General features: G+C 62.3%; 54 protein-coding genes, 1 tRNA gene and 1 pseudogene (1 of these 56 cut by a window edge). 13 read left to right on the top strand and 43 right to left on the bottom strand.

The annotated features are described in order from the left end of the window. Positions 1-851: 851 nt before the first annotated feature. The 6 genes from AC2A04_RS15990 to AC2A04_RS15965 all read right to left on the bottom strand — a co-directional run bounded on the left by AC2A04_RS15990 (position 852) and on the right by AC2A04_RS15965 (position 7,220). Complete coding sequence (locus tag AC2A04_RS15990; protein ID WP_484213351.1) at positions 852-995, bottom strand: hypothetical protein; 144 nt, start codon at positions 993-995, stop codon at positions 852-854. Further along, positions 992-1,219 carry a hypothetical protein gene (locus AC2A04_RS15985; protein ID WP_484213350.1) on the bottom strand — a complete coding sequence of 76 codons (228 nt, stop codon included), beginning with the start codon at positions 1,217-1,219 and terminating at the stop codon, positions 992-994. The genes AC2A04_RS15990 and AC2A04_RS15985 overlap by 4 nt, the downstream gene beginning before the upstream one ends. Before the next feature lie 25 nt (positions 1,220-1,244). Beyond that, positions 1,245-2,420 carry a hypothetical protein gene (locus AC2A04_RS15980; protein WP_484213349.1) on the bottom strand — a complete coding sequence of 392 codons (1,176 nt, stop codon included), beginning with the start codon at positions 2,418-2,420 and terminating at the stop codon, positions 1,245-1,247. 196 nt (positions 2,421-2,616) lie between these two features. After that, on the bottom strand, positions 2,617-3,633 hold the full coding sequence (gene rtcA, locus AC2A04_RS15975) for an RNA 3'-terminal phosphate cyclase (protein WP_484213348.1): 1,017 nt from the start codon (positions 3,631-3,633) through the stop codon (positions 2,617-2,619). 43 nt (positions 3,634-3,676) lie between these two features. Beyond that, positions 3,677-4,903: an RtcB family protein gene (locus AC2A04_RS15970; protein ID WP_484213347.1), complete on the bottom strand. Its 1,227-nt coding sequence runs from the start codon at positions 4,901-4,903 to the stop codon at positions 3,677-3,679. A gap of 769 nt (positions 4,904-5,672) precedes the next feature. Next, positions 5,673-7,220 (bottom strand): vWA domain-containing protein, encoded by a 1,548-nt coding sequence (locus AC2A04_RS15965; RefSeq protein ID WP_484213346.1) that lies wholly within the window; start codon positions 7,218-7,220, stop codon positions 5,673-5,675. A gap of 269 nt (positions 7,221-7,489) precedes the next feature. On the opposite strand from AC2A04_RS15965, the gene rtcR reads away from it, so the two are divergent. After that, a complete protein-coding gene (rtcR, locus tag AC2A04_RS15960) occupies positions 7,490-9,076 on the top strand; it encodes an RNA repair transcriptional activator RtcR (RefSeq protein ID WP_484213345.1) in 1,587 nt (528 codons plus the stop codon). 119 nt (positions 9,077-9,195) lie between these two features. Here the strand turns inward: rtcR and AC2A04_RS15955 are convergent, their stop codons facing one another. Both AC2A04_RS15955 and AC2A04_RS15950 read right to left on the bottom strand, forming a co-directional pair. Beyond that, positions 9,196-9,582: a DUF7825 domain-containing protein gene (locus AC2A04_RS15955; RefSeq protein ID WP_484213344.1), complete on the bottom strand. Its 387-nt coding sequence runs from the start codon at positions 9,580-9,582 to the stop codon at positions 9,196-9,198. Positions 9,583-9,591: 9 nt separating this feature from the next. Further along, positions 9,592-9,792, bottom strand: coding sequence for a hypothetical protein (locus AC2A04_RS15950; RefSeq protein ID WP_484213343.1), 201 nt, complete (start codon positions 9,790-9,792; stop codon positions 9,592-9,594). Positions 9,793-10,826: 1,034 nt separating this feature from the next. On the opposite strand from AC2A04_RS15950, the gene AC2A04_RS15945 reads away from it, so the two are divergent. Beyond that, positions 10,827-11,105, top strand: a complete 279-nt coding sequence (locus AC2A04_RS15945; protein ID WP_484213342.1) for a winged helix DNA-binding protein — start codon at positions 10,827-10,829, stop codon at positions 11,103-11,105. A 689-nt stretch (positions 11,106-11,794) separates the two neighbouring features. Here AC2A04_RS15945 and AC2A04_RS15940 read toward each other — a convergent pair. Genes AC2A04_RS15940 through AC2A04_RS15925 form a run of 4 tightly spaced genes read right to left on the bottom strand, consistent with a single transcriptional unit; the run spans position 11,795 to position 17,447 of the window. Beyond that, positions 11,795-12,835 (bottom strand): Rieske 2Fe-2S domain-containing protein, encoded by a 1,041-nt coding sequence (locus AC2A04_RS15940; RefSeq protein WP_484213341.1) that lies wholly within the window; start codon positions 12,833-12,835, stop codon positions 11,795-11,797. A 12-nt stretch (positions 12,836-12,847) separates the two neighbouring features. Beyond that, a complete protein-coding gene (locus AC2A04_RS15935; RefSeq protein WP_484213340.1) occupies positions 12,848-13,801 on the bottom strand; it encodes a PDR/VanB family oxidoreductase in 954 nt (317 codons plus the stop codon). Further along, positions 13,798-14,853, bottom strand: a complete 1,056-nt coding sequence (locus AC2A04_RS15930; protein ID WP_484213339.1) for a Rieske 2Fe-2S domain-containing protein — start codon at positions 14,851-14,853, stop codon at positions 13,798-13,800. Before AC2A04_RS15930 ends, AC2A04_RS15935 begins: the two co-directional genes overlap by 4 nt. A gap of 14 nt (positions 14,854-14,867) precedes the next feature. After that, positions 14,868-17,447 carry a TonB-dependent receptor gene (locus AC2A04_RS15925; protein WP_484213338.1) on the bottom strand — a complete coding sequence of 860 codons (2,580 nt, stop codon included), beginning with the start codon at positions 17,445-17,447 and terminating at the stop codon, positions 14,868-14,870. 197 nt (positions 17,448-17,644) lie between these two features. Here AC2A04_RS15925 and AC2A04_RS15920 point away from each other — a divergent pair, with 197 nt between their 5' ends. Together AC2A04_RS15920 and AC2A04_RS15915 are read left to right on the top strand one after the other, a co-directional pair. After that, positions 17,645-19,375, top strand: a complete 1,731-nt coding sequence (locus tag AC2A04_RS15920; protein ID WP_484213337.1) for a sigma 54-interacting transcriptional regulator — start codon at positions 17,645-17,647, stop codon at positions 19,373-19,375. 735 nt (positions 19,376-20,110) lie between these two features. Further along, positions 20,111-21,799, top strand: coding sequence for a phospholipase D-like domain-containing protein (locus tag AC2A04_RS15915; RefSeq protein ID WP_484213336.1), 1,689 nt, complete (start codon positions 20,111-20,113; stop codon positions 21,797-21,799). Positions 21,800-22,148: 349 nt separating this feature from the next. On the opposite strand, the gene speD is transcribed toward AC2A04_RS15915, so the two are convergent. The 18 genes and pseudogenes from speD to AC2A04_RS15825 form a co-directional block, all read right to left on the bottom strand. Beyond that, positions 22,149-22,496: an adenosylmethionine decarboxylase gene (gene speD, locus AC2A04_RS15910; protein ID WP_484213335.1), complete on the bottom strand. Its 348-nt coding sequence runs from the start codon at positions 22,494-22,496 to the stop codon at positions 22,149-22,151. A 1-nt stretch (position 22,497) separates the two neighbouring features. Beyond that, positions 22,498-24,111: a flavin monoamine oxidase family protein gene (locus AC2A04_RS15905; RefSeq protein ID WP_484213334.1), complete on the bottom strand. Its 1,614-nt coding sequence runs from the start codon at positions 24,109-24,111 to the stop codon at positions 22,498-22,500. Further along, entirely contained in the window at positions 24,101-25,651 is a 1,551-nt protein-coding gene (locus AC2A04_RS15900; RefSeq protein ID WP_484213333.1) for a polyamine aminopropyltransferase, read from the bottom strand. Before AC2A04_RS15900 ends, AC2A04_RS15905 begins: the two co-directional genes overlap by 11 nt. Continuing rightward, positions 25,644-25,853, bottom strand: a complete 210-nt coding sequence (locus AC2A04_RS15895) for a DUF350 domain-containing protein (protein ID WP_144907729.1) — start codon at positions 25,851-25,853, stop codon at positions 25,644-25,646. The genes AC2A04_RS15900 and AC2A04_RS15895 overlap by 8 nt, the downstream gene beginning before the upstream one ends. 25 nt (positions 25,854-25,878) lie before the next feature. Beyond that, positions 25,879-26,025 (bottom strand): hypothetical protein, encoded by a 147-nt coding sequence (locus AC2A04_RS15890; RefSeq protein ID WP_484213332.1) that lies wholly within the window; start codon positions 26,023-26,025, stop codon positions 25,879-25,881. Next, entirely contained in the window at positions 26,022-27,272 is a 1,251-nt protein-coding gene (locus tag AC2A04_RS15885) for a DUF4178 domain-containing protein (protein ID WP_484213331.1), read from the bottom strand. The genes AC2A04_RS15890 and AC2A04_RS15885 overlap by 4 nt, the downstream gene beginning before the upstream one ends. Beyond that, positions 27,269-27,931, bottom strand: a complete 663-nt coding sequence (locus tag AC2A04_RS15880; RefSeq protein WP_484213330.1) for a DUF4178 domain-containing protein — start codon at positions 27,929-27,931, stop codon at positions 27,269-27,271. The genes AC2A04_RS15885 and AC2A04_RS15880 overlap by 4 nt, the downstream gene beginning before the upstream one ends. 26 nt (positions 27,932-27,957) lie before the next feature. Then, positions 27,958-28,941 (bottom strand): SPFH domain-containing protein, encoded by a 984-nt coding sequence (locus AC2A04_RS15875; protein WP_484213329.1) that lies wholly within the window; start codon positions 28,939-28,941, stop codon positions 27,958-27,960. Between the two features lie 389 nt (positions 28,942-29,330). After that, positions 29,331-29,648, bottom strand: a complete 318-nt coding sequence (locus AC2A04_RS15870) for a helix-turn-helix domain-containing protein (protein WP_484213328.1) — start codon at positions 29,646-29,648, stop codon at positions 29,331-29,333. After that, positions 29,632-30,033, bottom strand: coding sequence for a type II toxin-antitoxin system RelE/ParE family toxin (locus AC2A04_RS15865; protein ID WP_484213327.1), 402 nt, complete (start codon positions 30,031-30,033; stop codon positions 29,632-29,634). Before AC2A04_RS15865 ends, AC2A04_RS15870 begins: the two co-directional genes overlap by 17 nt. Beyond that, a complete protein-coding gene (locus tag AC2A04_RS15860) occupies positions 30,023-31,135 on the bottom strand; it encodes a tyrosine-type recombinase/integrase (protein WP_484213326.1) in 1,113 nt (370 codons plus the stop codon). The genes AC2A04_RS15865 and AC2A04_RS15860 overlap by 11 nt, the downstream gene beginning before the upstream one ends. Positions 31,136-31,223: 88 nt before the next feature. After that, positions 31,224-31,667, bottom strand: a complete 444-nt coding sequence (locus AC2A04_RS15855) for an Arm DNA-binding domain-containing protein (RefSeq protein WP_484213325.1) — start codon at positions 31,665-31,667, stop codon at positions 31,224-31,226. A gap of 105 nt (positions 31,668-31,772) precedes the next feature. Continuing rightward, positions 31,773-32,768, bottom strand: coding sequence for an HNH endonuclease (locus AC2A04_RS15850; protein ID WP_484213324.1), 996 nt, complete (start codon positions 32,766-32,768; stop codon positions 31,773-31,775). Continuing rightward, positions 32,765-34,102: a HipA domain-containing protein gene (locus tag AC2A04_RS15845; RefSeq protein ID WP_484213323.1), complete on the bottom strand. Its 1,338-nt coding sequence runs from the start codon at positions 34,100-34,102 to the stop codon at positions 32,765-32,767. Before AC2A04_RS15845 ends, AC2A04_RS15850 begins: the two co-directional genes overlap by 4 nt. Next, entirely contained in the window at positions 34,102-34,455 is a 354-nt protein-coding gene (locus tag AC2A04_RS15840; protein WP_484213322.1) for a helix-turn-helix domain-containing protein, read from the bottom strand. The genes AC2A04_RS15845 and AC2A04_RS15840 overlap by 1 nt, the downstream gene beginning before the upstream one ends. Then, a complete protein-coding gene (locus AC2A04_RS15835; protein WP_484213321.1) occupies positions 34,440-35,117 on the bottom strand; it encodes a phytanoyl-CoA dioxygenase family protein in 678 nt (225 codons plus the stop codon). Before AC2A04_RS15835 ends, AC2A04_RS15840 begins: the two co-directional genes overlap by 16 nt. A gap of 46 nt (positions 35,118-35,163) precedes the next feature. Then, a pseudogene (locus AC2A04_RS15830) lies at positions 35,164-36,401 on the bottom strand (tyrosine-type recombinase/integrase). A gap of 156 nt (positions 36,402-36,557) precedes the next feature. Further along, a tRNA-Leu gene (locus AC2A04_RS15825) sits at positions 36,558-36,644 on the bottom strand. Between the two features lie 223 nt (positions 36,645-36,867). Here AC2A04_RS15825 and AC2A04_RS15820 point away from each other — a divergent pair. After that, complete coding sequence (locus AC2A04_RS15820) at positions 36,868-37,833, top strand: complex I NDUFA9 subunit family protein (protein WP_484213320.1); 966 nt, start codon at positions 36,868-36,870, stop codon at positions 37,831-37,833. A 54-nt stretch (positions 37,834-37,887) separates the two neighbouring features. Here the strand turns inward: AC2A04_RS15820 and AC2A04_RS15815 are convergent, their stop codons facing one another. Then, positions 37,888-38,559 carry a glutathione S-transferase family protein gene (locus AC2A04_RS15815; RefSeq protein ID WP_484213319.1) on the bottom strand — a complete coding sequence of 224 codons (672 nt, stop codon included), beginning with the start codon at positions 38,557-38,559 and terminating at the stop codon, positions 37,888-37,890. Positions 38,560-38,772: 213 nt separating this feature from the next. Here AC2A04_RS15815 and AC2A04_RS15810 point away from each other — a divergent pair, with 213 nt between their 5' ends. Then, the gene (locus AC2A04_RS15810; protein ID WP_484213318.1) at positions 38,773-39,654 is read left to right on the top strand and encodes an LOG family protein; all 882 of its coding nucleotides are present in this window, start codon (positions 38,773-38,775) and stop codon (positions 39,652-39,654) included. Positions 39,655-39,658: 4 nt separating this feature from the next. Beyond that, on the top strand, positions 39,659-40,174 hold the full coding sequence (locus AC2A04_RS15805; protein ID WP_484213317.1) for a GNAT family N-acetyltransferase: 516 nt from the start codon (positions 39,659-39,661) through the stop codon (positions 40,172-40,174). On the opposite strand, the gene thiD is transcribed toward AC2A04_RS15805, so the two are convergent. The 3 genes from thiD to glmM form a co-directional block, all read right to left on the bottom strand. After that, complete coding sequence (gene thiD, locus AC2A04_RS15800; RefSeq protein WP_484213316.1) at positions 40,159-40,905, bottom strand: bifunctional hydroxymethylpyrimidine kinase/phosphomethylpyrimidine kinase; 747 nt, start codon at positions 40,903-40,905, stop codon at positions 40,159-40,161. The two genes, AC2A04_RS15805 and thiD, sit on opposite strands and share 16 nt — an antisense overlap. 116 nt (positions 40,906-41,021) lie before the next feature. Continuing rightward, positions 41,022-41,246, bottom strand: coding sequence for a DUF1272 domain-containing protein (locus AC2A04_RS15795; protein ID WP_484213315.1), 225 nt, complete (start codon positions 41,244-41,246; stop codon positions 41,022-41,024). Next, positions 41,246-42,583 (bottom strand): phosphoglucosamine mutase, encoded by a 1,338-nt coding sequence (gene glmM, locus AC2A04_RS15790; RefSeq protein ID WP_484213314.1) that lies wholly within the window; start codon positions 42,581-42,583, stop codon positions 41,246-41,248. Before glmM ends, AC2A04_RS15795 begins: the two co-directional genes overlap by 1 nt. 86 nt (positions 42,584-42,669) lie before the next feature. On the opposite strand from glmM, the gene AC2A04_RS15785 reads away from it, so the two are divergent. Then, positions 42,670-43,965 carry a dicarboxylate/amino acid:cation symporter gene (locus AC2A04_RS15785; protein WP_484213313.1) on the top strand — a complete coding sequence of 432 codons (1,296 nt, stop codon included), beginning with the start codon at positions 42,670-42,672 and terminating at the stop codon, positions 43,963-43,965. A 112-nt stretch (positions 43,966-44,077) separates the two neighbouring features. Next, positions 44,078-44,695, top strand: coding sequence for a superoxide dismutase (locus AC2A04_RS15780; protein WP_484213312.1), 618 nt, complete (start codon positions 44,078-44,080; stop codon positions 44,693-44,695). Here the strand turns inward: AC2A04_RS15780 and AC2A04_RS15775 are convergent. From AC2A04_RS15775 to AC2A04_RS15765, 3 genes are all read right to left on the bottom strand, one after another. Continuing rightward, positions 44,680-45,867, bottom strand: coding sequence for an AI-2E family transporter (locus AC2A04_RS15775; RefSeq protein ID WP_484213311.1), 1,188 nt, complete (start codon positions 45,865-45,867; stop codon positions 44,680-44,682). The two genes, AC2A04_RS15780 and AC2A04_RS15775, sit on opposite strands and share 16 nt — an antisense overlap. A gap of 123 nt (positions 45,868-45,990) precedes the next feature. Continuing rightward, positions 45,991-46,599 carry a sigma-70 family RNA polymerase sigma factor gene (locus AC2A04_RS15770; protein WP_484213310.1) on the bottom strand — a complete coding sequence of 203 codons (609 nt, stop codon included), beginning with the start codon at positions 46,597-46,599 and terminating at the stop codon, positions 45,991-45,993. Further along, positions 46,592-46,747 (bottom strand): NepR family anti-sigma factor, encoded by a 156-nt coding sequence (locus AC2A04_RS15765; RefSeq protein WP_311508361.1) that lies wholly within the window; start codon positions 46,745-46,747, stop codon positions 46,592-46,594. The genes AC2A04_RS15770 and AC2A04_RS15765 overlap by 8 nt, the downstream gene beginning before the upstream one ends. A gap of 273 nt (positions 46,748-47,020) precedes the next feature. Here AC2A04_RS15765 and AC2A04_RS15760 point away from each other — a divergent pair, with 273 nt between their 5' ends. Continuing rightward, on the top strand, positions 47,021-48,691 hold the full coding sequence (locus tag AC2A04_RS15760; RefSeq protein WP_484213309.1) for a CHASE domain-containing protein: 1,671 nt from the start codon (positions 47,021-47,023) through the stop codon (positions 48,689-48,691). Positions 48,692-48,729: 38 nt separating this feature from the next. Here AC2A04_RS15760 and AC2A04_RS15755 read toward each other — a convergent pair whose 3' ends face one another. Then, the gene (locus AC2A04_RS15755) at positions 48,730-49,527 is read right to left on the bottom strand and encodes a response regulator (RefSeq protein WP_484213308.1); all 798 of its coding nucleotides are present in this window, start codon (positions 49,525-49,527) and stop codon (positions 48,730-48,732) included. A 74-nt stretch (positions 49,528-49,601) separates the two neighbouring features. Continuing rightward, positions 49,602-49,973, bottom strand: a complete 372-nt coding sequence (locus AC2A04_RS15750; RefSeq protein WP_484213307.1) for a response regulator — start codon at positions 49,971-49,973, stop codon at positions 49,602-49,604. 124 nt (positions 49,974-50,097) lie between these two features. On the opposite strand from AC2A04_RS15750, the gene AC2A04_RS15745 reads away from it, so the two are divergent. Next, positions 50,098-50,868 carry a Crp/Fnr family transcriptional regulator gene (locus AC2A04_RS15745; protein WP_484213306.1) on the top strand — a complete coding sequence of 257 codons (771 nt, stop codon included), beginning with the start codon at positions 50,098-50,100 and terminating at the stop codon, positions 50,866-50,868. A gap of 243 nt (positions 50,869-51,111) precedes the next feature. Here AC2A04_RS15745 and AC2A04_RS15740 read toward each other — a convergent pair whose 3' ends face one another. Then, entirely contained in the window at positions 51,112-51,570 is a 459-nt protein-coding gene (locus AC2A04_RS15740) for a response regulator (RefSeq protein ID WP_484213305.1), read from the bottom strand. Between the two features lie 84 nt (positions 51,571-51,654). Next, positions 51,655-52,812: an N-acetyltransferase gene (locus AC2A04_RS15735; RefSeq protein WP_484213304.1), complete on the bottom strand. Its 1,158-nt coding sequence runs from the start codon at positions 52,810-52,812 to the stop codon at positions 51,655-51,657. A 169-nt stretch (positions 52,813-52,981) separates the two neighbouring features. On the opposite strand from AC2A04_RS15735, the gene AC2A04_RS15730 reads away from it, so the two are divergent. After that, positions 52,982-54,073, top strand: coding sequence for a fatty acid desaturase family protein (locus tag AC2A04_RS15730; RefSeq protein WP_484213303.1), 1,092 nt, complete (start codon positions 52,982-52,984; stop codon positions 54,071-54,073). A 25-nt stretch (positions 54,074-54,098) separates the two neighbouring features. Here the strand turns inward: AC2A04_RS15730 and lptG are convergent, their stop codons facing one another. Both lptG and lptF read right to left on the bottom strand, forming a co-directional pair. Continuing rightward, positions 54,099-55,199 carry an LPS export ABC transporter permease LptG gene (gene lptG, locus AC2A04_RS15725; RefSeq protein WP_484213302.1) on the bottom strand — a complete coding sequence of 367 codons (1,101 nt, stop codon included), beginning with the start codon at positions 55,197-55,199 and terminating at the stop codon, positions 54,099-54,101. After that, the gene (gene lptF / locus AC2A04_RS15720; RefSeq protein WP_484213301.1) at positions 55,189-56,433 is read right to left on the bottom strand and encodes an LPS export ABC transporter permease LptF; all 1,245 of its coding nucleotides are present in this window, start codon (positions 56,431-56,433) and stop codon (positions 55,189-55,191) included. The genes lptG and lptF overlap by 11 nt, the downstream gene beginning before the upstream one ends. A gap of 248 nt (positions 56,434-56,681) precedes the next feature. Here lptF and AC2A04_RS15715 point away from each other — a divergent pair, with 248 nt between their 5' ends. Beyond that, positions 56,682-56,746: the 5' end (the start) of a hypothetical protein gene (locus tag AC2A04_RS15715; protein WP_484213300.1), read on the top strand. 379 nt of this gene lie beyond the right edge of the window; only the first 65 of its 444 coding nucleotides appear in the window; it begins with the start codon at positions 56,682-56,684; the stop codon falls past the right edge of the window.

Below are 56,746 nucleotides of genomic sequence, written 5' to 3'. Positions count from 1 at the left end.
TAAGCAGGATCAGGCGTAACGCCACTAATTCCCGAATACTGAACCCCTCAGAAGGGGAAATGGTGCCAGAAGAGGGACCGTGACGTGCAGACAAGGCGTTATATCACAATGTTTTGTTGCCCTGATTCGCTAATTCGATACCGTCAAAAATACCGTTTCGCGCTTTGGCTTGGTCCTCGATGAGGACTCAAATCGCTGCGGGCAGAGTTTCGACGCGCATTGCACAACACAGCATATGCTCGAAACCAAGCCCCGATCGGCGTCCGCAGGAAATGTGGCCATGTTATGCGCCCACATCCAAGCCGGCAACATCGGGGGCAATCAATTCCGCTAGCTGCTGTTGAACCACCTGTTTTCCAGTAGTCAGGTTTACGCTTGCTATCCGCAGGCGTTCATCGCCTTTCATTATGGCGTAAGCGGCGTTCAGACCATCAGCTCCTAGACCGGCGTGATGAGGGTATAACAACATCACCTCGCGGCACTGATAGAGTCGGGCATACGCCATCATCTGATAGACGTCTGTCCGTCTCCGAGTTTGAGACCAAGCGCGACGTCGAGCATTGACATGAGCCGAGTCCGGATTGCCTCGTCGCCCTCAGCGACGCCGGAATCGATTTTGGGCAGAATTTCAAGACTGCAACCCGGGGCGGCAATAACTCCAACAACTTGCTGGGCTCTTAGCTCGCTGTAGCGATCGACAAGGATATTGGTCCCTGACTGATTGGCCAGCGTATGCGACCGCGCAGCCCGAAGCAGGGCATTTGCCTGACTCCGGGTGAAGGCGTTCTTCGGCGCTACGCCGGTGTCATTGTGTACGCCCGTAGGCCCCCATTCGTGGACGGTCAGATGGGTCACGGGTGGAACCCGGCGATGGCGCGATCGGTCGGATCGGTCGGGCTAGGCGGGAAACACGCCAACCATTCCCGCCACGAGCAGGCGGCAACCCGCTCGACAGGCACGCCGGGGCGCAGATGGGTGGCCAGCTCGGCGATCACTCGCCAAGCTCCTCCGCCGCCTTGACCACTTTGCCGATCAACCGATTGAATGCATCGGCCTTGGACGGTGTGAGCACTGACCAGCTCGAAACCCGGTCGCCTTCGATACCCGGTGGCGGATTAAGCTTGTCTTCCTGGATAAACCCGTCACCTAGAACCGCATGAATACGGCTCCAGTCCTCGAAAAAGTATTCTTGCAACAAGGGAATCACCTTGTCGCGCATTGCGGCGCGAACTTGCTCAGCTGTCTCACAGCCAATGAAAAATGCGTGCCCGATCCGGTGCTCGCGATCGATGAGATACTCGATGCGCTGGTTGATTGTGGTGAGCACGGCCTTGAGGTCGATACCCTCGACGAGGCCGAGCAGATCGGGTTCCGGAGCCATTTCGCGGAACTGAAACCGGCGTCGCAGGGCGGTGTCGAGCAGAGCGATGGAGCGGTCCGCCGTGTTCATTGTGCCGATGATGACGCTTGGAATACGGCAACGTCACCGACAGCGCATTATCCATGCCCGCCCGCTTGTCAGACTCCAGCAATGTGATGAGTTCGCCGAACACCTTCGAAACATTGGCGCGGTTAATCTCGTCGATGATCAGTACGTGCGGCAATGGATCGCCTTCGGCCCCTTCGCTAACGGCATCTGAGATAAGCCGAGCAATAAGGGAGCGATTAAGTTCCGCGTCCTTGAGCCGATAAAGCGTTTTCTGGATGAACTTTGGAGGATACAATTCGCTGACGTCCAGCCCATCTTTGTCATGCCAAAGCCATCGCACTTTTCTGCGGTGACAGTATCGGCCATCAGGCCGGGGCGCATATTCGTATTGGCCTTCGACAATCCCAATTGCTCGAAACCGATGATTGCCTTTGGCGACAACCAACATATCGCCGATTTCCAGCTGGTTGCGGAATACATCCGGCGATTGCACCACACCCTTGTTGGGGGTGACATCGTCATCGGGAAAGCGCCTTTTTACCTCAGAGAATATCTCTTCTCGGTCCGAAAAGCGGGGGTCGGTCCAGTCAATGTCACGAAAGCCGAACAGTGCGTAGTTGTTCTTGAGGGACTCCGTAAAAACGAAATCGTACGCTGAGTCAGCAACCTCCCCAAGCGACATTTTGTAGACCGCTCTATCAGCGATATTCAAAGGCTCACTTCCGACCGCGAGACCGCCAGTTTCTGCGCGTTCTGCGATCAGCCGGAATAGTCCTGGTTCTGGTTGCAGATGGAAGCCCACGGATTCCCCATCGCTGTTCCCGATGGGCACAGGGCGCAGGCCCTCGACGAAATCTTCGTAGCCATAGTTCTGGTGAAAGGTGACGAAGGCGATCCGCTTTTCGGCAACTAGCTCATTATACCGCGCCATCAGCGCAGCACGGCCCTCCTTGGTTTGCGGGTAATGCGCGGAGCCGTCGCATAGCTTCACCGCCTCCAGTGCTGTGTTGTACGTTTTACCAGTACCGGGCGGGCCATACAGAATAAGATTCGTGGGAAGGGTAGAAACCTGCGATTCTGCAGGATGGTGGGGTCGAGCCGGCAAATTTTGCGGAAGTCCCGTTTGTTCGATAATTTTGAAGCCTAATGAGGAAAGCTTCTTCCGCGCGGTTGATCGCCTCTACGTCCTATCCCACGGTCAGCAAATGCTCACCGCCGCCTTGCCTTGTCAGCTCGATCCGCAGCCCCGTGAAGCGCTTGGCGATGTCGATTGCCGTCAGCGTGTGCTGGCTCGGCTTCACGGTCGTGAGAGATCCGCCTCCCGCCAGCACGAACGGTAGGACAAGCTGGTCAGCAAGGTACGGCCCGGCAAAAGCCGACGCCTCAATGTAGCCATTCATCCGGGCTGCGCAGGTCTTGGCCAAGCGTTCGGCAGGCACACCAAGCTGGCCGAAACCGCTGACGATTTCGGTAACGTTGGCATAGCGCGCCTCCAGCATCAGGATGACGCCCGGCCCTTGATCGGCAGGAAGTTCGCGCACGGCAAAGGCATCGTCAGGCCAAGCGCCAAGATCGCGCCGAGCGCGCGCCAGCATGCGCTCGGCAATCTCGAACGGCAGCCCGGTGAAGACTGCCTGTCCGGCCACGCCAAGCTGCTCGCCGCGTTCGATGCAGTCGATCGGCGAGAGCGGAGCCGGAGTGATGTCGACCTCGATCCGCCCCCCACCGCGCGGATAGAACCCATGCCGCACAATGCGGGCGGAGACGCTTGGTCCCATCCGATTTATCAAGGGCAGGAAGGTGCGTTCGATGAAGTCGAACGGCGGCGCCAGCATGTTGTGAGTTCCGCCTTCCAGAACGAGCCGGGAGGGACCGTCGGCAAGTACAAGCGGCATCAACACCGTTTGCAGCACGAGCCCGGTCGAACCGGCCGTGCCGACAGCGCACCGGTACTCGCCCGGCGTCACTCGGCCGGGACGGAATTCTAGTTCGGTCGCACCGACCGTCAGGCCGGAGCATTCCGATCCCGAGATTGCACAAGCGGCTTCTACCGCCGTCACATGCTGGCGCATGAGGCCAGGCTTCGGACGACGCCCACGAATGTTGCTGATCCGGAAAGGCTCGCCGGTAACGAGCGATAGCGCGCATGAATTGCGCACCATCTGCCCCCCGCCTTCGCCTTCGGATCCGTCAATTGAGAACATTGCCCCATCATTCAAAATGAATTGGCGGCCTGCGCGAAGGGAATCACCCCTTCACGCAGACCACCTGCTTCAGTGTATGGACTATCTCCACCAGGTCGGCCTGGGCGGCCATCACCGCTTCGATCGGCTTGTAGGCCTTGGGCGTCTCATCGATAACGCCGGCGTCCTTGCGGCATTCTACGCCTTCGGTGTCGCGGATGTGCTCGTCGAGCGTCACCAGCTTTTTCGCCTCGGTGCGCGACATGATCCGACCCGCGCCGTGGCTGCAGCTGTCAAAGCTCTCCGGGTTGCCCAGCCCGCGCACGATGAAGCTCTTCGCCCCCATCGAGCCCGGGATGATACCCAGCACACCCTTGGCCGCACGCACCGCCCCCTTGCGGGTGACGAGCACGTTTTCGCCGAAGTGGTTTTCCCGTGTCACGTAGTTGTGATGGCAGTTCACCGCTTCAAGCTCGGCATCGAACGGCTTCGCGATCTGGCCCCGCAGTGCGGCGATGACATTGGTCATCATCGTGCGGCGGTTCAGCGCGGCGAAGTCCTGGGCCCAGCCGACTGCCTCGACGTAGTCGTCGAAATGGTCGGTCCCTTCCGGGAAGTAGGCAAGGTTCTCGTCGGGCAGGTTGATGTGCCACTTGCGCATGTCCTGCTTGGCCAGTTCAATGAAGAACGAGCCGATCGCGTTGCCCACCCCGCGCGAGCCGGAATGGAGCATCACCCAGACGCGAGCTTCCTGATCGAGGCACAGCTCGATGAAGTGGTTGCCCGTTCCCAGCGTGCCGAGGTGCACCAGGTTGTTGGTGTTCTTCAGCCGCGGGAACTTGTCGCAGATCCGCTCGAAGCGCTGCACCAGCATGGCCCAGGCCTCGACAATCGCCGGGGGCGGAGAGCCCCACGAACCCTTGTCGCGCTTGCCGCGCCCGACATCGCGCCCGTGCGGCACCGCCTGCTCGATCGCCGAGCGGATTCCCTCTAGGTTGTCAGGCAGATCGTGCGCCATCAGCGAGGTGCGCGCAGCCATCATGCCGCAGCCGATATCCACGCCAACGGCCGCCGGGATCACCGCGGCCTTGGTCGGGATCACCGAGCCGACGGTCGCGCCGATCCCGACATGCACATCGGGCATCGCCGCAACATGCTTGAAGATAAACGGCATCTTCGCCGCGCGCGAAAGCTGGTCGCGCGCCTTGTCGTCAACCGGCACGCCGCGCGTCCACATCTTGATCGGCACGCCGCCTTCGACGACCTGGAATTCAAAATTCGTACTGGTCATCGCTGACCTCCCGTGTTTCATCATGGTGTCGGCGACGAAGTGTGGCGAGACATTTTTCGCTGAGCTATCCGGAAGTTGTCCAGAGGTGGGCTCGAACCACCGACCTCCAGCCGCGAGGCTGGCGCTCTCCCATGTAGTCCCACCGGCATTCGCCGACGAATTGCAGGTACTGGCGACGAGGTTTGACGAGACATCCCGGATTGCTCCGGGGCGGAATCGAACCGCTCGGCCTTTCGGCCTTTACCGATGTAGTCCCGCCAGCATTCGCCAGCATTGATTGGTTTCACGGCGACGAGGTGTGGGAAAGACATTGCCCACAAGGGGCGCCGCTCTATCCGCTGAGCTACGGGCCCGCAGTTGGTGGACCCGGCGGGATTTGAACCCGCGACCTGCATCGTGCAAGGATGTAGTCCTTACCCGGCATTCGCCGTGAATTGGGTTTGCCGTCGCGACAAGGGATGGCGAGACGCGGTCCTTAAGCTACGTGTTTGCGGCGGGGTTCGAACCCGCATCTCCCGTCACCGCGAGCGGTTCTGGGCGCTTTACTCGTCGGACCTTCGGTTTGGAGACATGTAGTCCCACCGGCATTCGCCACGGCAATTCCTGAATTCTGTCGAAGGGTCACGGCGACCAGGATTAGAAAGACAACCGCCTTGCGGCGTTTGTTGCTCTACCCACTGAGCTACTGCCCCGAAAGGCAGGCGGGGATCGAACCCGCGACACACAAATCCTATGTAGTCCTTCCGGCATTCGCCGTGACCCTTTTCTTTCATACCTCCGTATTCTGAACGATCTCGACCCAGTCGCGCGACCGCCCAGAGGCAAACCGCGCCATCGCGTCGAACACCGCGTCGGTGAAGCCACCGACATTCATGATATCTGCCCGGTCCTTGGCCTGCGTGGAGCCATAGGGCTGGATGTCGATGCAGATCAGCTTCGCACCCGGGTTGCGGGCCTTCAGCTTGTTCCATTCGTTCATCGTCGCCGTGGCGCCACGCCGTGAGGGATCGACCCAGGACTCGTTGTCCGAGACGATCACCACCGTATCGACCCGCGCACGCTCCTTGTTGAGCCGCGCGAGCGGAGCCGAGACATTGGTCCCGCCGCCACCGACCCCGGCCAGCTTTGCCGCATTCACGGCTACGCGGGCGTTGGGGTCGAGCTTCAGCTTGACCACGTCCACCTCGAACGGGATCACCCGGGCATCGCGGTTCTGGCGCAGCACGGCGGCAGCGACCAGCGCGGCGATATCGATGCAGCGCACTTTCGAGCTGGCCCCCTTGCGGTAACCCGTCGCCGGCGAGCTCATCGAGCCCGAGACGTCGGGGCAGACCACAACCTGGCCTTCGAGCTTCGGCACGCTTGCCAGCGATGCCTCCAGCGCACTTTCGAGCGCTGCCTGCACCGCCAGCGGTACACCGTCACCCACCTGGCCCATTGCCACCATCAGCTGATAGGGCATCGGACGAACGCGGGCGATCGTCTGCTGGTCAGCAAGCTGCGCCGCAACCGCTTCGGTGACCCCCGCAATCGCGAACGCGCCATTGCGCGCCAGCGTGTTGAGGTTCATCCGTAGCGCCTGCCAGCCCATTCGGGTGGCAAGCACGCCCCACTGCTCAGGCGAGAGCGGGTAAGCGGTCAGCCATTCGAACGGCACCTGGGGCAGTTCGCCCGAGGGCGAACGCTTCCAGGCCTCGAATTCCGCGATCTCGGCGGGCAGTGCCGCGACATCGTAGGGCTTGCCGATCAGCCAGCCATAGAAGGCGCGCCGCTCGGCATTGGCCGGTGCCGGGTGGACCATCTTGACGATGTCCGCCAGGCTCGGGTCGTTACCCGTGGCCGCCTGCATCAGCTGCGCGATCGACGCCTGCTCCAGCCATTCGCGGACCAGCCGCTTCGGGCGCGAACCAAGCGAGGCCCGGCCGACCTGACCCGAACGCATGATCTGCACGAAAGTGCGCAGCATGCGGCCGTTATCGATAACGCGCTTGAACACACGCACTGACAGGTCGGGATCGGCCATGGTCAGGTAAGCCGCCAGCAAGGCAGGCATATCCTTCATGGCACCGGACTGGCGGGCATAGACCGCGCATTTGGCGACCCATTCCGGATCGACGTCCTTGGCCGCCAACACGACATCGGTGAGCTGGGTCTCAGCGCTCGAGTAGAAGCCGTCGGACAGCGTGCCAGTTGCGGCAAGCTGGGCCAGCTTGGCTTCGGGCCCATAGGCATAAGCGGACCCACCCGCCTGATTGACCGTGTCGGCGCGCGGCAGGAACCGCGAAAGCGCCGAAGCGAAAAGACTCTTGTTGGCCATAGTCCAACTCCTTGGAAACTTTCGGACCTCGGAGGCGGCCGGCCCATTCCGGCCGCCTCTTGGTTCCGCTTGTGCCGGGCTGTTCGACCGACCCGACGTCAGAGTGATTGCAGGGGGCGTGCCAGTTTTGGTTGCGGATCTGCCGCATCTTTATATCCATCTGATATATGGCGCTATTTTCTGATTTATTTGCTCATTCCCTGGTTTCAGAGAATTCAGTCAAACTCAACATTTGTATCCTGTAGGATAGGATGATAGAAATCTGACGCATGAAGCCAACCACTGTCATCAGCTTCCTCGGCTCGACGCTTGATGCCTCAAAGTTCGGCCCTTCTCGCTGGATGAAGTGGCGGCCATCGGTAGGCCTGTGCATGCACGAGGACCTGCGGGTCGATCGCTTCCTGATGATCCACGGTTCGGCGCACAGTCGCCTGGCCGAGTATGTGAGCGAAGACATCGCCTCAGTTTCACCCGAGACTCTAGTCGAGCGGCACGTGATCGATTTTGCCGACGCCTGGGACTTCGAAGAGGTTTACGGCAAGCTGCTCGATTTCGCGCGCTCGCAGCCGCTTGATCCGGATGTCGAAGACTACCTGATCCACATCACCACTGGCACGCACGTCGCGCAGATCTGCCTGTTCCTGCTGACCGAGGCGCATTATCTGCCCGGGCGCCTGCTCCAGACCCAGCCTATGCGCGGTGCGCCCGATGCGGCAGGGACCTGGAGTGTGATCGACCTCGACCTCTCGCGGTACGACAGCATCGCCACGCGCTTTGCCAGCGAAAGTGCGGAAAGCACGTCGTTCCTCAAGTCCGGCATCGAAACGCGCAATGCAGCGTTCAACACGATGATCGACGAGATCGAGCAAGTCGCTAGCCGCACCCGCGCGCCGATCCTGCTGATGGGCCCGACCGGCGCAGGTAAGAGCCAGCTCGCCCGGCGCATTTTCGAGCTGAAGAAGCTCAAGCGGCAGGTGAGCGGCCAGTTCGTCGAAGTGAACTGCGCTACCCTGCGCGGCGACAGCGCGATGTCGGCACTGTTCGGCCACAAGAAGGGTGCCTTCACCGGCGCGGCAGCAGACCGCCCGGGCCTGTTGCGCACAGCCGATAGCGGGATGCTGTTCCTCGACGAGATTGGCGAGCTGGGGCTCGACGAACAGGCGATGATCCTGCGCGCAATCGAGGACAAGCGGTTCCTCCCGGTGGGCGCCGACCTTGAGTCTGAAAGCGATTTTCAGCTGATCGCCGGCACGAACCGCGATCTGGCCCAGAGCGTCGCTGACGGCACATTCCGCGAAGACCTCTACGCGCGCCTCAACCTCTGGACCTTCGCGCTGCCGGGCCTTGCCCAGCGCCGCGAGGACATTGCGCCGAACCTCGACTACGAGCTCGATCGCCATGCCGAGCGCGAGAGCGAACGGGTCACGTTCAACAAGGAAGCACGCGATCGTTACCTGGCTTTCGCGATCTCTGGCGAAGCGCTTTGGCCAGGCAATTTTCGTGACCTGGCTTCCAGTGTCACCCGCATGGCGACCTTTTCCCCCAAGGGCCGCATCGACAGCGAGGTTGTGGCGACCGAGATCGCGCGCCTGAAGCGTGCGTGGACTGGAAAGCAAGACTTGTCCGATCAACTGGACGGTTTGCTTAGCGACGAGGCATTGGCCGAGATCGACCCGTTCGATCGCGTTCAGCTTGCCTTCGTCGTCGAGACCTGCCGCGCCAGCCGCTCACTGTCTGATGCCGGACGAAAACTTTTTGCCGCTTCGCGAGAGAAGCGCGCCAGCACCAACGACGCGGACCGACTGCGCAAATACCTCGCCCGATTTGGAATCGCTTGGGAGTCAGTGATCGGGTAATAGTTCGTAGTCAAGACGACGGCAGGTGCCGCACCATGCGCAACTTGAGCAGTTCGATCAGCTATGTACCATGACACATATTCGTCCGGAGCAGCCGTCTGAGGCCTCGGGAGCACTCGTTATCCAAGTATCTGCTTCGCCAATGATGCAGACTTGGTCTTGCCAGTCAGGGAAGTCAGGGCGGTCCGGGTGGATGGTGAAATTGGTGAGTTAGATATCGCTTGAGTTTCGACGAATACCTGCAGCACATGGTGACCGTTCCGCTGCGCAAGATCAAAGCTAGGCAACCACGCCTGCAAGGCTGCATCAATCGCTCTCGCATGAATGGGCGAGACCTGCGCAACTTGCAGCAGGTTCTCGCCTAGGCGGTTGTACTTCACCCACTCACCTTCGCACAGACGGGTCATAACTATCGCAAAGATGGCAGGATCGAATATCCGGTTTTCAATCCCCTCAATCAGGGCATCGATGGCCAGCCCGCGAACATCAGCATCCTTGCCAACCAAGCTCAGTGCTTAGACGAGATGACCCGGCTCTCCCCACGGCCTGCCGCGTTGAAAAAGGGCGTGCAGGAAGCCGTAGTTCGGTGTCCAGTTGCTGCTATCTTCATCCATCCTCTGGGCGAGCTTCGCCGCTGCCTTCATGTGGGCACTGTCGAGTTTCTGCGGCCAGAGATAGGCAAGCCATTGCGCCAGCCACGTCGTGTTGAGATCCATTGACCAGTAGTGCTTGGACTCGGTTCTGCGGCAGATCGCTGCTGTTGGCAGCTCCTCCCAACGGGTAATTGTCCGACCGCCCAATTTGCCCAACGCTGTAGCCAACAGGCCTCGCTTCTCTTGATCGTCGACGCGGCCATCTGTTGAAAACAGATGCGGCGGAACGCGATGAATGTCCTGCGGACAGGTAAGGCACTGCCTCGAATCTCTTGTTTCTCGTTCCACCGCCTACATTTCGGAATTGAAGCAAAGCGGCCATTCACTGTCGATTGGGGAACGATCTGGCTGCATCCGAACGGTTAAAGGCCTTCTACGCGTAAGTAGAAATATCTATTCTTCGCGCGTATTCCGCCATCTTCACCAAAATGAATGTTTCTAAATTTAAAGAATATTTCATTGTTTCATGAAATTGATAGATCAGGCTATTTTGATCGCGTGCATTCGGCGCAAAATCTGCCGAAACGGATATATTCTAGGTCACTGAACAGGCTAAATGTTGAGGTATCATTCATGAGGGGGGCTCGTGATTGATATCGCTGCCTCCCAAACCACTGCTCAACCGCATTTCCAACGCGGCGTGGGCAGCAATAAAAAGTGCGGACACCCCCCGCGTGCTTGCCTGGGCAAGCTGGCGGGCAGCGTCGGCAGTCACTTTCGCAGTCTTGTAGGGAACGGTCATCGAACCGGTGCGAACGCAGTTGCGCACGCGAAAACTGGTCAACAACAGGGAGATTGAACATGGCGACACGTGCGATCGAATCTGGCAATGATTACCCACTTGCGGCTTCAACCGGCCCAGCGCCGTCAAGGCAGCCACCCCACGATGTCACACTGGACCTGATCAGGTTGCATCAGCGGATCGGTGAGTGGCTTGTCACCGCGACCACCGGCACAGACGGGCGCGATGCAGAACAGGCCGATCATCACAGACTGGAGGCCCCGAGGCGCCGCGCCAAGCAGCCGCCGTTACCCGATCCGCGCCTCGTCCGCGCCATCATCCGGAAGCGCAGCTCGCGGTTGCGCTTCCGGATGATATGTTCGCCGATCCCGCGTGGGATATGCTGCTCGATCTGACGGCAGCGCGCGCCGAACACACCCGGGTTTCCGTCACCTCGCTGTGCATCGCGTCTGGCGTGCCAAACACCACTGCCCTGCGCTGGATCACACTATTGGCACAGGCCGGCCTGGTTGAGCGGGTGGAAGATGATACGGACCGCCGCCGCGCCTTCGTACAACTGACGGACAGAGCCGCTGATGCCATGGCCCGATACTTTTCCGACAATGTTGGCCGTCTCAGCCTACGGAATCCATGAAGCTGCCCGGCTCACACTGGGCCAAGTCCGATCAAGGCGGTCTATAGCCGGGTGCGGGGCGGCCTTCGCAGGCAACCGCCCCGCACCGGTTACCTCACGAACACTTCGTGAAGCGGCCGGTCTTGGCATCCCGACACGGCCCCTTGTGCGGCGTGGCGGCGTGGGTCGGCGCAGCGGCGGCATGCGTTGCCGCAGCGGCCGGGCGTGCGGCAGGCGCGAGGGCAGCCGGTGCAGCGGCAGGCACTTGATGAACTTGCCCTTCGCGTCCTTGCACGGTGCGGCGTTGGCGGCGACGGGCAGGGCCAGCGCGGCGCCCAGCGCGAGAGAAAAACCGAACTTCATAAGATGGTCCTCCAATGCCATGATGGCAGCGGGAACCTGCACTGGCGCGGCTGTAACCGGCCTTGCCAGCGCATTACGATCAGGTAACGGGGGCAAAGATGACAAGGGCTGCAATCCGGATCTCTGAACATCGATCAGCCCGCGCACCGCGAATGCCGCTGTTGAGCCCACGAACGCGCCTTTTGACTACGGTGCTCGCAGTTATCCTGCTCGGAGCCCTCAAGTGGGTGCACAACGGATCGTCTGATTCTCACAGCACCCCATCGGCGGCCCTTTCCCAAACGGCGTCGATGTCGCGCTAACGCGATTTTCACCGTTTGAGATCGATGTTGCCCGAGAAACCTGTATCAGGGAGTTTCGGCGTCTATCATCCGCTTGAGCAGGCGTCGCACTTTGACGGGGGCGACATCGTTCGACATGAGCACCGGGTTCAGGTCGAAGAAATCGGCATCGCCCATTTCGCGCTGCACGGCCTGCACGAGCGGGCCGTCCTCAAGTTCGAACGCATCGTGCATGCCCTTGATCTTCAAGGCGTTGTATTCCGCGTCGTCTTCCGCATGGTTGCGGCGGGTGGCGAAGAAATAGTGCGTCTTGAACTCGTCTTCGGGGGTGCAGGTATGCAGGTCGTACTGGCTGACCGCTTCATCGAAGCTCTCGCCGTCCTGCACCGCGCCAACTGAAAGCTGAATGTTTGCCGGCGCGTGCCACACGATATCGAAGTATTGCCGGGCTTCGTCGTCAGGCCGGGACATGAACGGTGCGAAAATCATCATGGCCGGCTGCTGCGACCATTCCCAGCGCGCGGAAATGGTCGTGGGGGTCTCGCGTACCTTGGGGATCACCGGTGAAAGTTTGCCCCGCGTGGTGATGATCTCGCCATGAACGTGGTCGATGTGGCTGAGATCCATCACGTTGTCGATGATCAGTTCGTAGTTAACGTCGAGGTGCATGTAGGTTTGCGCCACGGCGTTGGGATGGCCTTCGTCAAGCGGCGAGAAATCGGGGAGAAGCGCGGGGTCGGGGTCGGAACTGTCCATCCAGATCCAGAGGAAGCCGAACTTCTCCATGAGCGGAAAAGCGTCGACCTTGGCGGCATCAGGAATCCGGCCGTTTCCGTGTGGGTTGTGCGTGCATCTGCCGGCGCTGTTGAAGCGCAGTGCGTGGTAGGGGCAGGCTACTTCATCGCCTTCCCGCTTGCCGAGCGAAAGCGGTGCAAAGCGGTGAGGGCAGCGATCGTGCAGCGCAACCGGTGTGCCATCGGCCAGGCGGTAGATCATGACCGATTTGCCGAGGATGCGGCGACGGAACAGCGCCTCGCCATCGACTTCCTTGGACATCGCGGCGACGTACCAGGCGCGCTTGAGATACTTGAATGGTGTGGAAGACATCATTGCGCTCCTTCAGAGGTTGATGGTCAGACGCGGCGTGCGCGCGCGCGAGCAGCAAGGGGTGAAGCAATCGTTGGCGAGGCGTTCGTCTTCGGACAGGTAGCTGTCGCGATGATCGGGCACCCCCGCGAGGACGGTGGTCAGGCAGGTGCCGCAAATGCCCTGTTCACAGGACAGCGGTAGCCTCACCCCCGCGAGTGCCAGGGCCTCCGCCGCGGTCTGGTCAGCGGAGACCTGCACGACCTTGCCACTGGCGGCCAGTTCGAGTTCGAAGGGCTGGTCGTCACCACCCGTGACCGCGGCAAAGCGCTCTGAGTGGAGATTGGCGGCGTCCCAGCCCGCGCTGCGGGCAAGATCCAGCACGGCATCCATGAAGGGATTGGGGCCACAGGTGTAAAGGTGCGTATCGGGCGCGGGAGCGCCTAGAACCCGTTCGACCGCGAAGCTCGCCGGAATGCGCTCGCCGACATGGAGATGCAGGGCTTCGTCCGGCGCCAGCCTGAAGAGGGTGTCCCAATAGGCCGCGCGGTCTTCCGACCGGACGAAATAGTGGAACTCGAAGCTGCTGCCGGAGGTGGCGAGGCTGCGCGCCATTGCCAGCAGGGGGGTAATACCGATGCCGCCGGCCAGCAGCACGGAATGGCGGGCCGGGGTCAGCGGGAACAGATTGCGCGGTTCGCCGATCTCGAGCAGGTCGCCCTCCCGCACGGTGTCGTGCAGATAGGCGGAGCCGCCGCGCCCCGCGCCATCGCGGAGCACGCCGATCTCGTAGGTGGCGGGATCGGCGCGGTCCCCGCACAGTGAATATTGCCGGATCAGGCCGTTGGGCAGCTTGACGTCGATATGCGCGCCGGCGGCGTAGTCCGGCAGGGCCTGTCCGCCTTCCGCACCGAGTGTGTAGGCGGCAATGCCAGGAGCCTTGATCCGCTTGGAAAGAACCCGGACCGAAATCGACTGCACCGTCATGCCGCGACCTCGACCGCTTCGGCTTCTTCGGCAAGCAGCTTGTCGAGCACCCAGAGCATCCGCCCCGGTCCGGCATCGTGGACGATATCGACGTGGGGTGCCCCAGGGTATTGCAGGAGCCGTTCGCGCTGACCTTCGAGGATGCGCTTGTCCTCCAGGAAGGCGTGCATGTTGGTGCGGTGCATCAGGTCGACGATTCCGGGGAACCAGGTTTCCTTGCTTGTGCCCCACGAAAAGTAGTAATCGACCGAGCCTTCGTCGCGTGGGGTCACGGCCTGGCTGGAGAACGTGTCCAGCAGCAGCTTGCCGTTGGACATTCCGCGACCGGTTGCACCTTCTTCCGCTTCATGGACGGCGAAGCTTAGGATGAAGTTGCAGGGCACGCTCAGGCGGACGTGGACGTTGATGTCGAAGCGCGCGTCCGCGGGAAAGAGATGATGGGCGAACGTGGGCGCAGGGACGCCGCGAACGCAGTACTTGGTTTCGATTCCGCGCGGTTGCAGTTCGTGCCGGGGCTTGATGAAGCCCCAGTCGTCGCTTCCGCCGAACGTCATCCCGTGAACCCACGACACGTGGCTGAGGTCGGCCAGGTTGGCGATCTCTTCACGATAGTCCGTATCGATCCGCAACTGGTTGGTCTTGAGCACCCACTTGGGGTCCGACGGGCCGATCGCCTCGCAGATCAGGGCCTCGTCTGCCTGCGCGGCATCGCCCATCCAGACCCAGATCCAGTTGTCGCGCTCGACAACCGGGAAGGTCCGGACGCTGGCGTCCACCGGCACTTTGTCCATGCCCGGCACCGCCCGGCATCCCCCATCCGCTCCGAACAGCATCCCGTGGTACATGCAACGGACCGCGTCGCCTTCCTTGCGGCCGAGCGAAAGCGGGGCGGAGCGATGGGGACACCTGTCCTCCATCGCCACGACCTGGCCCTCGCCCGTCCTGTAGAGCAGGATCGATTGGCCGGCGATCCTGCGGCAAACGAGATCGGTCGCCCCGATGCCGACGTCTTCATCCCAGCCGGCGCAGTACCATGCATTGCGTAGAAACAAGGGACGTCTCCTCATCAGAAACGGACGCCGAGGGTGGCGTACCATTCGGTGGGGCGGTTGTAGGTTCCGAACAGCAGGCCGGCTGCGGTCTGGTTACCGCCACTGACCAGGTAGCGATCGTTGGTGAGGTTGGTGCCGCCTACGGTGAGCGACCACTTCTGCTCGGGCGCCCGGTAGGAGATGCTTGCATTGAGCGAACTGACCGCATGCCGAAGCAGGGCATAGGCGCGTTCGGTGTCGTTCCAGATCTTGCTGGTCCGGGTGTAGTCGACCAGCGCGACAACCGACGCGCCGTTGCCGAGCTCGTATTCGTAGCGCGGGCTTACGTTGAATTTCCACTTCGGGGTCTTGGGCAGCGGTGCGCCTACAAAGACGCCGGCTTGAAGCGGATTTGGCGCAACCTGCGCCTGCGGCAATACGCTGGTGTAATAGGAGTCGGTATAGCCAACCGAGCTGTTTATCGTCAGGCCGCGTACCGGCACCGCCACCAGTTCGAGCTCGAAGCCCTTGATGCGGGCATCGCCTGCGTTCTGGATCGTCGGCGAGACACCCTGCTGGAAGTTCAGCTGGATGCCGTTGTACTTGGTGGTGAATGCCGCACCATTGAGCTGGACACGACGGTTCAGGAACTCCGACTTGAAGCCGATTTCGAAGCTTTCGGCCTTTTCCGGATCAAAGCTGGGCGCAAAGTTGAGGGGGTTGGACAGGCGGGTGGTCCAGCCTCCGGTCTTGTATCCTTTCGACCACGAACCATAGACCATCACACCCTGCGTCGGATGAAGTTGGATGCCGAGCTTGGGCGCGAAGTTGTTGAAGGAGCGGTACTGCGTATCAGGCACGTAGTATCGCAGCGGCTCGCTGGGGTCGGGGAAGCCCAGCGGGGTCGAACATGGATCACCATAGACCGGGCAGTTGAACAGTTTGTAGTTGAACCCGTTCAGGTCGCTCTGGCCGCCGTTGAAGTCCTTCTTCTCGTGCGTGTAGCGCCCTCCGACGGTGATCGAGATCAGCGGGGAGAACTCGTAGTCGACTTGCCCGAAGAAGGCATAGTTTTCGGTGTGGAGCAGGTTCGGACCGTAAATCTGCAGCAGGCCCTGGTCAAAGGTGACGAAGTCGGAAAGGAAGCTGCGCTCCTTGAAATAATACCCGCCGACAACGTACTTAAGCTTGTCGTTGAAGGCCCGCCCCGTGATCTGCAGTTCCTGGCTGAACTGCCAGTTGGCAAGGCTGAAGGAGAATTCCAGCGCACGCACGGGCGATCCGTCCGCGTCCAGCCCGGTCGCCCAGTCCAGCTTGCGATAGCCGGTGATGGACTTGACATCGACGCTGTCCGAAAGTTCGTAATCCAGCGTCATGGCAAGGCCCCAGACCTTCATGCGCGAGAAGTTCAGGCCCGCGGCGTAGCTCTTGTCCGGATCGGCGAGGATGTAGCGGCTGTCGAAGGGAAGGCGATTGTTGGCGGGGTTGGCATCGACATTCGCACTGGCGAGCCCACCGATCTGCTGCCCGGGGTTCAGCGGCGTGCCGCGCGGACCGCACAGGGCGGTGGCGTTGCGGGCGGCGATCTCGCCCGCTGTCGATCCTATGCAGAAGTTGTAGAGACCGGCAAAGTTGAAGCCATTGGGAGCAAGGCCGGAAGCGCCATTGTAAAGGCCTGTTGCGCCGAGACCGGGGATCACCAGCGCGCGATCGGCGGTGGGGGCGAAGATGAAGGGCTGGCTTTCCGTGGTCGCGAGCAGCTTGTTCGCCGTGCCCTGCTGATTCTGGCTGAGGTAGTCGCCGGACACACGGACAGTCAGCCGGTCGGTCGCCTCCCACTTCAGCTTGCCGCGCAAGGTCCACTCGCTCTGACCGCCTTCGCTCGATGCGCGATCGTAGCCGTTGGAGCGAAACGCCGCGTCCTCATCGTTGACGAACTGGCCCGCTCCCGGGAAGGGAATGCGCTTGAGGTACCCATCCCGGTGCCGCGATGCGGCCGTGAGCGACACCGCGACCCGATCCGTGATCGGCAGGTCGACGCTGGCGTTGATGTCGAGCCGGTTGTAGCGGCCGGTGGTGATGTCACCCTGGAACGAGAAGACCTTGCCGGGATCGCGCGTGACCACGGATATGGCGCCGCCAATGGTGTTGCGGCCGAAAAGGGTGCCCTGTGGTCCCTTGAGGACTTCGATACGCTCCACGTCGGGCAGGTTGAGGTTCGCTCCGACGGTGCGGGCAAGATAGACGCCATCGAGATAGACGCCCACGCCCGGATCGAGGTTGGCGGCGAAATCGTTCTGGCCGATGCCGCGGACATAGGCTGAAAGCACGGAACTGGACCCCGAGAAGGGGGTGCCCGCGTCCAGCGTGACGTTTGGCGAGATGTTGGAGAGGCTCGACACGTCGGCCACCGCCCGTTCGCGCAGCGCGCTGGACGTGAAGGCGGAAATCGCGATCGGAACATCCTGTACGTTTTCCGCGCGCTTCTGGGCGGTAACGACGATCTCCGCAATGGCGCCTGAATCCGCGTTGGCTCCGGTGCCCTGCGCCCAGGCGCTGCCACCGGTGACCACGGCCAGAATGCTCGACGCGCACAGGAAATGCCTCTTGTTCATACTACACTCTCCCCCTTTGTGGTTTGGCCACTTGTATGCAGGGTCTGTGCCAAATCCCGAGGACGGCCGATTTTCGGCACTTTTGGTGGAATGGGCTTGAAACCCCGGTTCGAACACTTGCTTCGCTGCGGAATTTTGCGCAGTCTGGTTGCAGAAAATTGCGCATCAAAAGGCGCTAGAGGATTGGGGAGATTGCGATGCCCAAGGGCGCTGCCAGACGGGGCAAGCCGGATTCGGCTTATGCGTTCGTGGATCATTTCCAGCGGGCGCAGGATCCGGACTTGCGTGATCTCTACGATTCATTCCGTTTCGATCCGGACAATGCCGAGATCATGCTCAATGGCCAGAGGATGGTCCTGACGGACAACGCCAGTCTGGCGATCCTGCGGCGCGAACTCATTTCCGCGCTTGGATACGAGCAGGCGCGTGCCACAATGTCCCGCATAGGTTACACGATTGGCGCGAACGACGCCCGGCTAGCGCTCGCTTTGCGCAAAGACGCGTCCTTGTTCGAAGGTTATGCGGCCGGCCCGCAGCTCCACGCGCTGATGGGGTCGGTAAAGGTCGTGCCGGTTGTTTTCGACGCGGATCGCAATTCGGGCCATTTCTATTGCGAATATGAATGGCACAATTCGGCGGAGTGCCTGGCGCACTGCGACGAGATCGGCATCGGGCCCTACCCCGGCGGGTGGCAACAGATCGGCTACGCCGCCGGCTATTCGTCGGCGTTTTTCGGACGGCCGATCGTCTATCGCGAGATCCAGTGCGTCGCGATGGGGCATCCGCATTGCTATCTGATCGGCAAGCCGGTGGAGGACTGGGACGAGCCGGAAAAGGAACTGCGCTGGTTCCGTGCGGAAACCTATACGGCTCCACAGTCTGATGGCCCGCAGCCCCCACCGGAGCGCTTGCAAAACCGCACGGTGGTGGGAGCCTCACCCGGTTTCAACGTTGCCCTGCACCTGATCGAGAAGGTGGCCAAAACCGATGTCCCGGTGCTCTTCCTCGGCGAGAGCGGCGTGGGCAAGGAAGTCTTCGCGCGGGAACTGCGCCGGCGGAGCCGGCGCAGCGACAAGGAGTTCGTCGCGCTGAACTGCGCGGCGATCCCGGAAACGCTGGTGGAGGCCGAACTGTTCGGGGTGGAGAAGGGGGCTTTCACCGGCGCGGACGGTGCCAGGGCAGGGCGTTTCGAGCGGGCTTCGGGCGGCACGCTATTCCTCGACGAGGTGGGCACGCTTTCGCCCGCGGCGCAGGGCAAGCTGCTGCGCGTGCTGCAGGAAGGCGAATTCGAACGGGTGGGCGGCACCCGCACCATCCGCTGCGATGTGCGGATCATCGCCGCCACCAACGCCGATCTGAGTTCGGATGTCGAAAAGGGAACCTTCCGGGCGGACTTGCTCTATCGTCTCAACACCTTCCCGATCTGGATACCGCCGCTGCGCGACCGCCGGGCGGACATTCCGATCCTGGCCAACCATTTTCTGCGCAAGTTTTCCCAACGGCATGGGAGGACCAACCTGTCGTTCGACGAGAGCCTGATCCGGCTGTTCAACGACTATGCCTGGCCCGGCAATATCCGCGAATTGGAAAACACGATCGAACGCGGAGTCATTCTCGCGAACGACGACGAGGCAATCAGCGTGCATCACCTGATGATGGCCGGACACGCGCTGAACCAGCAAAGCGACCGTTCGCACGACGCGTTGGCAGACTTCATCGTGGCCCGCGCGAGAAATTCGAAGCCCGCTTCCATCCGCGAGACCCTGCTGTCGCTCGGGCTTTCGCACGACGAACTGGTCGATGAACTGGTCGCAGGGGCACTGGACCGTTGCGAGGGCAACCAGTCCGAGGCGGCCAGGATGATCGGCATGTCGCGCAGCCAGATCGCCTATCGGGTCAAGTCTCGCCTCGACGAGAAGGCAACCTGACGCTCGGCCGTGTCTCCGTTGCCAGCGGGCCCAGAAGTCCGGTGTGGTTGATAGAAGCCCCAGAGGCTCGAGGATTTGCCTGTCCGCGGCCCTCCACATGCCGCAGGGTATAGAATGGGGGTGACGAGTAGCAGAGGCGGTATCCGACAGGCAGGTTGAAAGATGCCAGTATCTGCGCCGCCAAGCCTCGGCTCAAAGGCCTGAAACCGGCAGACGTCGATCAGGCTTATCTCCGGAAGGCCATCAAGAAGGACCGGATCGACGGTGTCCTCATGAAGTTGTTGGTTGGTAGCGATAGTGGTAATTCGATCGTTCAATTTTTATATTTTTAAATCATTATCTTATGAAAAAACCAAAAACTTCCCCCGTTCGATCCCGGGAATCTTTTGGCTGCAATTAGATTGCCGTGGACCGGGATAGCTGCGCCTCCCTAACAACTAAGCCGGACGGGAAGGTAACCGAGACTGATCTGAGAGAAAACGACAACTCTCGCCGCAATAGACGACATTTACGATGCTTCGCTCGGCCGTCGTGACCGGCCATTCATTCACGCAACCAGTGACGGCGCTCCTCGGTCCGAAAACAGATTAGTAAGGCCGAAAGGCCTTGTACTGGCCGGCGCTGGAAAGTTACGTGCCAACGAGAAGCAGGAACTTAGCTCGCTACTGTCTTCTTGAAGCGCTATACTTTTTTGATAAGGATATAGCGTCGGTAAGCAGTAAGGGGGCGATTCCAATGGCTGTTGATTACCTCGCGAAAGGAAAGAACTCCTCAGCGCTGTTTACGCTAAAAGTGCATCGTGGCGAAGGCATGGCGCTTCTCGCCATGAACTGGAAAGACGGCCAGCCGCCCGACGACTTTGTCGGCTTCGGCATCCAGTACCGCGAACCTGGCGGTCGATTCTTCCTCACTGCGCGAAACCGGCTCAATTTCGATGGCACGCCCACCCCCCACGGCGACCGCAGCTTCCCCTCGCTCGCCGCCCCGATCCAGAAATTCCGCTGGATCGTTTTCCCCTTCAACGCCGACCTACCGGGCAAGTTCGACTTTAAGGTCACGCCGATCTTCATGGACGCTGACGGCATGCTGGGCCAAGGCGAACCGCAAATCGCCAGTCTGGCGCTTTCAACCGAGACCTATCCTGGCAAGCTCAACGTGACATTCACACGCGGCTACGTCTCTTCGCAGGCGTTCGTCGATCGCTATGCGAGCGCTGGCGACATTGCCACGCTGCTACCGAAGAAGGCGGCCGACGGCCCGCGTTTTGTGCCGACGCATCCGATGGCCGACGAGGCGCTGGCATGGATGGGGTTTGAGGCGCGGCGCGAAATCCTCGCTATTCTCGATGCGGCAATCGCCGATCCCACCGCAACTGTCTCGGTAGTCGCCTACGATTTGTCGGAACGGCTGGTGATCGAGAAGTTCGAAGCACTGGGCGCACGCCTGCGGATCATCCTAGACGACAGCGGCGAGCACAAAGAACCACACTCGGGCGAAGCGCAGGCTGAAGCGCGGCTCGTCGCCAGAGGGGTGCAGGTCAAACGCCAGCACATGGGCCGGTTGCAGCACAACAAGACCATCGTTGTGGACGGTGCCGTGAAGCACGGAGTCTATGGCTCCACCAACTACACCTGGCGTGGCTTCTACGTGCAGTCGAACAATGCGATCTTGGTGACCGGGGCAGATGCGATCAAGCCGATGCTGCAGGCGTTCGACGATTACTGGCATCAGGCGGGCTACAAGGATTCGCAATCGCCCAAGTGGCACGACCTAAATGTCACCGGTGTAGACGCCAAGGTGACCTTCTCGCCGCACAAGGAGACTGAAGCTACGCTCCACGACATCGCGCAGGATGTCGACAGCGCGCAGTCGACCGTGCTGTTTTCGCTCGCGTTCCTGTCGCAGACGCCAGGCGCCGCGAGCGAAGCGGTCCTGCGCGCCGTGAAGGGCCCACTGTTCACCTACGGCATCTCGGACAAGCGCACCGGCGTGGAGCTGCACAAGCCCGATGGCAACCCTGCGCCGGTCTATTTCAGTCGGCTGACCGGCAAGTTGCCGCCGCCGTTCAAGGTCGAGGTCAGCGCGGGCGGGGGCACCAACATGCACCACAAGTTTATAGTGCTAGATTTCGACAAGCCCAGTGCGCGGGTATGGTGCGGATCTTACAATTTCTCATACTCAGCCGACTGCACCAATGGCGAGAACCTGCTGCTGATCAAGAACCCCAAGATCGCCACTGCCTACATGGTCGAGGCGCTACGCATCTTCGACGCTTATCACTTCCGCGTTGCAATGGACGATGCCAAGCGTGACGGTAAGCCGATGGTGTTGCGCAAACCCCCAATGCTAAGCGGCACGGACCCGTGGTGGAAGGAATACTGGACCGTAACGCGGAAGATCAGAGACCGTGAAATTTTCGCCTGATGGCCGCCACGATTCGATTTGCCACGAATTGAGCTAGCCGTTTCCAACCTGATTGCTGGCACTATTGGCCGGTTGCTAACTTATCAGTTTTTAAGGACGAAGTCGGGGATGCAACCGGTTCCGCCTTCAGCCCGGTCGTTTCAGGTCCTGTCGCATAGTAAGTGGATCTGCCGTTCATTCAGCCGAGCATCATGTCAGCTACTGGGCCGGTTGCTGAATGGCAACTCTTTGCCAGCCGTCAGCTAAAGCAGCAGGTCCACTTTCGGCCTTGCAGCGGTGTAAAATTCCTGACTCTAGCTATTTGGTTATGCTTTCCTCCGGTTCGAGAAAAGACCTTCCTTGATTAGCATTAAAGGCGCCTGACGACATGCTTACTGGTGATCAGAGCTTCAAGTTGCTGGACGATTACATCAAGCCCCGCTTCCGCATCTGCGTTCTCGCCGCAAACAAAGAGATCGACTGCCGCTACGCCTTCTTCGGGCCATGTGTGGATTGAAATGTGCGATTCCGCGAGCATAGCGACACCGGTGAGCCCCATGCCTTCGCCGAAGTGGTGCATATGCAGGCCGACGATGCGGGCGTTTGCGGCGCTCGCCGCCTCGCGCAGAGCCTGTTCGATCAGTGCGGCATCGCCCAGCCCGTGGCATTGCGCGAGATCGGCGATCAGGTGCACGCTGGTGCCGGGCGGGTGGGCCATGTCAGGCGAGACTTTCGAACAGATGCGCGAGATGGGCGAGCACGCCTTCGGCTGCGAGAACGCCGCGATAATGGGCTTCCTCGAACAGCGAAAGGCCGGAGATGTCGGAGTGGGCGAACCAGACCGGCGGCTTGCCCCGGGCGGCGGCTATGCGGGCGGGATCATCGAGGAAGCCGGGCGTAGGGCCGGCCATGGCATGGCCCCAGCGCCATACGTCGATGCGCTCGATGGCTCCGGCAAGGTCCGGGTTCATCGCGAGCAAATCGTCGGCGATGATGGCCTGCCATGCCTCCAGCGAACGCGTCATCAGGATCTTGCGCGCCTGAGCGGGCGTTTCGCGGCTGAGCGGCATGTACCATGTGAGCACGGTGGGGCCGCTGCCCGCAGACGACGTCTGGTGGGTGGCGACGACATAGCCCAGGCTCTCGCTGGCGGCGGAGACGTTGTCCCATGCGAGCGGCGTGCCCTTCCCTGCCGGTGGGCGATTGACGGTGACGTTGGCGACGACCCACGGGGCGTAGGCGAAGCCATCCTTGGTTGCGAAATCGGGCGCAACGCGGGCGGCGACGAAGTGCGGCATGGCGAGCACGGCGGCGCGGGCGCAGATGCGGCGGGTCTGTTGCTGGCGGTGATTGAAGACGTCGGCCAGCACCTTGTCGCCGTCTTGAACAACGCGGACCACCGATTGCGCGGGTCTGATGTGGCCGGACAGGCGCTCGGCGAGCAACGCGGCAAGGCGGCCATTGCCTTCGGGCCATGTCAGTTCGCGGTCACCATCGCCGCGCGCTGCCCAGCCGCGACGCCCGGCGAAATAATGGATTCCTGCCCAAGCCGAGACGCGTTCAGGCTCGGTGCCGTAATCGTCTCGGACGCAGTAGCGCAGGTAGGCGCGCAAGGGTTGCGATGTATAGCCTTGTGCATCGAGCCAGTGGGCGAAGGACTGCTGATCCAGCGCGCGGTACTTCGGGTCTTCGCTGGACAGGGCCATCGGAACGGCAAAGGCGGGCTTGCCGTCGTTGCCGGTAGCGCTGCGGAACTTGGCCATTGCAGCATCGAAGCGGTTGCGCTGTGTGCGGTCGTCGGGCGTCAGGGCGGATGCCGGGTAGAGGCCTTCCTGCCACTTGCCGCGCCAGAGCAGGCGTTCCTCAAGGTCGGCGCAGAGTTGCAGCGGATCATAGACCGGTGCACCCTGCTCCTCGCCCACGATCATGCCGAATTGCCTGAGCATGTGGCGCAGCGCGCGGGCCTCGCGGTTCGGGACCGGCAGGTAGTGCGCGCCGAGGGGATAGGCGCTGACTGCATTGCGCCCGGAGCGGGCGTTGCCGCCGGGGGTGTCTTCCAGTTCGCAGAGGATGAAATCGGCAAAACCTGCTTCGGCCAGACGCCAGCCGGTGGAGAGCCCGGCGATCCCGCCGCCGGCGATCAGCACGCCGATGTCCTCGACCGGGCCGGTGGGGGCGGGAAACTTACCTTCGCGGATCAGGTGGCCACGTTGCCAATCTGCGCCGCCCAGTTCTCCGCGGAAGTTTGCTGTCGTGCAGCCGGACAGCAGGTCCGCACCCCATCCCGCCAGCGCCGCGCCGATCACTTGCCGACGGGTCGACTCAACCTTCATAGCGTCCCCATTCCTCGGCAAAACTGCGCACGAGGGCCTGATTGTCGAGCCGGTTCACTGGCGTTGGCCGCCGCGCCATGTCCGGCGGGAAATCGAACATTGCGCGCTCGGCTGCGGGATCAAGGAAGCGCAAGTGCGGCGGCAGTCGCACGGCATCGCCGATGGGCTGGTGCGCGGCCATGGTGAAGCCCCATTCGCCGAAGCTTGGCACATAGGCGTGATAGCCGCGCGCAATCAGCCCTGCGGCTTCGAGCGTGCTGGCGACGGTCCAGTAAGAACGCGGGGCGATCAGCGGCGAGGTGCTCTGCACGGTCATCACGCCTTGCGGGGCAAGCAGGCGGGCGACTTCGCGGTAGAAACTTTCGGTGTAGAGCTTGCCGAGCGAGAACTCGGTCGGATCGGGGAAATCGACGATGATCGCGTCGAACCGGCGTTGCTCCGCCCGCACCCAGCGGAAGGCATCGGCGTTGACCATGGTCAGGCGCGGCGAGGCGAGCGCCTGGCTGTTTAGTTGCGCAAGTTGCGGCGTGTCGCGGAACAGGCGGGCCATTTCGGGATCGAGATCGACCAGCGTGACATGGCCGACGCGGGCATCGCGCAGCACCTCGCGCGCGGCAAGGCCATCGCCGCCGCCGAGGATCAGGACCTGCCGGGGCGCCGCCACGCGGCCCAGCACGGGCCAGACCAGCGCTTCGTGATAGCGGTACTCGTCGCGCGTGGAGAACTGGAGGTTGCCGTTGAGGTAAAGGCGCAAGTCTCCATCACGGCGGGTGATGACGATGCGCTGGTAGGGGGTAGAGCGGGCATAGACGACCGGCTCGTTGTAGAACGCGACCTCGCTCATGCGCTGGAGCCTGTCGGCGAAGGCGAGGCCTGCGAGGAGCGAGGCGGTGACGATCAGCGCGGCCACCATTTCGCGCGCGATGCGCTCCTGCCTGCGCAGCGCGAAGAGCAGCGCGATGGCTACGCCGACATTGGCGAGACCGAAGACGAAGCCGGTGCGGATCATGCCGAGCTGCGGCACCAGCACCAGCGGGAACAGCAGCGAGGCGATCAGCGCGCCGACGTAGTCATAGGTCAGGACGTTCGAGACCAGTTCGCGGAAGGCGAAGCGGTGGCGCAGGATGCGGATGAGCAGTGGGATCTCCAGCCCCACCAGCACGCCGATTGCCATGACCAGCGCATAGAGCACGACGCGGAAATCGCCGACGAGCGGGAACAGCAGGAACAGCCCAGCCGCCGACCATCCGCCCAGCGCGGCGATCAGGATCTCGACCCGCACGAACACCGCCATCTCGCCCGAGCGCACATGGCGCGAGAGCCAGCTGCCTACGCCCATCGCGAAGAGGTAGGTGCCGATGACCGTGGAGAACTGGGTGACGCTGTCGCCCAGCAGGTAGCTTGCCAGTGTGCCCGCCAGCAGTTCGTAGATCAGACCGCAAGTGGCAACGACGAGAACCGAAACGAGCAGGATGACCGCGAGCGAGGCAGGAGCGGCATCGCCCCCGCCTGCCGTCGCGGCTTCGGGCATGTCATCCATGCACGGCGGCGGCGATGATGTTCGAGATGCCGATGGCAACCGCGCCAGCCAGCAGGGCGACGGCCATGTTCTTGCGCTCGATGATCTCGCGCCACAGCTCGCCGGGGGTCAGCCGGTCCACCAGCACGAAGCTGACGATGAAGATGACGATGCCGAGCGCGGCATAGAGCATCGTGGCGATGATGGTGGTGGCAGAGAGCATGCAGGCTCCTTTCAGGATCGCGGGATCACTTGTGGGTGGGGCCGACGTGGCCGGATGCGAATGGGCGGTCCTCGTCGTCGCTGTAGAACGAGAAGGCGTTGAACGCGGCAAACAGGGCTGCGGCGAGCAGGCCGAAGCACAGGATCGCGAACAGGATCAGGCGCTTGGTCATTTGTCGCGGTGCCTCCACCACAGGATCGAGACGGGCCAGAGGAAGAGCGCGATGACCAGCGTCCACCACATGCCCCACGACATCGCGCCGGTGCGGGCTTCGACCCAGACGTTGATCGTCTCGGCCTGCCCCCAGGCGTCGCTTGGCACGGGATCGACCGGCCAGCCATGGGCAGTGCCGCTGGCATAGACGTCGTAGGTGCCGCGCGGAACGTGACCGAACATAGTGTCGCCGTGGTAGCTGCCTTCGGTCCAGTAGCCGTCGGAATCGCGGCCCGCGTAGTGCTCGACGAGACCGAACGCGTCGATGGACTGTTCGCTGGAACGGTCGACGAGGTTGTATTCGAGATCGACCCAGCGGTTCTCGAACATGTTGGTATCGGCGTTGACGGTGACGAATTGCCACGGCCTGCGCACGGTGATCGTGCCGATCTTGACCGGCGCGATCTGCCCGCCGACCGGGACCTGGATCATGGAGCTTGTCTTCGTGCTTGGCCCCGCCAGCAGCGCCATGGCGATGGCGGCGAAGAGCGAGACCGCCATGGCCAGCAGGAACATGCGGCCAAGATCGTCCTGTTCCATACCCGGTGCCGCCTTGAACTGCATCAGGCCCTGCGCCGCCTTGCGCCGGGGCAGGCTGCGGCGGTTGAGGCCGAAGGCGTGCTCGATCTCGGTTTCATCAACCGGGACCAATTGCGTCCAGTTCTCCTCGCCGTCCGACACCTCGCGCGAGAGGATCGTCTCGCCCGACTGGAACAGGGTGGCATTGGCGGTGTCGCCTGCCTTGACCCGCCAGTAGAACTCGCCAGCTACCGCCGTGGTCGAGGTAGACTGGTCACGCCCAAGCCGAGAGAAGTTTTCGCCCCGCCAGAACACCCGGTTGCGGTCGCCCTGCGGACGGTCGGCCAGAGGCGTGCCGAACTGCCATTCGCCATCGGCCACCACCAGCCAGCGATAGCCGAGGTAGGGGTTGAACAGCAGGAACTCCTGCCAGATCGTGATCTGGTCCTTGCGACGAAGCGCGCCGACCACTTCCCACTCCTGCCCGAACACCGTGCCGCGCTTGCCGATTTCAAGCGCGAAGCTGGCCTTCGCCTTCTCGTGCCGCCGGATGAGCGCGACTTCTGGCCGCGAGACATCGAGAACCGAGCCGCAGTTCTGGCAGATCAGGTTTACCGAGAAACCAGCGGCGCGCACTTCGATGGTGCCGCCGCAGGCCGGACAGGTTATGGCCTTTCCTCCACTCACCGCAGCTCTCCGGGGATCGTCCAGCCCTCAAGCTGGCGCAAGTTGCCGGGCTTCAGGCTCATCAGATCCCAGCTATCGCCGAACCATGCGGTGGTCCCGGTCTTGTCGCGCTGAAGCGAGAGGACTTCGCCGCTGGCGGAGCGGAAATCGATGCTGGTCATGCGCGTGCCTACCAGCGTGGAAATCGGCAGGTCGCCTTCGCTGCCGAGACATTCGACCTGCTTGATATCGCTCGCAAACAGCTGGCCGCCTTCAACTTCGATCACATCGCCCCGGGTTATCGCCTCGCCCTGTGCAAAAGCGCGGACCTTGGGCTGATCGAGCAGTTGCGGCCATTCGGCGGTCAGCATGAACATGCCCGCAGCCTCGGCCAGCCAGAACTGCGCGCCGGTCTCGGCAATGGCGAGCCATTCGGTCCATGATCCACCAGACCACGCCCAGCGCACCCGGCCTACGACCGTCATCCCGCGTCCGTCCGCAACCAAGGTGGTGCCAAGCTGGATCGGGGAGACGTCGAACGGCAGGACCGCGACCTTGCCCATGTCCTCCACGCGCAGGCCTTCGCGCAGGATCAGCGTCTGACAGTAAGGGCACGTGCCATAGGGCAAGGACGGCCCGCGCACCGGCACTTGCGCTCCGCACGACGGACAGTTCAGCACCGCTTGCAGTTCCCCCGTTGCGGCAATCAGCGAATTCGCGAAAGCAGCTCTGCTTTCTTCGCATCGAACTCCTGCTGGCTCAATGCGCCGAGCGTGACGAGCCTGTGGAGTTTTTCGATCGTGGCAAGCGGGTCCTCTTCGGGAGCAGAAGGCGCGGCTGCCCGGCCAAGCCCCTGCGCCATCGCGCCGCCAAGCGCAGTGGCCGCGGCAACGCCCGCACCGATCCCGGCCACGCCGCCGCCATCCTGGTTCGCTGCATCTTCAATGGCTTCAGCGGCCTGAAAGCGGGTGTAGTTGCCCAGATCCCCCAGCACGCGCATCGAACTCGCCTTGTCCAGATGCGCCTGCACCTCATCGGGCAGCGAGACGCTTTCGACGTAGAACGACAGGCAGGTGAGGCCCCACTGCGCAAAGGCCTTGTCGACTTCGGTCTTGATCCGGTCGGACAGCGCCTGCTGGTTGGCGGCGAGATCGAGGAAGGCAATGCCGCTGCCGCCAAGCGCGGTTGCCATCGCGGTCTGGATCGCGGCGCGCAGTTGCGGCTCGAGCGTCGGCACGGCGACGCCTTCGAGCGTCCCGAGTACGCGCGAGACAAACGGGGCGACCTCGTTCACGCGGAAGGAATAGGAGCCGAATGCGCGCAGGCGCAGTGCGCCGAACTCGGCATCGCGCACCGTCACGGGCTGCGCGGTGCCCCACTTGAGGCCGTGCTGTTCCTTGAGCGAGAGGAACACGACGTCCGACTTGAACGGCGACTTGAACGCCTTGTCCCAGTTCATCAGGTTGGACAGCAACGGTAGGTTGGCCGTCTCCAGCGTGTGCAGGCCTGGGCCGAAATAGTCCGCCACGCGGCCCTCGTCGACGAAGGCTGCGATCTGGCCCTCGCGCACCGTCAGCTGCGCGCCGTGCTGGATTTCGCGATCGGCAAAGGGCACGCGCCATGCCAGTTTACCGGGCCGCTCAAGCCATTCGATGACATCGACGAACTGCTTGCGGAGAAAATCAAACATCACTGTAGCCTCCCGGATGTTTTGATAACCTAACGCTACTTATCCCCCAAGTAAGTCACTACGATCATAACATCTAGCCTGACCAAGCGAAAAGACTGAGCAAAAGCTCTTTTATAGACAGCAAACTCGATAAAGAAATTGTCCAGTGATAAAGCCCGCGCAATTACCATGCCGAGAAAACATGCCCTAGGCACCGCTGCGGTGTTCTATCGCACTTAAAAAGGCGCTCGCTATTGCACCCGCAATGACCGCTTTTTGGAAAGGCGCACAAGGCGCTTAATGACCGAGATTAGGGCGCCAAGCTGACACGCCAGCTCGCCGTTCAGGATGTCCGCTATCCCAAGCTTCTCTCCTGAAACCGGACTTTCCGGACTGTCCCCACAAGCCGCCTACGCGATTGCTTCCAATCCCTTGCGCTGAACAATCGATAGCAACCTCAGCGCAGGCCCCCCAGGCCGCTTCTTCCCTCGTTCCCAATCGGAAACGAGATTCTTTGACACGTTGAGATAGCGCGCGAACACTGGCTGCGAGACATGCTCAGCCTCACGGATCGCTTTGATCTCCTCAGGCTGGAGCGCCGCCGCCGGGGCAAGGCACGTATCGTCGAACTCGCGCAACGTGCGCTTGTCGATGGCTCCGCCTTCGTGGAGTCCCTCCATCATCTCGTGAACGGCAGCTAGCGCTTCGCTCTTATAGGTCCTGGGCATCTTCATTCACCTCGAACAGCCTCTCTTCGCTCACTTCCGTATCGATCTGCGCCTGCGTCAGCGCGAGCACGATCTTCGCGGCCTGCTTGTAGACCTTTAGCTCGGCCGCGCTGAGGTTGGCCTTGTCGCTTTTGGCGAAGCCAAAGGCGAATATGGCTCTCTCTTCCTGGCGGAAGAAGACCAGCGTGCGGTAGCCACCGGACTTGCCTCCACCTTCGCGCGCGACGCGCTGCTTTATCAGGCCGCCGCCGAGATCGGCATCGATCAGACCGCGATTGGCTTGATCGATGGCCGCGACAAGCGTCGCGTCGCTGATCCTTTCTCGGCTTGCGAACTTCGCGAACCAGCGGTTCTTGTAAATGCGGGTTCGTGGTTTACCGGTCATGGATCAGCGCCCCATTATCACACATAGTATTATAGTTCAATGAATGGTCCTCGCTCATAGCATCGGCTATGAGTTCGCCGATCCGCTCCGCCGCGTCGAGAACGGGGCCATCATCGAGATGCGCATAGCGAGAGGTGGTCTGCAACCGCGCGTGGCCGAGGAGTTTGCCGATCATCGGCAGTGTCTCTGAGCGAGCAGCGGCATGGCTGGCAAAGCTGTGCCGCAAGTCATGGATCCGGACTCCGGGCAGATTGGCCTCGGCCTTCACGACTTTCCAGACCGCGTCGATGCTGCAGACAGGACGCCGGGTCAGCTTGTTCCAGAACACTGGATCGGATCCGCCGCGTCGTTCGAGTGAGGCAAGCAGCGTCCGCGCCTCGTCGCCGAGCCAGACTGTGCGAGGACCGGTCTTGCTGTCGTGCAACAGCAACCGCCCGCCCCTCACTTCGCTCCAGGTGAGGTCCGTAATTTCGGAACTCCGACAGCCAGTAAGGAGGAGCAGATAGATGATCGTCGCATGCAGCGGTTGACTATGGATTCTGCGGTTCAGCACCTCGCCCAGTCGCACAATCTCTTGATTGGAGAGGAACCGTTCGCACTTGCGGCGCTTGTTGGGCCGAATGTAGGCGCAAGGGTTACTGCCTTCGGGGCGCATCCCCCAGCGCTCGGCATGGTTGAACATCGAGCGCAGGATCTCGAAGCAGCGATTGCCCGCGCCGGGGCCAGCGTTGATCGAGACTTTGTTGAACCAGGTCAGCACATGCGACTGTTCGATCTCGTCGATGAACATGCCGAAGAAAGCGTGGTCGAGGTGCCGGCGACGATAGTAGTTATGAGTCCTGCATGTGCTCGGCTTCCATTTCGCGGCGGCCTGCTTCCAGTACAGCGTAAGGAAGTCGTCGTAAGTCGGGACCTTTCGGGCTTCCTTGCGCTTTGTCGCCGGGTCTTCGCCTACCTGGGCACGCAGCAGAATCCGCCGCGCGACGGTCAGAGCCTGGGTCTTGCTCAGGACATTGGCGTTACCAAGTGTGATGGTTCGGGTTGTCGCCGCGTACCGACGGGAAGACGAGGCCCGTTTCGGCCTTTGTCGGCAGGGCAGCAAGGACGGCCTGAGCCTGCCGATTTAGGTAGACGATTTTCGCCCCGGTCTTGCTGTCTGGCAACATCAAGCGCGGCGGCTGCACCCATTCTCAGCGAAGGCCCACCACTTCGCCGTGCCGCGCGCCAGTGTAGATCAGCAACCGAATAGCCTGGACCGCGATCGGGTCGCTTTCCTCGAATGCACGCAGACTTGCCGCAAGGCGATTGAACTCGCGGGCGCTGGCCAACTGCGCGCGCGCCAAGACGCGCGCCTCCTCCGCGCCTAATTCAGGTGGGCGGCCGAGTGTGACCCGCTTCTGCTTGCCGCGCTGGCGGAACTGAACGAACCAGCTCTTCGAACCTGCAGCGAAGGTCCTGAGGCCAAAGCCGGGCAGCTCGGTATCCCACCAGAAGAACTCCTTGGCTTTGACTTTGCGCCGGGCGATGTTGCCGTCGAGCCTGACCTTTGCGCTCGTAATTCCGTTCTGACGACGCCGATTCGATCCTTCAATTTCGACCGCTTTTGGCGTTACCACATGGCCATTCGTTGACATCGATCTTGCTCCTTCATAGAAGGAACAAATTCAGGTTATACCAATGGTTTATATTCCATTGCTGCCGCCTGGCGGCGTACGGTGTGCTCTACACTGTGCCCAGCTTTAGAGATTCAGGCCGACCATTTTCCTGCAACAGGCTAGGCGGCACTGAATCACATTCCTGAGGAGTCGCAGCCGCTGCGGCGCCTGATGCAGGTTTTGTGAGTGCTTGAAACAATGCTCTCGATGCCAGGCCAGGAAGGCCGGATGCGGGCGCTCTAGCGGTCGCTGTGGTGGGATGGCGAAGCCGGTCCTGTTGATCAGCGAGCGGATGCTTTCGGGGTCGTTCGCCTGCCGGCTAACGAGAATCTCAAGGTCGTCATTCAATCCGATCAGGCCCCTATCGAACATCCAGTGGACAGTTCCTGAAAGGGCAATCCCATTAGTCACGATGTCCGGCCCGCCACGATCCACGGGCCTGACATGGGCGGCCTCGACCTCAGCGCGGCCGCCGCCATTGATCAGCTTCAGCCCGGTTACCGCGCAGCGGGCATCATAGGCCTCGACAACACGACGACGGAACAGACGGTCACGGACCAGTCGTGAACCGAGATTTGCCACACGGTCGCGCTCGATCTCGAACTGGAACGGTGAGCGCTCCTCGCGCAGCAGGTTTTCGGGCGTCTCATCGATCCTCGGCAGGAAGCTGTCATCTTCCGCGAGGCCAAGGTCGATGATGCGGTTGAAGTCCTCGATGGATAGCGGCCGGACTGCGGATTGGGCTCGGCCCGAAATCTTGCCCTGCTCGTTGAGAACTCCGCGTTCGACTAGCCCCAGGGGACCGTTGAACGCCACCGGGTTGGGGAAGTCCAGGTAGGTCCCGGGTTCGATGAGGGCGAGATACATGTCCCTGGCGGTCGGGTCCGGCACGACATGAGCTACTTTGGCCACCGCGAAGTATCCGCGCGTGTCGCGGATCTTGCTCGGCTCGTAGTAGATGATCCAATCGCCAATGCAGGCACTGACGCGGGTCAGGTATTGGCGCGGGAACTGATACTGCTCCGCCGGGCTGTCGTCGTAGATCGAGTCGGTGCGATGAACGAAGATGCCTTTGGTCATGACGCTCCCGCTTCCCTGTCGGCAGAATAGGCGCTTGCGCCTATCGTCGGTACGTCGTCTGTCGGCACTTCAGCGGTGTGGGGCAGGCCTTCCTTTTCGGCGTGCGCTCTGACCTCGGTCGCCCGTTCCTCGATCTCCTTTGCGAAGATGCCCAGCATGGTCGAGCCAGCAGCCATGGCTGCCACCTCCTCGACCGCAGCGGGCAACTCGCGCAGCAACCGTGCCGTCACCTGTTCCACCCGCTGCACCGTCCCCCGCGCTGCCAGCCCTGCGGCTTCGGCCATGCGCCGCCAGTGGCGACCGTAGATGTGGCGGCCGCGGCGCTGCTCGCCGATCGCCTGGGCGTGGTTCTGGGTGATATTCGCCCAAGCGAGGCCGGACATTAGATCATAAAGCGGGGCAAGTTGCGGCGCGCCCGGACCGAGCAGGATCGAGTAGTTCTTGGCGTGCGAGTCGACGTTGCCGATCGCGATATTGAAGATCACGGCGTCGAGCAGTCGGGTGATGTCGCGCGCGGTCATATGCTGGCGGACGAGGGCGAACATGTCTGCAATCGAAGGACCGCGCGTGCCGGTGCCGTTGAACTCATACTTGGCGGCGGGCGGACGGCCGAGGGCCTGGCAGAAATCCTCCTGATGCAGGCGGCGCACGTTGTTGCCGGTACCCGTCCGGTCATAGCGCTCGACCAGCAGGTAGCTGCGTTCCCCTGCAACGCCCGTTGTCACCGGCGCGACATTGAGGCCGATGCGGCGGGCGAGAAGCATGCATAGCGCCTCATTCTGGACGCTGCCGGGCAGGCGCGGATTGTCGGGCTTGAGGATGTGCGTCGACGCCGCGCCGTTGATCGGCACGGCGATCTGACCGTCGATGACTGTGACCGGCAGCTTCTCCTGCGCGCCGGCAAGGCTCATCGAGACACCGTCTTCGCCCACCAGGAAGGGCCGCACTGGCAGTTCCTCGATGATCCGCTCCAGTGAACCGCCGTCCGGGATCAGACGATAGCCGGGCTTGCCGCGCGGTTGCTGCGGCGCGATACTGAGCGCGCCTGCCAGATCGTTGCCGGTCTGCGCGATCAGGCCGAGTGCGTCCTCCGGTGCCGCGCCGAGCGCCCGCGTCATCGCGCGCAGCGGTTCGCCTTCCGGTAGGAGGTTCATCAGCCAGGGGAGAACCTGTTCTCCCTCATACGGCTCTGGCCGTATCGGCATGGCCAGCGAGACAGGGAAGCTGTCGGCGGATGAACCCCAGGCATCCGCATAGGCAAGGTAGGTTGCCTTCGCGTCGGCGCTGATCGTGGCGACCAGACGGTCTTCGTGGTGAACCGGAAGGTCCACCATCAGGCCTGCGAAATGCCGGTGGCGGTGAGCCGCAAGCCGACGGCCTTGGCGGCGGCGAGTGCCTTGCCGAGCTGGGCGGTGGGCTTCCCAGCTTCCAGATCGACGATGAAGCGCTCGCCGCTGTTGATGGCGAGCGCCAGTTCCCGCTGGGTAAGGCCAAGGGCCTTGCGGGCCGAGGCGACGGCTGCGCCGAATTGGGTTGCGTTGTCGATCATGTCATTCTTACCGAGCGGGAAGTTCTCATATGTGCTGCAGAGTTTCAAGAGCATTTCTTCCCGATCGGGAAGAATGGGCTTGCCTGAGCTACATTTCAGTAAAATCTTCCCGATCGGGAAGATTAAATCCCCAGCCAATCCAAGGCGCCCGGCAAGCCATCGACCGAGTAATCAATCTGCAGTACGCGACGCTGCTTAGGTTTGGCGGCAGCCTTTGATGCGTGCAGGATGGGAGTGGAATAGAGCCAAACATCGCCTGCCTCGGCCAGGCAAGCCGCTGTCTCGCAGCGCAGAACCGCAGTATTGACTTCTCCCACCGATAACTTGCCAAGCAAATGCGAACCCTTCGCAATCATAAGCGGGGCGTTGTCTTCGTGAACATCGTCGAGATGAGCGCGAAGCGTGACCATTCGTTCAAGGAGCTCAAATGGCGGGGCGACATGAAGAATGCCTTGCTTAATGGTCCACGGGCCGAACCCTCGCATTTCGTGCCGCTCCTTCACGCAAATGGTTCGGTCTTGGTGCCAGGCAAGCGACCAGTTTGATGATTGGGTCTTGTTGAATAGCAGTGCGCGTACTGGTTTAGCCTTTGGCCCCAGTGCTTTCGCCGCGATAGAACCTAGATAGCCTTCTGGACAGGCAACGGACTTAAGCTCGCTTAGGCCGGTGATCCGAACGCCAGCCTCATCGGCAGGGATACCTGCGAGAATCCGTTCCAAGTCGGGAAGCTGTGCCTTAAAGGCACCCGAAAAGCGTCTGGCTCCGGATTCTCGAAATTCGGTTGAAGAAGAATCGTTCATTGTGACGATGCTTTAAACCTGACCAAAGTGACCAGCCAGCCCCACCTCATCCAGAAATCGCGGCACCGACCGGCTTGCGGAAGCTGCCTTGCAGGACCTTTGCGCCGGAACGCAACTGGTCGAGATAGTCCGCCCAGCTCTGCATCATCCTGATCCGCTCATCCCAGTGCTCGCCGCGCGCGTAGGCGCGGCGGACGTCATCGGTCTCGGCATGGCCGAGCTGGCGCTCGATCGCGTCGGGGTTCCAGTGGCCCTGTTCGTTCAGCAGCGTGCTGGCCATGGCGCGGAAGCCGTGGGCGGTCATCGTGGTGCCATCGAAACCCATCCGCCGCAGCGCGAGGTTGATCGTGTTTTCGCACATGGGCCGGTCGCGCTTGCCTTGGGCGGGGAACAGGTAACGGCGATTGCCGCTGATTTCGCGCAGTTCCTCCAGGATGGCGAGCACTTGGCGGCTGAGCGGCACGCGGTGCGCGACGCGCATCTTGGTCTTGTCGGCAGCGATGGTCCAGATGTTGCGGGTGAAGTCGAACTCGCTCCATTCGGCCTGCCGCAGTTCGCCAGGGCGCACGAAGACGTAAGGGGCGAGCCTTAGCGCCGCATGGGTGACCGGATAGCCTGAATAGGCATCGATCGCGCGCAGCAGATCGCCCGCTTCCTTCGGCGTGGTGATAGCGGCGCGGTGCGTGACTTTGGGCACGATCAGTGCACCGTGCAGGTCTGCTGAAACGTCCCGGTCGGCGCGGCCGGTGGCGATGGCATAGCGGAAGACCTGTCCGCAGGTGCTGCGCAGACGACGCACGCTTTCGTAATGGCCGCGCTTTTCAACCGCGCGCAGGACTGCCAGCAGTTCGGGGGCCTTGATCTCGCCGATCTTGCGGTCGCCGATGATGGGGTAGGCGAATTCGCGCAGCCATGTCAGCTTGCCCACGGTCACATCGGCACGGCCCTCGCGTCGGGCCTTGTCGAGCCATTCTTCCGCCACGGCCTTGAAGCTGTTCACATTGGCGAGCGGCCCGGTGATCTTGTCGATCTTGCGCTTGGCGGCAGGATTGATCCCCTCGGCGATCTGCTTCTTGATCTCCAGTCGCTTGGCTCGCGCCTCGGCCAAGTGATTGTCGGATAAACTCCGAGTGCCGCAGTGGCCCGCTTTTCACCGAACCGGTAGTCTATCCGCCAGTATCGCTGACCCGCCTTCGTGGCCAGCAGGTACAGTCCGCCCCCGTCAGAGAGCTTGTAGGGCTAGTCGCGCGGCGCGGCTTTTCGGACGGCCAGATCGGTCAGCATGGTGCCACCTCTGTCGGTTTTGATACCGTCAGATATACCGTCATGTACCGCCAATTTCAACGAATTCGGCCGGATGACGATGGACGCCAAACTGGCTGGAAGCCTTTGCTTTCTTGGATTTTTCCGGACGCTTGCGGATGCGTCCGGAAAGAAAAATGGTGCCCAGAAGAGGACTCGAACCTCCACGCCCTTGCGAGCGCCAGCACCTGAAGCTGGTGCGTCTACCAATTCCGCCATCTGGGCACGGGGCGAAAGGCAAAAGCGCCGTCCGCCGGGTAGGAGGGCGCCACTAGGACACGCCACGCGGGGTGTCAACGGGGCAAAGTCGCTATCGGCAGACTCTTTTTTTCGCGCCGTGTGATGCGTCCGATGTTCGGCATTGAAAGCGGCGGGGCTGCTGTGCAAAAGGCGAGGCATGGCGCCCCATGTTTGCGGGCGGACATCGCAATTTGCAGGATGGCTTGAGATGACACAGGGCAGGACGCGCGATCTTGATGGCATGCTGGTCGCGCTGGTCGGCGGGACGGGCTTCTTCGGGACCCATCTCGCGCAGGAACTCCTGGCGCGCGGCGCGCGTCTGCGCGTGTGCAGCCGCCACCCCGAGCGAGCCTTCCGCGTCAAGCCACTCGGCGGTCTCGGCCAGACGCAGTTTGTTGCGGTCGACGTGCGCAAGCCTCACACGGTGACCGTGGCGCTGACCGGCGTCGATGCGGTAGTGAACCTCGTGGGTGCGTTTACGGGCGATCTCGATGCGCTGCAGGGCACGGGCGTGGGACGGCTGGCGCTGGCAGCGAAGGATGCGGGAGCACGCGCATTCGTGCATGTTTCTGCGCTCGGGGCAAATGCGGCTTCGGACGTGCCCTATGCCCGGACCAAGGCCGAGGGCGAGGCAGCTGTGCTCGCCGCGTTCCCGACGGCCACGATCGTGCGCCCTTCGATCCTGTTCGGTGAAGACGACAAGTTTCTCAACATGTTCGGCGGGCTTGTCGCGACGTTACCGGTTCTGCCCGTCTTCGGTCCTCGCGCTAAGCTGCAGCCGGTGTTTGTCGACGATGCCGCCGAGGCTGTGGGCAATGCTCTTGCCGATACCGGCGCGCACGGCGGCAAGACTTATGAGCTGGCCGGGCCGGAAGTCGTGACGATGGGCGAGCTCAATCGCCGCATCGCCAAATCCGCCGGCCGTTCGCCTCTGCTGGCCGAACTGCCGGATGCGGTCTCGGGCGCGATCGCGGCGTTGACGGGCTGGCTGCCCGGCGCGCCGATCTCCAGCGACCAGTGGAAGCTGCTTGCTGCAGGCAATGTGGCAAGCGGGACGCTGGCCGGCATCGAGGCGCTCGGCGTCAGCCCTCGCCCGATGGGCCTGTTCCTTGACCGCTGGATGACGCGCTATCGCAAGTTCGGCCGTTTCGGCGCCAGGGCCAAGACGGCCTGAGGCCATACCGGCTCGCGCTGCGAACCGCGCGACAACGCCTCGCGGCTGACAGCCTCAGGCGTTGACGTCGGCGTAGTGGCTTGGAGGCTGGATGACGTCCATGCGTTCTGCCAACAGCGGGCGGAAGCTTGGACGGCTCTTGAACACCGAATACCAGCCGCGTGCCTGTTCGTGTCCCGACCAGTCGATTCCGCCAAGGTAATCGGCGACCGAGATCTGCGCCGCCGCAGCAAGGTCGGCCAGGCTCATCGTCGCTCCGGCCAGCCAGGGGCGATTGTCGATCAGGTAGTCGATGTAGTCGAGATGCTCGTCGGCCAGGCGCATGGCATCGCGCAGCAGCCGGCTATCGGGCGGGCTGCGATATACGAGGCGCTTCTTCATGCGCTCGTCGAGCAGTGGGCCAGTGACGTCGGCGTAGAAGCTTTCGTCGAAAAGCGCGACAAGCCGGCGAATTTCGGCGCGGTTCACCGCCGTGCCGTTGATCATCGGCGTCTTGTCGACGGTTTCCTCGAAGTATTCACAGATCGCCCGGCTGTCGGCGAGGCTGATGCCGCGCTCCTCGTTGTGAACGGCGGGCGTGCGATAGGCCGGCGACAGCCGCCCGAACGCCTCGCGCCGCTCCCACGGATTCTCGCGCACGAGATCGTAGGCGACGCCCTTTTCGCTGAGCAGAAGCCGCACTTTGCGGCTGAAGGGGCACAAGGGAAATTGGTAGAGTTGCCACATCCGTGAAGCTTTGCGCGGGGATGAACGCGAAGTCTAGGGGTGTGCTTTGGAAGAATGCCATTCAGCTATCACGCCTTGAGGATCGAGGCGGCTTGAGGGAGCCAGCGCGAAGTCGGGATGCATGGGCTGGCGGGCGATCATGGCAGGACACCCCAAGCGCCGAGGTGGCGATCCCCCTTGCGCTTTTGCTCGTCTGGCCCGACTTGTTGGGCCATGACTGAAGAAGAAAAGCAGCACGAGCTGACCAAGCGCAAGTTCTACAAGGCCGAGCAGGAAGCTGGTTTTGTAGAGAGCCAAACAAGAACCACTGCCCAGCAGCAGGACCCGGCGTACCGGCTGGCATTCCGCGACACGGACTTTCTCCTGCGCGAGGAACTGCGGCCCGTGCGGTTCCAGCTGGAACTGCTCAAGCCCGACATGCTGCTGGACGAGGCGGCGATCGGATCGACACTGGTGATGTACGGCTCGGCCCGCATCCCTTCGCCAGACATGGCCGAAGCAGCGCTCGCCACGGCTACGACGCCCGAGCGCAAGGCGGTCATCGAGCGGCTGGTCGCCAAGTCGCAGTACTACGAGGAAGCGCGCAAGCTGGCTCAGATCGCCAGCAAGTGCGGGATCGTCGAAGACGGTAAGCGCCAGTTCGTGATCTGCTCGGGCGGGGGGCCTTCGATCATGGAGGCCGCCAATCGCGGTGCGCAGGAATCGGGCGCCGAATCGATCGGCCTGAACATCGTCCTGCCGCACGAGCAGGCGCCCAACAGTTACGTCACGCCGCATCTTTCGTTCCAGTTCCACTATTTTGCGCTGCGGAAGATGCACTTCCTGCTGCGTGCCCGCGCCGTGGCGGTGTTCCCGGGCGGGTTCGGTACGTTCGACGAGTTCTTCGAGCTGCTGACGCTGGTCCAGACCGGCAAGATGAAGCCGATCCCGATTCTGCTGTTCGGCGGAGATTACTGGAACCGCGTGGTCAACTTCAAGGCGCTGGCCGAGGAAGGCGTGATCAACTTCGAAGATCTCGAATTGTTCACGGTCGTTGAGACGGCAGACGATGCCTGGGCGCACATCGTCAAATTCTACGATCTGGACTGCGACTGAAGCGATGATCGAAACGCCCCGGCTGGTGCTGCGACGCGTCCGGGAGACCGAAGACCACGGCCCGATGCACGCGATCATGCGCCAACCACGGGCGATGGCCTACTGGTCCACCCCACCCCATGGCAGCGAGGAAGAGACGCGCGAGTGGCTGGCCAACATGGCCGCCATCGAGCCTGCGCTGGGCGAGGATTTCATCGTCGAGTATCAGGGGCGGGTGATCGGCAAGGCGGGGTTCTACCGCTTTCCCGATCTTGGCTACCTGTTCGACCCTTCGGTATGGGGGCAAGGGCTCGCCTCCGAAGCGGTGGCTGCGGTGATCGCGCGCGGGTTTACCGTCCATCGCCTGCTGCGCGTGCAGGCCGATGTCGATCCGCGCAATCTTGCCTCGATCGCCTTGCTCGAACGGCTGGGCTTTGTCGAAACGCACCGGCAGGCGCGGACATGGCTGGTGGGAGACCAGTGGTGCGACAGCGTGTACTTCGCGCTCACCCGCGAAGCGTGGGATCAGCGCACCGCGTGATGGCCCAGCGGACCGTGGCCTGATCCGAAGCCCGGAGCGGCAAGCATCGCTGCCCGGACGAATTCCCGGGCATCCTCGACCGCTTCCTCCAGCGATGCACCGCTGGCGAGGAACACCGCGATTGCGCTCGACATGGTGCAGCCGGTGCCGTGCGTGTGGCGCGTCTCGATACGGGGCGCGGTCCAGACCTTCTCGTCACGACCAGGCACGACGAGACGATCGATGACCTCGGCCCCCACCGCATCGCCGCCCTTGGCGACGTAGGTAGCCCCACGCGCCTGCATGCCCGCGTCCCCGCCCAGGGCCACGAGTTCGGGCACGTTGGGTGTCGTCAACGTGGCGATGGCAATCAGGCGTTCGAATGCAGCAATCGTCGCGGCATCGGCCAGCGCTGCGCCACTGGTGGCGATCATCACCGGATCGAACACGATGGGCACAGACAGGCGCTCCAGCCGGTCCACCACCACCGCCGCAATTTCGGGCGAACCGAGCATGCCGATCTTCACCGCGTCCACACCTATGTCGTTGACGCAAGCATCGATCTGCGCCGCGACCATCGCCGGATCGACCGGAAACACGGCATGAACTCCTGTCGTATCCTGCGCGGTCAGGGCGCAGATCGCGGTCATGGCATAGCCGCCGAGCATAGTGATGGTCTTGATGTCGGCCTGAATGCCGGCGCCGCCGCTGGAATCGGAACCTGCGATGGAGAGAATGCGGGAAGGGGTCATGCTGCCGGGCTAGGGCAGAGCGCAGCCTTCGACAAGCTCAGGTCGAACGGTTCTCTGGCTGGGCCGTGCCCCTCTACCCGTTCATCCTGAGCACGCCGCAGGATGCGACGCAAACCTTAGCCTGCGAATTTCCTCTCGGCGGACGGCGGGTGCTTGACATGAAGCGCTTTGGCCCGCGTCGGGCGGTCCATCAGTTCACCGCCGCAATTGGGGCAGCGGTCGTCCAGACCGTCGGCGCACTCAGCGCAGAAGGTGCATTCGAACGAGCAGATGAACGCGCCGGGGGCCTCGGCCGGAAGATCGGTGCCGCAGCGTTCGCAATCGGGGCGCATGTCCAGCATCAGGCGGCTTTCCGTACGGCGTTGCAGATCTGGTCGACGACCTCGGAGACTTCGCCCGCATCGTCGCCTTCAGCCATGACGCGGATCACCGGTTCGGTGCCGGAGGGGCGAATGACAAGGCGGCCCTTGCCTGCCAGCCGCGCTTCGGCATCGGCGATGGCCTCCTTCACGGACGCGGCCTCCAGCGGTTTGCCGCCGGCAAAGCGCACGTTCTTGAGCAGTTGCGGCACGGGATCGAACTGGTGGAGCAGTTCGCTCGCGGGCTTGCCCGAGGATACGAGTGCGGCGAGCACTTGCAGGGCGGCCACGGTGCCGTCACCGGTCGTGGCGTGATCGGTCAGGATCATGTGACCCGATTGTTCGCCGCCGACATTGAACCCGCCCGAGCGCATGCGTTCGAGTACATAGCGATCACCGACCGACGTACGCTCGAGTGTCAGCCCTTGCGCGTTGAGGTGCCGTTCAAGGCCGAGATTCGACATCACCGTGGCAACCACGCCGCCGCCACGCAATGCACCGCGCGCGGCCAGTTGCGAGCCGATCAGCGCCATGATCTGATCTCCGTCCACGGTCTGGCTTTTCTCGTCGACAACGATCAGGCGATCGGCGTCGCCATCCAACGCGATGCCGATATCGGCGCGGGTCTCGCGTACCTTGGCCTTGATCGCATCGAGATGGGTCGAACCGACGTTCAGGTTGATGTTCTTGCCATTGGGCTCGACGCCGATGGCAATGACTTCGGCGCCCAGTTCCCAAAGCGCCGATGGCGTCACGTGATAGGCCGCACCGTTGGCGCAATCGATCACGATGCGCAGCCCGTCGAGCCGCATGTTGTCGGGCAGGCTGGCCTTGACCGCGTGGATATAGCGCCCGCGCGCGTCCTCGATCCGGCGGGCGCGGCCTACGTGTGCTGCGTCCGCCAGCTCCATGTCCTGTTCGAGCATGGCCTCGATCGAGAGTTCGGCATCGTCCGAGAGCTTGAAGCCATCGGGTCCGAACAGCTTGATGCCGTTGTCCTCGAAAGGATTGTGGCTGGCCGAGATCATCACGCCAAGGTCTGCGCGCATCGAGCGGGTGAGCATGGCGACGGCGGGCGTCGGCATCGGCCCCAGCAGCACGACGTCCATGCCCACCGAGGTGAAGCCTGCCACCATCGCGCTTTCCATCATATAGCCTGACAGGCGCGTGTCCTTGCCGATGACGACGCGGTGGCGATGGTCGCCACGCTGGAAATAGGTACCGGCGGCCTGCCCCACCTTCATCGCGGTGGCGGCAGTCATCACGCCGGCATTGGTCCGGCCGCGGATGCCATCGGTACCGAAGAACTTGCGTGCCATTTGAAGGCTCTTCCCTCTTGTCCATGCCGCGCAAGCGCGGGGTCGTGCATTGCTATGGGACGCCACATAGCTAAAGTCATCTCAAGATGACCTTACCGAACCCCGAAAAATCGTCCGAATCAAGTTCGAACACGGCCCTGCCGCCGATTGCACAGGTTCCTGCGCTGTGGACCTTCGTGGGGCTGGTCGGTGGCCTGCTCGGTGGCCTCGCGGTTGCATTCCTTGCGCCCGATGCCCTGCCGCTGATCGAAACCTGGGTAAAGCCCGTGGGCGAGATGTGGCTGCGCGCCCTGCAGGCGACGATCGTGCCGCTCGTGGCGGCTCTTCTGTTCACCGGCGTCACCCAGACGGTTGCGATGGCCAGCGCGGGTGCAATGGCGCGGCGCAGCCTTGGCTTGTTCCTCGGCGTGCTCTCGTTCAGCGCGCTCACCGCGATCGTGGTGACGCCAGCCCTGCTCAGCCTGCTGCCCATTCCAGCCGAAGCAGGCGCGGCGCTGCGCGCCACACTGGCTTCGGCAGAGCCGGGCCCGGTGCCGGGCATCGTCGAGTTCGTGCGCTCGATCGTGCCGACCAACGTGTTCGAAGCGGCGGCCAACGACCGGATGTTGCCGATGATCCTGTTCGTGGCTGTCTTTGCACTGGCGGTCGGGCGGTTGGCCGGTGCCCAGCGCGAGGTCATGACCACGTTTTTCGCCGCACTTGCATCGGCCATGCTGGTGATGATCGGCTGGGTTCTGGCGCTCGCCCCGATCGGCGTCTTTGCGCTGAGCATGGCAGTGGCGGCAACAAGCGGGGCGGCCGCGATCGGCGCGCTGGCGCACTACGTGATGATCCTGCTGCTGACCGGGTCGGTCCTGCTGGTGGGTGCCTATATCTTTGCCGTGGCGGTAGCGCGCCTGCCGTTGGGTGTCTTCGCGCGGGCAATGCTTCCGGTGCAGACGATCGCGCTCTCGACGCAATCCTCGCTTGCCTCGCTCCCCGCGATGCTCGGCGCGTGCCGCAAGCTTGGCGTGCGCGAGACGACGTCCGAATTCGTGATGCCGCTCGCCGTTGCGCTGTTCCGTGCGACCAGTCCCGTCATGAATCTCGGCGTCGCGATCTATGTCGCCACGCTTTATGGGGTGCCGCTTTCGCCCATGGTGCTCGCGTCGGCCTGGATCGTGGCGATCCTGGTGTCCCTGAGCTCGGTCAGTCTGCCGGGGTCGATCAGCTTCGTGGCATCGGTCGGGCCGATCGCGATTGCAATGAACGCACCCGTTGCGCCGCTCGCACTTTTGGTCGCCGTCGAGGTCCTGCCCGATCTTGTGCGCACGGTCGGCAATGTGCTGTTCGACGTGGCGGTTACGGCCGCGGTCGACCGCCGGACGAAACCGACGGGCTAACCTTCCGACAGGATGAAGAAAATGCGCGCCGCGTGGGAGTGGCCGGCGCAACCGATGCGCGCGTCGCGCGTTGGTTGGCGACGCGAATTCTCATCAAGGACGTTGTTGAATCATGGCTATTATCCTGCCCCCACTGCCCTATGCCGACGATGCGCTTGCACCCGCAATTTCGGCCACCACGCTGCAGACGCACCACGGCAAGCATCACAAGGCCTATGTCGACAAGACAAATGCGGCGGTCGAAGGCACCGCCCTTGCCGATGCACCGCTCGAGCAGATCATCGCTGCTGCACAGGGCAAGGGCGACAAGGGCCTGTTCAACAACGCCGCGCAAAGCTGGAACCATGCATTCTACTGGAACAGCATGACTCCCGATCGTGCCGTGCCGGGCGGCGAACTCGCCTCGGCGATCGACACATCGTTTGGATCGCTGGACAAGCTGAACGACGAACTCATTGCGCAGGGAACCGCGCATTTTGCGTCAGGTTGGGTCTGGCTGCTCGCGCGGGGCGAAACCTTGGCAGTCGAGCAGACTCACGATGCTGCCACGTTTGCTACGGGCGATGCCAGGCCGCTGCTGGTCGTCGACCTGTGGGAACACGCCTACTATCTCGACCACAAGAACCTGCGCCCCGATTACCTGAAGGCCGTGATCGGGCAGTACCTCAACTGGGATTTCGCGGCCGAGAATTTCGGGCGCGGTGGCAACTGGGTCTATCCAGTGGCCTGATTTTGCGAGCCGGTGTCGTCTTCGTCAGCGCTGACAAGGCGTCCCGGCTCGAACAGCGCTTCACCGAAGAGGAAGCCGACAAGGTTGGGCCTGCCGATATGCTCGAGAAGGGCCGATATCGTCAGCAGGATCGGCACTGACAGCAGCGCGCCCAGCACGCCCCAGATCCACGAGAAATAGCTGATCGATATCAGGATCGCGACCGGGTTGAGCGTGAACCTTGCGCCGAGGATGGCAGGGGTCACCACGTTCGATTCGACCGCATGCAGGCCCAGATAGGTGAGCATCGGCAGCAGGCCGATCAGCACGGTCGGTGCGGTGCCAAGGCCGACAAGGCCGATCAGGCCCATGAACATCAAGGGGCCGATGTAGGGCAGGAAGTTCAGAACGAAGGCAAGGCCGCCCCACATGATGGGTGCGCTGAGACCGAATGCCCAGGCGCCCGCCGCCACTATCAGGCCGACGCCAAGATTTACCACGGCCACAGTCAGGATATAGCTCGCCACGCGTTCCTGCACGTCGCGCAGCACGCGCGCAAGACGGACCGAGGCATTGAACGAGTGGCGGTCGAACAGCATCCGGCGCTTCATGCGGATGCGCGATTCGATCATGAAGAACGTCATCAGCAGCGTGAGCAGCACTTCCAGGATCACGCTGGGCGTCGCAAAAGCGACCTGTTCAATTACCGACGGGCTTGCGACCACGACCTCACGCGTGCTGGTGTGACCGGTGATTTTGGCCAGTTGCCGGTTTACGTCCGCGATCCACGAAAGGTTGCCGCGCAGCTCGGCGAAGCGGCGGGCGACTTGGCGCGCGAGTGTCGGCACCTGATCCACCATCACGAAGGCCGGTTGCAGGATCAGTAACAAAGCCAGCAGGACGACGGCAATCAGTGCAAGAATGGCGACGAGCGAGGCGACCATGTTGGGCAGTCCCCACCGCGTCAGACGGTCAGCCAGCGGCGACAGCACGATAGTGAAGATCATCGCCGTGACCGGCGGAAGGAATACCACCGATCCGATCGACAGCACGAACGGCAGTGAAAGAAACAGGCCGAGCCCGAGAACCAGCAGAATTGCCGACTGCAGGCGCGCGCGTTGATCAGGCAGGTCTTCCAGGGCCTGTACGACCGGTGGATTAGAGGTGGGTTCAGGCAGGATCGGCTGGTTCACCTTGGGAGCGGCTCTGCGGCTGGAGGATGCATCACTCCTTCCATGCAGAGATAGGACCGATCAAGTCATGCTTTCGTCTTGCCACCAGAATCATCGGGAAGCGTGGCAGGAATGCGCCTGCCGTCAGTGTTGCTGACCGGCCCGAACCGTGCGGTCAAGCTCGCCCATGATCGCCGAGTGCGCAACGGCATCTTCAGTGCTGCGGCGCGGGATCTGGCCGCTTTCGATCATCTGGCTCAGTGCGGCGCGGGCACGACCGACGCGGCTCTTGATGGTTCCGACGGCACAACCGCAGATCTGCGCAGCTTCTTCGTAGCTGAAGCCGCCAGCGCCCACGAGAAGCAGGGCCTCACGCCGTTCGGGGGGCAGCGTCAGCAACGCACGATGCATGTCGGACAGGTGCATTGGTCCTTCCTGCGCGGCCGGGGCCACCAGAATGCGCTCGGCCACTGTTTCGTCGTAATCGGCGCGAAAACGGTTGCGGCGCATGTCGGTCAGGTAGGCGTTGCGCAGGATGACGAAGGTCCAGGCGCGCATCGACGTGCCGGGTTCGAACCGCTCCTGCGCGGCCCAGGCCTTGAGCAGCGTTTCCTGCACGAGATCGTCCGCAAGGTCAGGGCGGCCGCAAAGACCGCGCGCGAAGGCGCGCAAATGCGGGATGACCCCGGTCAGTTCGCGCTTGAACGATACCGGATCGATTGCTGGTCTGGGCCACAGGTCGGGCTCAGCCATGTGACGGGTCGTCAAGCTGGTCGAGCAGTTTTGCAAAGCTGTCGGGAAGTGGCTCGTCTACAACGGAATCGTAGAGGCGTTTCAGCCCGTCTGCCCATTCCGGCGTTTGCGGTTTGCCACCCCGCCCACGCTGTTGGCCGGGTTTCATCGGTTTTTCTTTCGACATTCGCTCTGACAACGCCTCCCCCTCCAGGGAAAATCCAAAAAAGACCGCGAGGGCGCGGCAGATGCGGTTTGTACATCACCTGCGGCGCTTTGACAGCGGCCGAAGATGCTCCTTTGGACGTGGAACGATATGGGTTGCTGTCGGTTCCCGTTTTTACTGCGACGCGTCGGCAATTCCTTTGTCGCGTGAATGGTGCAATGGAAGGAGCGGGATCGTTCCGGATGTCGTTTTCGCTATGGAGGAACAAGGCGCGCAATGGAGAAGCTTCTCGCCCAGAAGAAGCTGATCCCCCGGTGGTACGAGCGGTTTCCGCGCGGCCTGCCGGTTGGGATCTTCAGCCTGACCATGGCGGTTGCGTTGCTCAGCGTCTTCGCGATCGAGAAGGCCGAGGACAGCAAGCAGGCGGCTCAGACCGAACAGACCGCGCAGGCAGTCGCATCCGGGCTTGAACGCCGGTCCAACGCCAATGCCGCCTACCTGCGATCCAGCGCGGCTCTCTTCGCCACGCAGCAAATGGTCGAGGCGCCGCTTTTCCGTACGTTCATCAAGCAGTTGCATCTCGATGGGCGCTATGTTGGATCGGACGGCATCGGCTGGACCATGAAAGTCTTCCGCGACGACATCCCGACCGTTGAAGCGATAATGCGCAGCGGCTCGAACGCTGCCTTCTCTGTCCGTCCACGTCCGGAGCCAGGCCGTCCTTTCGTGATGCCGGTAATGCTTCTGGAGCCTGACAGTGTGCGCAATCAGCGCGCCATAGGCTTCGACATGTATTCCGAGGTCGTGCGCCGTACCGCGATGAAGGCTGCCGAAAGCACCGGCCAACCGACTGCGTCGGGGCATGTTGTGCTGCAGCAGGAAGGCCGGACGGATGGTCCACTGGGCTTTCTCGTGTTCATGCCCGTTTTCTCGCTTGAAAATGGCGAGGGCGCCCGCAAGTTGCGCGGGTTCGTATATTCGCCCTTCAACGCGCAGCGCTTTCTCGAATCCTCGATTGATTCCAGCCACCTTGAGGGTGCCGGCATTCGCCTTTTTGACGAAGACGCAACCGGCAAGGTCCTGATGGCGTCGATCATGCCCACGCAAGTATCGGGGCGGATCGTGCGGCGTCCTATCGACATAGCCGGTCACCGCTTCCAGCTTGAGATCGAGGCGCCAGCTACGCCGCTGTTCTCGACGATGTCGGTCATGACGCTGCTGTTCGGTCTGCTCGTGGCCACGCTGCTTCTGGTCCTCGCGCGGATCCTGACCGAACAGGCAGCGGAAGACCGGATCGCACTCGCCTGGTTCGAGCAGCAGTCTTCCATTCGCAATTCGCTCACGCGCGAGCTCAATCATCGCGTCAAGAACACCTTGGCGAACGTGCTCTCGATCATATCCCTGACGCGTCGTCGTGCCACCAGTCTGGCCGATTTCGCCGACAGCCTGGAGGGGCGCATCCGCGCGCTTTCCGCCACGCATGACCTGCTGACCCAATCCGATTGGGGCACGACCCCGGTATCGCTCGTCATCCGCGCCGAGCTCGCGCCCTATGCACAAGACAGCCAGCGCCACCTCGTGATCGAGGGGCCCGACGTCGAACTTGCACCCAATGACGCGCTGTCGCTCGGCCTTGCCATTCATGAGCTCGCCACAAACGCGGCAAAGTATGGCGCGCTGAGTGTCGAGAGCGGCCGTGTCAGCGTGACCTGGGAAATGGCAGGAGACAACCTGGCCCGTATTGAATGGGTCGAACGTGACGGCCCGCCGATCGAAGCTGATCAGCGGCGCAAGCGCGGCTTCGGAACCGAACTCATCGAAAAGATCGTCGCGCACGAACTGCGCAATCCGGTCGACTTGCGCTTCGAGGAAGAAGGGGTCCGCTGTATCCTGCTTATCCCCGTACGCCAGCGGAATGACTTCGCCATGCGACAAGGCCGCACCTGAACAGGCGCGGCCTTTGAATGTCCACGTTGCCGTCAGGGTCAATCGAGCGGGCGGCTTGATCCAAAGAACAGCGCCTGGCTGATCGCGGTCCGCACGGTCTGTTCCTGAAACGGCTTGGTTACAAGATAAGTCGGTTCCGGGCGATCGCCGGTCAGCAGCCGCTCAGGGTACGCGGTGATAAAGATGACCGGCACCGATCCGATGCGCAGGATATCATCCACTGCATCAAGGCCCGAGCTTCCGTCGGCAAGCTGGATGTCGGCAAGGACCAGGCCCGGACGCTCCTTGGCGACGATCTCGAGCGCCTTGGTCCGCGTGGCGGCCATGCCGCAGACTTCGTGGCCGAGCGAGCGCACAAGATCTTCGAGCTGCATCGAGATCAGCGGTTCGTCCTCGATGATCAGGACCGAGGTTGCTGATTCGCGGTCGATTTCGGCGATGGCGTCTTGCACCAGACGCTCGACCTCTTCTGGATCGCGATCCATGATATAGGCGGCGTCATCGATGCTGAAATCTTCCAGCGTGGTCAGCAGCAATGCCTGACGATTGATCGGGGTCATTGCGGCAAGCCGTTCCTGTGCCGCTGCCTCATGATCGCCGAGCATTCCGGAAGAACGATCGGCCGTATCGACATAGGCACTCGACCATACGCGATTGAAGGCGTGGTAGAGCTGCGGCCGCCCTTCGCCGATCGTTGCGCGCAGATCATTGTCGGACAGCGCGGCTTCAAGAGTGGCGCGGACGAACGAATCGCCTGCGGCCTGGCTACCGGTCAGCGCACGCGCATATCGGCGTAGATAAGGGAGTTGATTGGCAACTTTGGCACCCAGAGACATTCTTACCCCTTCCGGTCAGTATCGTGCGCCACAACGCGTGAGACTGTCCACCGGTTCCCGGGCAAGGGCAAGGCCTATTCGCGCCCGGGTGCGGCCACGACCATCGCCCATTCGGCAAGAATGTCGGGCGAAACCGGCTTGCGAAATTGCGAGGCGAAGGCGTGTTCCTCGGGAACCTGGTCTGCATCGTAGGCGGAGCTTATCGCGATGGCGCATCCGGCATCACGAAGCTGCAGGGCAAGGTCGAGTGTATTGCCGTCGGGCAGATGGAGGTCCAGCAGCGCTGCCACGGGCGTGCGCCGCGCAAGCAGCGCTTCTGCTCCCGCCAAAGTCGATGCCACTTCCACCGCAAAGCCGCGCTCGATCAGCGCATCTTCAATGGCCATCGCAACCAGCACGCTGTCCTCGACGACGAGGACCAGCGGTGATTCCGTTTCAGTCTGCACGGCAAATCGCCCTTGGTCCCCACACATGCTTCCCCGATAGGGCACATCCGGGGAACAAACCCTGTCTTTTGACATAGCGCTTGTCGAGTGGTGCATGCTTGGCTCAGACTGCAAGGGGACGCAGATGGCAAGAGACGACGATTTCGAGCAACCTTCGGCACTGGCAGGCGCGCGATGCGCGCAATGCCCGCTGGTTGACTGCGAGGGTCTGCGACAACCCCCTCCCGATCTGCGTGCCTGGATCGCGACCTTCCGGCAGGGTGAGATTCAGCTTCTGCGCGGTGAGCAGGTGTTCAGCCAGGGCAGCCGTCCGCGGCAGCTGTACACCGTGCTTTCGGGAATACTGATGCGTACACGCCTCCTTGAGGACGGCCGACGCCAGATCATCAACTTCATGTTTCCCGGTGATTTCATCGGGCTGCAGGCTGCGCTCGACGAGGAGATGGGCCACTCCGTGGAAGCAGTGACGTCTGCCACCCTTTGCGTCTTTGGCAAGGAGCGCTTCTTCGACATGGTCACCAGCCAGCCGCGCCTGTCCTTCGATCTGACATGGCTCGCCGCTCACGAGGAGGCCGCGCTTGAGGAACACATCGTCTCGCTTGGTCAGCGTAACGCGCGCGAGCGCATGGCGGCGCTTGCGGTTTTCCTTGTCCAGCGTGCGTTCGATACAGGGCTTGCCCCCGAGGGCGTTCTGTCGATCACGATAACGCAAGGGCAGATAGCTGACATGCTCGGTTTGTCGCTCGTCCATACCAACCGGACGTTGCAGGCGCTGCGCCGCATGCGACTTGTCGACTGGACTCTCAACGCCATCCGCATTCCTGATATCGGCGCAGCCAGAACCTTTGCCGGGATCGAAGCCAGCGCACTTGCCGCCCCACGGCCATATATTTGAGGGGTTTTGCTCTAATTATATGATTGTAAGAGAGAAAAAAATTTTCGGAGTTGAGGGAACCGTCGTCTTTTAGGCTCGTTTTATCCTTGTCACCGCCGAGACCCCCCCTCCCGTCCAAGCGGCTGGTGATACGATCCCGAAAGGTCCCCGTCGGAAACGGCGGGGACCTTTTTTCGAAGGTCGGACGCCCCGGCCGCGCTTCATGGTAGCGTGGTCGGGGTTACCCGTACCGATTTTCGGGGCTCAGTTGCGGTTCGACAGCGCGTCGCGAATGCGTCCGAACAGACCGCCGCTTTTTTCGCGTTCCACGATCGAGATCAAGTCCCTGGTGCGGAATGGCTTAGCCAGCACATGTCCCAGCTGGGCGGCAGAAGCCGGGATGGATTCAGGCGTGCCGGTGGTGAACACGATCCGTGGCGGGGTTTCGCTCAACTGGATTGCAAGCTCGGCCAGAGCCCAACCATCGTCGCGGTCGGCCAGATGAACGTCGAGTACCAACACTGCCGGCATTGTCCGGGCAAGCGCATCCATTGCCTCAGCGATGCTAGGGCAGATGACCACGGGATCGGCACCAGCCTCGGCCAGCGCCTCTGCGATGTCCATGGCGATCAGCGCATCATCTTCGACCACCAGCGCCGCGCCCAGTGTGCGACGCTTGCGGGGTGGCACGGCGTTGCCCGGATCATGGCCCTCGTTAAGCACCGTACCTGTTCCCTCATGACGTCCGCAGTGAAAACGTCGGGAGCGCAGTGTCGGTTCCTTTGAGAGAAACCCTTCCGGACGAAATCAGAGCGCCTTGTCGTATATCACGTAGGCCTTGTTGATCTGGCTGTCGATCGCTTCGGCGATCGCGTTCATTCCCTGATTGTCCTCGAGGATCCAGCCGATCTCGCCCCGCGTCGCGCCATAATCGCGGATGGAGTTGCGACGGATGTATTCGATCATCATGAAAGCCAGCTGGCTGGCAAGCCGCGAGGATTGCAGGCGCTTGCGCACGCCCATCAGCGGGACGCGCATCGTGCGCACCTTGGGCTTGCGCAACCAGAGCAGCAGCTTGGCCCAGTTGAACGGGAACAGGCTCCCCCCCATCGGCTTGATCACTTCGTTGAGGTCAGGCAGCGTCATCATGAACGCGACCGGCTCACCCTCATACTCGGCGACCATGATCAGGTCCTCGCGCACGATCGGTTTGAACTTCTTGCCGGCATACATGATCTCGGAATCGGAAAAAGGCACAAAGCCCCAGTTGTCCGACCATGCATCGTTGAGAATGTCGAGAATCAGCGCGGCTTCGGCTTCGAACTTCGATTTGTCGACATTGCGGATGCGGATCTTGGGGTTTTTCTCGCCCGACGCGATGATGCGCTGGATCAGCGGCGGGAACTCGTGCCTGATGTCGAGATCATAGGTGTTGAGGGTCTTGGCCACCTGATAGCCGAGCGCCTTGATGTAGTCGTTGTAGCGCTCGGGCTGGTGGCCCATCATCACCGTGGGCGAGTGGTCGAATCCCTTTACCAGCTGGCCCGGTTCTTCCCAGATCGACATCGAAAGCGGCGCGAGCACGCGGGTCATGCCCTTGGCGCGAAGCCAGCCCTCGGCATGCGCGATCAGGGCGCGGGCGACAGTCTCGTCCTCGGCTTCGAGCAGGCCCCAGTTGCCGGTGCCGGGCCCCATGCCCTGCGATGGGTCCATGGCGGTGGCAAGATGATCGATGTGGGCCGAGATGCGGCCGACCGGCTTCTGCCCACGGCGGGCAAGGAAAAGCTGGACATCGGCATGTTCGAAGAACGGGTTCTTGCCCGGCGTGATCAGTTCCTCGGCTTCCATCCGCAGCGGCGGCACCCAGGCCGGATCGCCCGCGTTCATCGAGTAGGCAAGGTCGACGAAGGCCTTTCGGTCAGCCTTGCCGGAAACGGGAGTGATGATTACTTCGCCCTGAGCCACGATCTTGCCTTTGTTTGCGGGTAAGCGGGAATTTGCCCGGGGAACTGCGGTTCAATCCGGTATAATGTCAAGCCGAAGGCGCAAGTGGGGGCGCTTCAGGCGAAAATGAGCGGCTTGGTGCAGCCACGCACGGGACGCGACAACAAGGGTCACACTGGAAGTTTTTCGCATGATTGCCACCGATACGCTTACCCCCCGCGCTGCCGCACCCGCGCAGCCTTCGCTGCCGCGCGGCCTTGCCGGCACGCCTGATGACAAGGAAATGCTTCGCGCAGCGGTCGAATTGACGCGCGACATCGCCACGGCCCGGCCTGAAATCTACTGGCCCGACATGCTCGTTTCGGTGGCGCTCGGCTATGCCGCGCTGGCCGGCGCGATCCTGATCGAAACGCCATGGATCGCGGTCGCTTCGGGGCTGGTTGCTTCGCTCGCGCTCTATCGCGCGCTGCTGTTCATTCACGAGCTCACCCATATCCACAAGACCGCGCTGCCCGGTTTCCGCTTTGCGTGGAACCTGCTGGTCGGCATTCCCATGCTGATTCCGTCGCTGATGTACGAAGGCGTGCACACGCTGCACCATGCTCGCACCCGCTATGGCACCACGGAAGACCCGGAATACCTGCCGCTTGCCCTGATGAAGCCGTGGTCGCTGCCGGTGTTCGTGATCTCGGCCCTGCTGTTGCCGGTGGGCCTGCTCATCCGCTTTGCCGTGCTCGTGCCGCTGGGCGTCGTCATCCCTCCCTTGCGCAGGCTGGTGTGGGAGCGGGCCTCGTCGCTCTCGATCAATCCCGATTTCCGCCGCCGCCCGCCCGAGGGCGATTTTGCGCGCATGGTGTTCTGGCAGGAACTTGGCGCTTCGGCCTGGGCAATCTTCGTCCTTGCGTGGAGCGCCACGCATTCATGGCGTCCGCTGCTCATCGGCCTCGCCGTGGTCGCGCTGACGGCGCTGCTCAACCAGATCCGCACACTCGTGGCGCATCTGTGGGAGAACGAGGGTGAGGCGATGACCGTGACCGGCCAGTACCTCGATTCGGTCAACGTGCCGCCGCCGGCCTGGCTGGCCCCGCTCTGGGCTCCTGTGGGCCTGCGCTACCATGCGTTGCACCACCTTTTGCCTTCTATGCCCTATCACGCGCTGAACGAGGCGCACCATCGCATCCGCGCACACCTCGGCCTCGGCTCGACCTACGAGAAGGCAAACTACAAGGGGCTGATGCCGCTGGTAGGACGACTGGCGCGCAGCACCATGCTTCCGCGCTGAACGAACTCCGGATCCGCGCCGGGGATCACTCCTCGGTGCGGATAAGGACCGTTTCGCCGATCAGCAGAAACAGCACGAACGGTGCCCAAGCCGCCAGAAACGGTGGATATGCCCCGAAATTCCCCATCGCCAGCGCGGCATTGTCGAACACGAAGTAGGCAAAGCCCAGCGCCATGCCGGTCACGGCGCGGACGAACAGGTGCCCCGAACGCGCAAGGCCGAACGCGGCAACTGCGCCGAGCAGAGGCATGAGCAGCGCCGACAGCGGCCCCGAAAGCTTATGCCACCACTTGCCGTCGATCTCTGTCGTGCGGAATCCCGCCTCTCGGATCGCGGCGATCGAGCCGGTCAGTTCGCTGATCGGTTCAGCGTCGGCATCGACCTTGCTAATCGCCACCTGCACGGGCTCGACCGACTTCGCAAAGACCTGATCGGTCGCAGACTTCGTCTTGCGCGCGCTCTGCACGTCGAACATATCGGGCTGGCGGAACGTCCAGCCGGGATTGGCATAGGCTGCCGAAGGTGCCGTGACGATCTCGGTGACCATGCCTGTCGGGTCACGGCGATACCAGCTCACCCCGTTCATGGTCATGGCCTTGCCCTGGCCGGCCACGGACCGCGCAAAGAGGATGTTCGGCCCATCCTGCAGCCAGACATTGGTCTTGATCGCCGATTCACGCGGGATCGGCCCATATTCGACATTCTGCCACGCCTTGAGCGTCGAGGTCGAACGGGTGACGATGCGTTCGTTGAAGGCGAAGGTGACGATGGAGGTGGCGGCCGCCACCAGGAAAAGCGGCGCCAGCACCTGATGTGCTGAAAGGCCAGCTGCCTTCATCGCGATGACCTCGCTGTTCTGGTTCAGCGTCATCAGCGTGATGATCGTGGCCAGCAGCACCGAATAGGGCAGGAACCGGCTCACGAGCTGCGGCATGCGCAGCGAGACGTAAGTCAGCAGCTGGCCCTGTCCGTTGCCGGGGGCAGCAAGCACCTTGCCGCTTTCGCTCAAAAGATCGAGCATCTGCAGGACGAGCACAAGCATTAGCAGCACCGCAAGGATGCGCACCACAAACATCTTGGCGATATAGGTGGCAAGCGTGCGCGAGGGGAAAAACTCAAGCTGCATGCACGGACTCCTCGCCATCGTCCGAGACGGGTTCGTCGCGCAGCGGCTTGCGCTGGAACAGCTTGCGCACCATCCGCGAGACCTTGGCAAATCCGGTCTCGAGCGCGCCGATCGGCTGGCCGCCCGGCACATAGGCGATCCGCCAGTACATCCACACGATCAGCGCGGCAAAGGCGACGAAGGGACCCCAGAGCGCGAGCACCGGATCGACCCTGCCGAGGCTGGCCACGTCCTGTCCGTACTGGTTGACCTTGTGATAGGCGACGACCAGCACGATCGACAGAAACACGCCCAACGCCGAAGTCGAGCGCTTGGGCGGGACGGCGAGCGCCACTGCCAGCAGCGGCAACAAAAACATCATCACCACTTCGACTAGGCGGTAGTTCAGGCTCGCCTTGCTCTGGTTGCGCAAGTTCTCGGAATAGCGGTCATTCCAGCCGATCTGCAGAAGCTCGGGCAGGAAGTATTCGCGGTCGGCATCACCGCGCTGGCGGAACTGCTCGATCTTCGGGAGATCGATCGGCAAATCGTGGCTGGCGAAGCTCAGCACGCGGGGCGAGACGATGCCCGGTCCGTCCTGAACGATCTGGCCATCGGTCAGGCGCAGGATCACCGTGTCGGGGCTCTCGCGGTTGGCGAAGAAGCGCCCCTCGCGCGCCGAGATGACCATGACCTGCCCGTTGCCGGTCTGGATGCGCGCAAAGATGCCGCGCAGATCGCGGCCTTCGTCCCTGCTCGAATCCACGCGCAGCGCGGTGCGGTCCTGCAATGAGTTGAACTCGCCCACCTTGATCGAGGCGCCCAGCGCGCCCGAGCGCAGCTCGAACTGGAGCTGTTCGTAATAATAGCGCGAAAGCGGCTGGAGATAGCTGACGATCAGCAGATTGAGCAGGGCAAGTGCGATCGCGAACATGTAGGGCACGCGCAACAGGCGGGTGTAGGACAGTCCGACCGCGCGCATCACGTCGAGCTCCGAGCTCATCGCAAGCTTGCGGAACGCGAACAGGATGCCGAGCATGAGGCCGAGCGGGATGGCGAGACTGGCGTATTCGGGCAGCAGGTTTGCCAGCATCTTGAACACGACGCTGACAGGTCCGCCTTGCGTCGCGACAAAATCGAACAGCTTCAGCATCTTGTCGAGGATCAGCAGCGACGCGGCCAGCACGAACACCGACAGCATCGGCACGAAGACGAGCCGGGCGATATAGCGGTCGGTGGCGGTGAGAAATTTCACTGTGCGGAGTTGGACTTATCTGAAAGTGATCTGGCTGCGAGGCTGCAAGACAACCCTGGTGGATACGAAACGCCCCGGCACCGAGCCATGTCGCTCTGCGCATGAACGTTGCCTGTGCGGCAGGGACTAGCCGCAACGCCGCTCGCGGGGAAGGAAAAAGCTGCCACTTCCGACATCCATAAACGAAAGATATAGTTTTAAATGGCTAAAGGTTATATGGAGGACGCGATGGCGACAGGAGTTCCAGCGTGTCCTACGAACAGATCGGTGCGAGAAGCTTGAAAGCGGAGACCCATGGCGAGAGTGCCGCCGA

The organism is Novosphingobium sp. HNCC26DJ243 (assembly GCF_057180545.1).
Note: the sequence above shows the minus strand (reverse complement) of the source record. Positions and strands in the feature narration are given on the sequence as shown.

Excerpts from the sequence above, each read along its gene's own strand:
- AC2A04_RS15985 (WP_484213350.1), bottom strand. The coding sequence starts at position 1,219 with ATGCGCGACAAGGTGATTCCCTTGTTGCAAGAATACTTTTTCGAGGAC.
- rtcA (WP_484213348.1), bottom strand. The coding sequence starts at position 3,633 with ATGTTCTCAATTGACGGATCCGAAGGCGAAGGCGGGGGGCAGATGGTG.
- AC2A04_RS15970 (WP_484213347.1), bottom strand. The coding sequence starts at position 4,903 with ATGACCAGTACGAATTTTGAATTCCAGGTCGTCGAAGGCGGCGTGCCG.
- AC2A04_RS15965 (WP_484213346.1), bottom strand. The coding sequence starts at position 7,220 with ATGGCCAACAAGAGTCTTTTCGCTTCGGCGCTTTCGCGGTTCCTGCCG.
- rtcR (WP_484213345.1), top strand. The coding sequence starts at position 7,490 with ATGAAGCCAACCACTGTCATCAGCTTCCTCGGCTCGACGCTTGATGCC.
- AC2A04_RS15950 (WP_484213343.1), bottom strand. The coding sequence starts at position 9,792 with ATGGATCTCAACACGACGTGGCTGGCGCAATGGCTTGCCTATCTCTGG.
- AC2A04_RS15945 (WP_484213342.1), top strand. The coding sequence starts at position 10,827 with ATGTTCGCCGATCCCGCGTGGGATATGCTGCTCGATCTGACGGCAGCG.
- AC2A04_RS15940 (WP_484213341.1), bottom strand. The coding sequence starts at position 12,835 with ATGTCTTCCACACCATTCAAGTATCTCAAGCGCGCCTGGTACGTCGCC.
- AC2A04_RS15935 (WP_484213340.1), bottom strand. The coding sequence starts at position 13,801 with ATGACGGTGCAGTCGATTTCGGTCCGGGTTCTTTCCAAGCGGATCAAG.
- AC2A04_RS15925 (WP_484213338.1), bottom strand. The coding sequence starts at position 17,447 with ATGAACAAGAGGCATTTCCTGTGCGCGTCGAGCATTCTGGCCGTGGTC.
- AC2A04_RS15920 (WP_484213337.1), top strand. The coding sequence starts at position 17,645 with ATGCCCAAGGGCGCTGCCAGACGGGGCAAGCCGGATTCGGCTTATGCG.
- AC2A04_RS15915 (WP_484213336.1), top strand. The coding sequence starts at position 20,111 with ATGGCTGTTGATTACCTCGCGAAAGGAAAGAACTCCTCAGCGCTGTTT.
- speD (WP_484213335.1), bottom strand. The coding sequence starts at position 22,496 with ATGGCCCACCCGCCCGGCACCAGCGTGCACCTGATCGCCGATCTCGCG.
- AC2A04_RS15905 (WP_484213334.1), bottom strand. The coding sequence starts at position 24,111 with ATGAAGGTTGAGTCGACCCGTCGGCAAGTGATCGGCGCGGCGCTGGCG.
- AC2A04_RS15900 (WP_484213333.1), bottom strand. The coding sequence starts at position 25,651 with ATGGATGACATGCCCGAAGCCGCGACGGCAGGCGGGGGCGATGCCGCT.
- AC2A04_RS15895 (WP_144907729.1), bottom strand. The coding sequence starts at position 25,853 with ATGCTCTCTGCCACCACCATCATCGCCACGATGCTCTATGCCGCGCTC.
- AC2A04_RS15890 (WP_484213332.1), bottom strand. The coding sequence starts at position 26,025 with ATGACCAAGCGCCTGATCCTGTTCGCGATCCTGTGCTTCGGCCTGCTC.
- AC2A04_RS15875 (WP_484213329.1), bottom strand. The coding sequence starts at position 28,941 with ATGTTTGATTTTCTCCGCAAGCAGTTCGTCGATGTCATCGAATGGCTT.
- AC2A04_RS15870 (WP_484213328.1), bottom strand. The coding sequence starts at position 29,648 with ATGCCCAGGACCTATAAGAGCGAAGCGCTAGCTGCCGTTCACGAGATG.
- AC2A04_RS15865 (WP_484213327.1), bottom strand. The coding sequence starts at position 30,033 with ATGACCGGTAAACCACGAACCCGCATTTACAAGAACCGCTGGTTCGCG.
- AC2A04_RS15855 (WP_484213325.1), bottom strand. The coding sequence starts at position 31,667 with ATGTCAACGAATGGCCATGTGGTAACGCCAAAAGCGGTCGAAATTGAA.
- AC2A04_RS15850 (WP_484213324.1), bottom strand. The coding sequence starts at position 32,768 with ATGACCAAAGGCATCTTCGTTCATCGCACCGACTCGATCTACGACGAC.
- AC2A04_RS15845 (WP_484213323.1), bottom strand. The coding sequence starts at position 34,102 with ATGGTGGACCTTCCGGTTCACCACGAAGACCGTCTGGTCGCCACGATC.
- AC2A04_RS15835 (WP_484213321.1), bottom strand. The coding sequence starts at position 35,117 with ATGAACGATTCTTCTTCAACCGAATTTCGAGAATCCGGAGCCAGACGC.
- AC2A04_RS15820 (WP_484213320.1), top strand. The coding sequence starts at position 36,868 with ATGACACAGGGCAGGACGCGCGATCTTGATGGCATGCTGGTCGCGCTG.
- AC2A04_RS15815 (WP_484213319.1), bottom strand. The coding sequence starts at position 38,559 with ATGTGGCAACTCTACCAATTTCCCTTGTGCCCCTTCAGCCGCAAAGTG.
- AC2A04_RS15810 (WP_484213318.1), top strand. The coding sequence starts at position 38,773 with ATGACTGAAGAAGAAAAGCAGCACGAGCTGACCAAGCGCAAGTTCTAC.
- AC2A04_RS15805 (WP_484213317.1), top strand. The coding sequence starts at position 39,659 with ATGATCGAAACGCCCCGGCTGGTGCTGCGACGCGTCCGGGAGACCGAA.
- thiD (WP_484213316.1), bottom strand. The coding sequence starts at position 40,905 with ATGACCCCTTCCCGCATTCTCTCCATCGCAGGTTCCGATTCCAGCGGC.
- AC2A04_RS15795 (WP_484213315.1), bottom strand. The coding sequence starts at position 41,246 with ATGCTGGACATGCGCCCCGATTGCGAACGCTGCGGCACCGATCTTCCG.
- glmM (WP_484213314.1), bottom strand. The coding sequence starts at position 42,583 with ATGGCACGCAAGTTCTTCGGTACCGATGGCATCCGCGGCCGGACCAAT.
- AC2A04_RS15785 (WP_484213313.1), top strand. The coding sequence starts at position 42,670 with ATGACCTTACCGAACCCCGAAAAATCGTCCGAATCAAGTTCGAACACG.
- AC2A04_RS15780 (WP_484213312.1), top strand. The coding sequence starts at position 44,078 with ATGGCTATTATCCTGCCCCCACTGCCCTATGCCGACGATGCGCTTGCA.
- AC2A04_RS15770 (WP_484213310.1), bottom strand. The coding sequence starts at position 46,599 with ATGGCTGAGCCCGACCTGTGGCCCAGACCAGCAATCGATCCGGTATCG.
- AC2A04_RS15765 (WP_311508361.1), bottom strand. The coding sequence starts at position 46,747 with ATGAAACCCGGCCAACAGCGTGGGCGGGGTGGCAAACCGCAAACGCCG.
- AC2A04_RS15760 (WP_484213309.1), top strand. The coding sequence starts at position 47,021 with ATGGAGAAGCTTCTCGCCCAGAAGAAGCTGATCCCCCGGTGGTACGAG.
- AC2A04_RS15755 (WP_484213308.1), bottom strand. The coding sequence starts at position 49,527 with ATGTCTCTGGGTGCCAAAGTTGCCAATCAACTCCCTTATCTACGCCGA.
- AC2A04_RS15745 (WP_484213306.1), top strand. The coding sequence starts at position 50,098 with ATGGCAAGAGACGACGATTTCGAGCAACCTTCGGCACTGGCAGGCGCG.
- AC2A04_RS15730 (WP_484213303.1), top strand. The coding sequence starts at position 52,982 with ATGATTGCCACCGATACGCTTACCCCCCGCGCTGCCGCACCCGCGCAG.
- lptG (WP_484213302.1), bottom strand. The coding sequence starts at position 55,199 with ATGCAGCTTGAGTTTTTCCCCTCGCGCACGCTTGCCACCTATATCGCC.